The sequence below is a fragment of the Roseateles sp. GW821-FHT09H11 genome (assembly GCF_059415845.1).
In genome coordinates this window covers 394,387-451,382 of sequence record NZ_JBWKOA010000005.1, presented here as the reverse complement: position 1 = coordinate 451,382, position 56,996 = coordinate 394,387, and the positions used below count along the sequence as shown (strand labels likewise).

The window sequence follows — 56,996 nt, the reverse complement described above, 5'->3', positions numbered from 1 at the left end:
TCGGCGAAATGATCGCCGAGGTCAAGGCGATGGGTCTGGAGACCTGCCTGACCGCCGGCATGCTGGGCGACGGCCAGGCCGAGCAGCTGCGCGAGGCGGGGCTGGACTACTACAACCACAACCTCGACACCTCGCCGGAGTTCTACGGCCAGATCATCACCACGCGCACCTACCAGGACCGCCTGGACACGCTGGAGCGCGTGCGCGGCGTCGGCTTGAAGGTGTGCTCGGGCGGGATCGTCGGCATGGGCGAGACCCGCCGCCAGCGCGCCGGCCTGATCGCGCAACTGGCCAACCTGGATCCGTATCCGGAGTCGGTGCCCATCAACAACCTGGTGCAGGTCGAGGGCACGCCGCTGGCGGGCACCGAGGCGCTCGATCCGTTCGAGTTCATCCGCACGATCGCGGTGGCCCGCATCACGATGCCGCGCGCGATGGTGCGCCTGTCCGCCGGCCGCGAGGAGATGCCCGAGACGATGCAGTCGCTGTGCTTCCTGGCCGGCGCGAACAGCATGTTCTACGGCGACAAGCTGCTGACCACCAGCAACCCGCAGGCCGAGAAGGACCGCCAGCTGATCGATCGCCTGGGCATGCACTGCGCGACGGAGGCCGAGCTGAGCGCCGACACCGTGCCCGGCTGCGCGCCGGCGGGCGAGGAAGCCGCGGCCTCCTGCGGCCATCGCCATTGAGCTGAACCGACCTGACCTGAACCGACCCGACGACGCGTGACGGCCCCTGCCGGCACGCGGCCCCGGACGATCGCGACATGCGGTCGCCCGGGCGCACCCGGCGCGAAGCGGCCACAAGCCGCGACGCGCCGAGGACCCGAAACATGAGGAGACACCCGTGTTCAAGAAGATCCTGATCGCCAACCGCGGCGAAATCGCCTGCCGCGTCGCCGCCACGGCGCGCCGTCTCGGCGTGAAGACCGTCGCCGTCTATTCCGACGCGGATGCCGACGCGCGCCACGTCCAGGCCTGCGACGAGGCCGTGCGCATCGGCGGTCCCGCGCCGCGCGACAGCTACCTGCAGTGGCAGCGCATCCTCGAGGCCGCGAAGGCCACGGGCGCGCAGGCCGTCCATCCCGGCTACGGTTTCCTGAGCGAGAACGAGGAGTTCGCGCAGGCCTGCGCCGACGCGGGCCTCGTGTTCATCGGCCCGCCGCCGTCGGCGATCCAGGCGATGGGCCTGAAGGCCGAATCCAAGCGCCTGATGGAACAGGCCGGCGTGCCGCTGGTGCCCGGTTATCACGGCGCCGATCAGGATCCGGTGCTGCTGCGTCGCGAGGCCAATCGCATCGGTTTCCCGGTGCTGATCAAGGCCAGCGCGGGCGGTGGCGGCAAGGGCATGCGCGCGGTCCACGCGGACGAGGAATTCGACGCCGCGCTCGCCTCCTGCAAGCGCGAGGCGATCAACAGCTTCGGCGACGACGCGGTGCTGATCGAGCGCTATGTGCAGCGCCCGCGGCACATCGAGATCCAGGTCTTCGGCGACAGCCATGGCGATTGCGTCTATCTGTTCGAGCGCGACTGCTCGGTGCAGCGCCGGCATCAGAAGGTCCTCGAGGAGGCGCCGGCCCCCGGCATGACGGCCGAGCGCCGCGCCGAGATGGGCGCGGCCGCGGTCTCGGCCGCGAAGGCGGTCGGTTACCAGGGCGCGGGCACCGTCGAGTTCATCGCTGAGCAGGACGGCCGCTTCTACTTCATGGAGATGAATACGCGGCTGCAGGTCGAGCATCCGGTGACGGAGGCGATCACCGGCCAGGACCTGGTCGAGTGGCAGCTGCGCGTCGCCGCTGGCGAACCGCTGCCGCTGAAGCAGGACCAGCTGCGCATGCACGGCCACGCGATCGAGGCCCGCATCTGTGCCGAGAACCCCGAGGGCGGTTTCCTGCCCGCGACCGGCACGCTGTCGGTGGCGCGCTGGCCGGCGCACGAGGCGTTCCGCCGCGCCGACGTGCGCATCGATTCGGGCGTGGGCGAGGGCGATGCGATCAGCCCGTTCTACGACTCGATGATCGCCAAGCTGATCGTCTGGGGCGAGACGCGCGAGCAGGCGCTGGCGCTGCTGGACGCGTCGCTGCGCGACACGCACATCGTGGGGCTGCATACCAACGTCGCGTTCCTGCGCCGCTGCGCGGCGACGGCGTCGTTCACGAATGCCGACCTGGACACCGCGCTGATCGAGCGCGAGAAGGCGGTGCTGTTCGGTCAGCCGGGCCTGCCGCTCGCAGATGCCGCGGCGGCCGTCGTGGCACACACTCTGGCGGAAGAAGCGCTCACCGAATCCGTCGATCCGTGGAGCCGTCGCGACGGCTGGCGGATGTTCGGCGCGGCGCAGCGGCGCTTCGAACTGGACGTCGACGGCGAGCATCACCAGGTGCTGCTCGCGCGCCACCATCACGGCAGCCTGTCGCTGTCGGTCGGCGGCGAGTCGATCGCGCTGGCGGTGCGTTCGTCGGGGCCGGAGCGCCATGAGCTCTACCTGGGCGAGCGTCGCATCACCGTCTCGACCTACAAGGTCGGCGAGCAGGTGGCGGTGTTCGGCGCGGACGGCTCGGCGCTGGTGACTGAGGTCGACATCATCGCCCACGCCGGGCAGGGTCAATCGGAAGCGGGTCGACTGACCGCGCCGATGCCCGGCAAGCTGGTGGCTTTCCTGGCCCAGCCGGGCGATGCGATTACCAAGGGCCAGCCGCTGGCGGTGATGGAGGCGATGAAGATGGAACACACCATCACCGCGCCGCGCGACGGCGTGGTGGCGGAGCTGCTGTTCGCGATCGGCGACCAGGTCGGCGACGGTGCCGAGCTGCTTCGGCTGCAGGCGTGAGGCCGCTGGCCCTCACCCCCGCCCTCTCCCGCAAGCGGGAGAGGGAGTAAGCCAGACACCCAGCCAGAGGATCAAGCCATGACGACATTGCCCACCCGCGTCACGCTCGTCGACGTCGGCCCGCGCGACGGCCTGCAGAACGAGAAGGAAAACGTCGGCACGTCCGACAAGGCCCGGCTGGTCTCGCTGCTGCAGGACGCCGGCCTGAAGGAGATCGAGGTCACCAGCTTCGTCTCGCCGAAGTGGGTGCCGCAGATGGCGGACAACACGGCGGTGATGGCGGCGATCGAGCGCCGGCCCGGCGTGCGGCACAGCGTGCTGGTGCCCAACATGAAGGGCCTGGAAGCCGCGCTGCCGACCAAGCCGGACGAGATCGTCGTCTTCGCGGCCGCGTCGGAGGCCTTCTCGCAGAAGAACATCAACTGCTCGATCGCGGAGAGCATCGAGCGCTTCGCGCCGGTCGTGGCCGCGGCGCACGAGGCGGGCATCAAGGTGCGCGGCGCGCTGTCGTGTTCCGTCGGCTGCCCGTACCAGGGCGACGTGTCGGCGGACGAGGTCGAGCGCGTCGTGCAGCTGATGAAGGCCATCGGCGTGGACCACCTCGGCGTGGCCGACACGATCGGCGTCGGCACGCCGCGCAAGGTGCAGGCCGCGATGGAACGTGCGCTCAAGCACTACCCGCTGGTCGAAGTCAGCGGACATTTCCACGACACCTACGGCCAGGCGCTGACCAACATCTACGCCTGCCTGGAGATGGGCATCCACACCTTCGATGCGAGCGTCGCCGGCCTCGGCGGCTGCCCGTACGCGAAGGGCGCGACCGGCAATGTGGCGACCGAGGACGTGGTGTTCCTGCTGAACGGCCTGGGCATCGAGACTGGGATCGACATCGACAAGCTGGTCGATGCGGGGGCGTTCATCTCGGGCGTGCTGGGCCGGCCGCCCGTCTCGCGCGTGGGGAAGGCGATCCTGGCGAAGCGCAAGGGCTGACGCCGCGCGACGCGTGCGGCCTCGTCCGGGGCCGCCGGGTGTCTCAACCCCTGACCCGCTCCACGAACCACCACAGGTGGCCGCCGAGGTCGAGCACGCCGTAGCTCTTGTCGGCCCAGTACTCGGGGCCGTAGTCCTCGATCTTGGGCTCGTAGACGATCGTGGCGCCCGCCGCGCGGGCGCGCTCGCAGTGCGCGGCGGCGTCGTCGACGTAGACCATCAGGCTCTGGGTGTTGGCCCCGCCCACGCCCTTGGGACTGCGCAGCGGGATGCCGAAGCGCTGCGAGCGCTCCCCTTCGCCGCCCTCGCTGACCATGATCAGCGCGTCCCCGTAGATCAGCTGGCTGTGGACGACCGAACCGTCGTCGCCATCGACCCGCAACTGCACTTCGAACCCGAAGGCCTTGCACAACCACGGGATCGCCTCGGCGGCGCTGTCGTAGAACACGGCGCTGGACAGACGCGGCCAGCCGGCGGGCGTGGGTTTCATCGCAACTCCTGCGGGTCGGCTCCGGGACGAAGCCAGGCGTCAGCATAGGCGATCGGACGTCCGACGCGCGACGAGCCCATCTCGAACCAACTGTTGGACCCGCCAACCAAGACGCCTTTCCATGTTCGAAAGGCGTTTCGATGAAAGTCTCCCTGCGACAGATCGAGGGTCCGTGGACCGCTGGTTTCGTGCTCGACAAGCAGATGCTGAGCAGCGTCTACGTCGGCGACGACCGCGAAGGTCGTCCGCAGTTCGAGCACACACGCACCGACGCCGGCGAGGCCCTGTTCCAGCTGAAGTACCGCGGCGACAAGTCGCAGGCGGAGCCGCTCGCCCGCGCATTGCGCAACTTCATCCTGCCTCGTCTCGGACCGGTCGGTTTCATCGTGCCGATGCCGCCGTCGCGCGTGCGCCCGTGGGACCCGATGTCGCTGATCGCGCGCGAGCTGGCGCTGCAGCTGCGCGTGCCCGTGTTCGAGCGGCTGCTGCTGAAGACGCCGCTGTCACGACCGCTGAAGGACTTCCCCACGCGCGAGGAAAGACTGCTGGCCCTCGCCCAGGCGTTCTCTCTGCACGACGAGGTCCGCAACCAGGGGCTGTGGAACGCCCTGCTGATCGACGACGTGGTCGACAGCGGCGCCACGATGGAGGCGGCCAGCCTGATGCTGCGCAAGTACCGCAAGGTCAACCACCTGTACGTCGCGGCGGTGACCTGGACATGAAGGGAGCGGGTGTCGATGATCAGCCGGCGGTGAGCGTTCGCGCGACGCTGTCGCGGAACTTCGCCGCCCGCTCGGCGTCGGATTCGGCCTCGATGCGCTCGCAGCAGAGGTCGATCCATTCCAGGAAGCGGCTTTCGGTGTCGGCCTGCCGTGCCAGGTCTCGCAGTTCGCCTTCGCGGCCGGCCAGCATCCGGGTGACGAGGTCGAGACCGAAGAACTTCGCGGACACGAGCCGGCGCGCCCGCTCCTGTGCGGCGCGCGCCAGCGCGGCGGCTTCGAGTACTTCGGCCTCGTGGATGACGTCGAGGCCGGTGACGACCGGAGGCGTCGCGGCCACCGTCGGCGGCACGACGATGGCCGGCACTTCGACCAGCCCCTGGTCGACCAGGCGCGTCAGGCCGTCGTCGCCCAGGCCCAGGCCGCGGCCGAGCTGGCGCAGTTCTTCGGCGTTGCGCTTGCCGTCGACGGTGATGAGCAGCGCGCGCAGCGCGGGCGGCAGCCGGCGCTGCCCCGGCGCGAGCATCTCGCGCGCCAGGTCCGTCTTGCGGGGAGGTGTTACGGATGCTTGCATGGCGGGCGGATCTTGCGGAGCCCGCGTGCACGCTTGATGACACCCCCCATAGGCCTCCCGCCTCCACCTCCGCGGCCGCCGCGGAGGGCAGGGCAGACCTGAACTAGGATCCACGTGTTCCGGGCGGCGGGCCGGACCAAGGAGGACCTCCATGGACAAGCTGGTGATCGTTCATCGCGGCGCGCTGCGCGCCAAGTACGGCGCGACCGCGCTCACGAAGATCGACGCGGCGTTGAAGGCGCTGGCCGCCGCGGACAAGCGGCGCGGCGTCGACACGCTGATCGTGGCGGTGGACCTGGCGTCGGCGATGAAGCCCTACAGCGTCGCGCCCGTGCCGGCTCGGCCGGACGCCAAGTCGCTCAAGGGCGTCATCGACGCGCTGGCCCATGCGCGTCTGCCGCATTACTTCGTGCTGCTGGGCGGGCCCGACGTGCTGCCGATGGTCCCGCTGAAGAACCCGGCCCATGGCGGCGAGCTCGGGGACTCGGACAAGCTGGTCCCCAGCGACCTGCCGTATGCCTGCGAGGCCGCCTACTCGACCGATCCGAACCGCTTCCTCGGGCCGACGCGCGTCGTGGGCCGGCTGCCCGACCTGCCCGGCGCGACGAAGCCCGACCTGCTGCTCCAGTTGATCCGCGCCGCCGCCCGCCACAAGGGCCTGCCGCGCGACGCCTTCGCCGACAGCTTCGGCCTGTCGGCCGAGGTGTGGCAGGGCTCGACGCGGCTGAGCCTGACCAACACCTTCGGCAATGCCGACCGACTGCACCTGTCGCCGCCCGGCGGCCCGAAGTGGACCAAGGCGGACCTGGCGCCGCGGATGCACTTCATCAACTGCCACGGCGCCGAGGACATGCCCGAGTACTACGGCCAGCGCGACGAAGACTTCCCGGTCTCGATGCGATCGCCGCTGCTGCGTGACCGCGTCACCGCCGGCACCGTGGTCGCGGCCGAGTGCTGCTACGGCGCGCAGCTCTTCGATCCGGCGCAGGCCGACGGCGACTGGCCGATGGCGCTGCGCTATCTGGCCGACGGCGCCTGCGGCTTCCTCGGCAGCACGACGGTGGCCTACGGCCCCAGCGACGGCAACGGCTCGGCCGACCTGATCTGCCAGTATTTCCTGCAACGGGTCCTGGCCGGCGCCTCGCTGGGGCGGGCCCTGCTGGAGGCTCGCCAGAAATTCGCCGGCGAGCGCACCCACCTCGATCCGATGGACCTCAAGACGCTCGGGCAGTTCTACCTGCTGGGCGACCCGTCGCTGCAGCCGGTGTCAGGGACGGGGCATGCGCTGTCGCGGACGAAGGCGTTCCGCAAGGCCTTCGCCTCGGTCGAGGATCGCGGCGTGCGTGGCCTGCGGCGCGAGCGGCTCGAGCGCGAGGGGCGCAACCTGGCGCGTTCGTTGCCCCGTCTTCAGTCCACCGACGCCGCGCCCGCCAAGGCCGTCGCCGACGCCGTGCGGCCGATGCTCAAGGAGTCCGGCATCGACGCCGACCACTGCGTTCCCATCAGCTACCGCATCGCCGGCGCGCCGGGCCATCGAACGATCCACGTCTACAAGGGCTGGGTCGATCGCCGGCTGCTGGCGCTGATCGCCACCGAACAGGACGGCCGCCTCCTGCACGTGAGACGCATGCATGCCCGCTGACCTCGACGAATCGACCGCCCCCGCCCCCACGGAGCAACTGCGCGGCCGCCTGTGCCGCGAGCGCGTCGACGCGGGCAGCAAGAGCGAGCGCCAGGCCTTGCTGCTCGCGGTGGCCGGCGGCGAACGCGTCGCGTTGCGCCGCGCCGGCGCCAATCCCTTCCGCGATCCGGAGCTGGAGGCGCTGGAGGGTCAGGTCTTGATCGTCGAAGGCGAACGCCGCGCGCGTTATTTCCTGGTGCGCCACTACACCGTTTGCGCCGACGATGGCGGGTCGCCGGGGTGATTTCCTCTCTCGCGCGCGGCTACCGGGAGCGAAATCTGCCGGAAGCGGGCGCATGGCCCGCGCATTGGCAAAACCGCGCGCCGCGGTCGGACACCCGTCGGGGCGACTTGCCGGGGACTGCTCGACAGACGTACAACCGGACTCCGTCCCGCGCCGATGCGCTTTCTGATCCCACAAACCGACCAAAAGGAGTAACGCTCATGGCCAAGACCTCTCCCTCCGACCGCCTGCTGACCGACCTGCACCAGGTGGTGACCGACGCCGAATCGCTGCTGCGCGCCACGGCCGACCAGACGAGCGCCGGCGCCTCCGAGCTGCGTGCCCGCGTCCAGTCGACGCTGGACCGCGCCAAGTCCAGCCTGGGCGAGTTCCAGTCCGTGGCGGTCGAACGCGCGAGGGCCGCCAGCAAGGCGACCGACGACTACGTGCATGACAACCCGTGGCAATCGATCGACGTGGCGGCCGGTGTCGGCCTGCTGATCGGGCTGCTGCTCAGCCGCAAGTAAGCCGCAAGGCGATCGACGACGGCGCTCGCGCCGCCGTCGATCGGCGACCGCCGTCAGTCGTCGCGGTCCAACGACCGCCGGCTCCAGGGTGGCCGTTCAGCGGCCGCTGCTGGCTGGCGCCGCGCAAGGCGCCGCCAATACCGTCACCGCGGTCGTCGCGGGCGGATCCGTTTCCCAGGACTTGGGCGCGGCCAGCCAGCGATCCAGTTCGTCCGCCGGCATGGGCTTGGCGAAAAGCCAGCCCTGACCCTCATGGCAACCCAGCGCCAGCAGATGCTGGCGTTGTTCCTCGGTCTCGATGCCTTCGGCAACGACGCGCATGCCGAGGCTGCATCCCAGGTTCACCACCATCTGCGCGATCGTCGCGCCCGCGGCGGAGCTTTGCGCCTCGCGGACGAAGGCGCGGTCGATCTTGAGCCGTTCGACGTCCAACCGGCGCAACTGGCTGAGCGACGAGAACCCGGTCCCGAAGTCGTCGATCGCGACCGAGGCGCCTGTCCCGCGGATCTCCGCGAGCACGCGCAGCACGGCCGAGACCTCTTCCATCGCCATCGATTCGGTGATCTCCAGCTCCAGCGCGGCGCCGGGCACGTCAGCGTCGGCCAGCGCGCGGCGGACCGTGTCGATGAAGGCGGGATGGCGGAACTGCGCCAGCGAGATATTCACCGCGATGCGGAATTCCGAATAGCCGGCGTCGCGCAACTGGCGCACCTGACGGCAGGCGGTCCTCAGCACGAATTCGCCGATCGGGACGATCAGTCCCGACTGCTCGGCCAACGGGATGAACTGGTCGGGCGGCACGAAGCGGCCTTCGTCGGTGCGCCAGCGCAGCAGCGCCTCGGCGCCGATCACGCGGTGCGTGGCCAGCTCGACCTGCGGCTGGTAGACGACGAACAGCCGCCGCTCCTCGAAGCTGGCGCGCAGCCCCTTGAGCAGCTTGAAGCGCTCGCGCGCATCGATGCCCATTTCCGGAGAGAAGTACTGCGACGCGCCGCGGTTGCCCGCCTTGGCGCGCTTGAGCGCGATCTGCGCGTCCAGCAGCAGTTCGGACCCCAGGGCGCGCGACTGGGCCAGGCGCACCAGGCCGGTCGTCGCCGACAGCTGCAGCCGCTCGCCGGAGACGGTGAAGGGATCGTCGAAGACGCTGCCGATGCGCTGGCCGTTGACCATGTCGTCCGGCCCCAGCAGGCCGAAGGCGTTCGACGAGATGCGCGCCATCGCCGTGTTGAACCCGAGCCGCTGTGCCAGCCGCTGCGACACGGCTTGCAGCACCTGGTCGCCGAAGCGGTGACCGAAGGCATCGTTCACATCGGCGAAGTCGTCCAGGTCGATCAGCGCCAGCGTGATGCCTTCGGGCGACTTGAGGTTGTGCTCCAGCAGCTCGATGAAGCGGGTGCGGTTCGGCAGCTGCAGCAGCGGGTCGTTGTACGCCTGGTCCGTCAGCTGCGTGTAGAGCATGACGTTCTCGAAACCGACGGCGATGTTGGAGCAGAACGCGCGCAGCAGCTGGCGGTCGAGCTCGTCGAGCTCGCGCTGGACCTCGACCAGCGCCGCCATCGCACGCCCGCTGGGCAGGCCGAAGAACAAGACGGTGCAGCCGTCCTCGTACAGGTTGTGGCCCACCGACAGGCAGCGCGAGAGCAGTTCGCGGATCTTGCCGGCCGGCACCGCATGCAGCGGGCGGTTGATCAGCGAGCTGTACTGGCCGGCGGCCGCGATCACGCGGGCTTCTTCGCTGACCTCGCCGCTGTGGTGCTTGGGGGCCTGCACGCAGACCAGGCCCTCGGGCAGCGTGCCCAGCAGCGCGCACAGCTGCGTGACCACGCCCTCGGCGAAGCGGTGCAGGCCGTGCTGGCGGCCGAGCTCGGTGCTGGCCTCGACGATCATCTCCAGGCCCTGCCGGTTCGCCTCCAGCGCGCGGATCTGCCGGTACGACCGGATCGCGGCGGTCAGCACCGTGTAGAGCCGGGTGCGGGTCAGTTCCGACTTGGTCTTGTAGTCGTTGATGTCGTAGGCCTGGACCGTCTCGATCTCGGGCGCGTAGCCCGGCTGGCCGGTGCGCAGCACGATGCGCACGGCGCGCTGGCGCAGCTCCTCGCGGATGTGGCGCACCAGTTGCAGGCCGGCGTCGTCGGACTCCATGACGACGTCCAGCAGCACGACGGCGATGTCGGGTTCGTGCCCCAGCAGCGAGCGGGCCTCGGCCGCGGACTTGGCGTGAAGGAAGGCCAACGGCTGGCCCTCGACCTGCAGTCCCTGCATGGCGAGCTCGGTGGCCTTGTGGACGTCGGTGTCGTCGTCGACGATGAGCACCCGCCAGGGCTTGCGCGCCTCATCGGGCTCGTCGGCCGCGTGCTCGTGGTCATCCAGGAACTGCAGCAGGTCATCGTCTTCGACGACGGCGGAGTGCGGCGTGTGCTGGCGATCAGGCATTGAATGGACCTTGTCAGGCAGGCGGCGCGGGGTCCGCGCAACCAGGCGTTACCGCACTGTAGCCCAAGCCCTGCGGGCGGATCGGACAAAGAACGCCCTCGTTTCCCCCGATTCAGTGATAGCTTTGGCACACCGAGAGGACGGACACAGAGGAGAAACAATCGATGGAATCACGCGATCCGGGGCTGACGGAGCGGCTGCGGCGAGTGGCCGATCGGGCGCTCGAACTGGCCCGCGTGCGGCTGGAACTGCTGGGCGTGGAACTGCAGGCGGAGCTGCTGCGTCTGTTCGGCGCGCTGACCGCGCTGTTGCTGGCCTTGCTGCTTGGCGTGGCCGCCTTGCTGATGCTGGTGTTCGCCGCGCTCCTGTGGGTGCCCGACGTGTGGCGGGCGCCAGTGGGGGCGGGGCTGGGCGCGGCATTCCTGATCGGCGCCGCGGGGTGCTGGTTCTGGGCGAAGCGGCAACTCGCGGCGGGCAAGCCGTTCGCGGCGAGCGTCGCCGAACTGGCACGAGACCGGCGGGCGCTCGAGCCCGACGACGGGCCGGCAGACGGCGGAGTGCGGCCGTGATGTGGGGCGACGCACGTCAGCGGCTCCAGCTGCGGCAGCTCGAACTGCAACTGCGCAGCGCCGAGTTGCGGCTCGGCCTGCGGCACGAGGTGCAGGGGCTGGAAGGTCCGATGCGATGGGCCAACCGCGGTCATGCCCTCTATCGGTTGGCCGGCAGTCTGCCGCGACTGTGGCGGACCGTGGCGGCGCTCGCCGCGGCGGGTGGCCTGGCGGGCCTGATGCGCACGTTCCGCCGGCACGATCCGGAGGCGGCTGACAGCCCGCCGGGACGGATCGCCCGACTCTGGGCGTGGATCAGCCTGGGATGGAAGGTGTGGCAGTGGGTGAAGCCGGCGCCGCCGGCCGGGCCGTCGACCTCGTCGACGTCGCCCGACGCCGACGACTGCTGATCCGCTGCCTCAGCGCGGGCCGCGCTTGGCGCCCGCTGCTTTTGTGCCCGCTTTTGCGCTGGCTTTTGCGCCGGCCTTCGCGCCCGCCTTCGGCGCCGCGCCGCCGCCCGTCTTGACGAAGGGCGTGGCCGGCGAACGCTGCGGGGTCCGCGCCGCGCCAGTCTCGCGCGGCGGCAAGCCGGTGTGCTGGGTCAGGATCTGGCCCGAGCGCGGCTTGTTGGGCGCGACCTTCTGGCCGGCCTGCGTCGAGTTCTTGCGCCGTGCCGATTCGTAGCCGCCGTCGGTCGCCGGCTGGAAGGTCGGGATCAGGTGGTGCTTGCCGTTGCCGATCAGGTCGGCGCGGCCCATGTCCTTGAGTGTCTCGCGCAGCAGCGGCCAGTTGTTGGGGTCGTGGTAACGCAGGAAGGCCTTGTGCAGGCGCCGACGGCGCTCGCCCTTGACGATGTCGACCGGCTCGCTGTCGCGCGTCACCTTCTTCAGCGGGTTCTTGCCCGAGTGGTACATCGCCGTGGCCGTGGCCATCGGGCTCGGATAGAAGGTCTGCACCTGGTCCGCGCGGAAGCCGTTGCGCTTGAGCCAGAGGGCCAGGTTCATCATGTCCTCGTCGGCCGTGCCCGGGTGGGCCGCGATGAAGTAGGGGATGAGGAACTGCTTCTTGCCCGCCGCCGCACTGGCCTGCTCGAACAGCTGCTTGAAGCGGTCGTAGGTGCCGATGCCGGGCTTCATCATCTTCGAGAGCGGACCACCCTCGGTGTGCTCCGGCGCGATCTTCAGGTAGCCGCCGACGTGGTGGGTCACCAGTTCCTGGATGTACTCCGGCGACTCGATGGCCAGGTCGTAGCGCAGGCCCGAGCCGATCAGGATCTTCTTCACGCCGCGCAGCGCGCGGGCGCGCCGGTACAGCTTGATCAGCGGACCGTGGTCGGTGTGCAGGTTCGGGCAGATGCCCGGATAGACGCAGCTGGGCTTGCGGCAGGCGGCCTCGATCTCGGGGCTCTTGCAGCCGATGTGCCACATGTTGGCGGTCGGGCCGCCGAGGTCCGAGATGATCCCGGTGAAGCCCTTGACCTTGTCGCGGATGTCCTCGATCTCGCGGATCACCGAGTCCTCGCTGCGGCTCTGGATCACGCGCCCCTCGTGCTCGGTGATCGAGCAGAAGGTGCAGCCGCCGAAGCAGCCGCGCATGATGTTCACCGAGAAACGGATCATTTCCCACGCCGGGATCTTGGTGGCGTGGTCGTGGCTGCCGTTCTCGTCGGCGTAGACCGGATGCGGGCTGCGGGCGTAGGGCAGGTCGAAGACGTGGTCCATCTCGACCGTCGTCAGCGGGATCGGCGGCGGATTCAGCCAGACGTCACGGTCGACGCCGCCCGACGAATGCCGCTGCACCAGCGCGCGCGCGTTGCCGGGATTGGTCTCCAGGTGCAGCACGCGGTTGGCGTGGGCGTAGAGGACCGGATCGCTCTTGACCTGCTCGTAGGCCGGCAGCCGGATCACGGTGCGGTCGCGCGGCGTGACCAGCGCGCGGCCGTCGGTCTTCGACAGCGTCTGGCGGATGATCTTGATCGGCTTGATCTCGGGCATGCCCGGCTGAGGCGCAGCACCCGTCGCCGGGGCGCCGGGAGCGCCGGCGGCCTGGGCCTGTTCCTGCTGCTTCGAGCAATCGGTGCCTTGATCGGCGGCCGCTTCCTCGGTCGTCATGTAGGGACTCAGCAGCGCGTCGATCTTGCCGGGAGCGTCGACGTCGGTCGAATCGATCTCGAACCAGCCGTCCAGCGAGACCTCGTCCGGCTTGCGCATGAACGCGGTGCCGCGCACGTCGGTGATCGACTCGATCGGCTTCTTCTGCGACAGGCGGTGCGCGATCTCGATGATCGCGCGCTCGGCGTTGCCGTAGACCAGCAGGTCGGCCTTCGAGTCCACCAGGATCGAGCGCCGGACCTTGTCCTGCCAGTAGTCGTAATGCGCGATGCGGCGCAGCGAGGCCTCGATGCCGCCGATGATCACGGGGACGTCCTTGAACGCCTCCTTGCAGCGCTGCGTGTAGACCAGCGTCGCGCGGTCGGGCCGCTTGCCGGCGCCGCCGCCCGGCGTGTAGACGTCGTCCGAGCGGATCTTCCGGTCCGCCGTGTAATGGTTGATCATCGAATCCATGTTCCCGGCCGCCACGCCGAAGAACAGGTTGGGCTTGCCCAGGGCCCGGAACGCGTCCGGCGAGTGCCAGTCCGGCTGCGCGATGATCCCGACGCGGAAGCCCTGCGCCTCCAGCGTCCGTCCGATGACCGCCATGCCGAAGCTCGGGTGGTCCACGTAGGCGTCGCCGCTGACGATGATGATGTCGCAGCTGTCCCAGCCCAGTTGCGTCATCTCCTCCCGCGACATCGGCAGGAAGGGGGCGGGGCCGAACCGTTTCGCCCAGAACGGGCGGTACGAGGTCAGCGCCTTCTGGCCGGTCTTCTTCAGATCGGACAGTGGACGGGTGGGCGGAGGTGCGATGGACACGGCGGCGGCTCGGGCGTGGGCAACCGGGTATTGTCGCCGCTGACTGGGGTTCTCCCCAGGGCAGCCTGCATAAATGCAGGGCTTTCCAACGGAATAGGCGTCAGTCTCGAGGCGTGGCGGGGTCGGCGGTACGCCGGACGCCATCGGCGCCGCCATGTTCCGCATCGTCGGCCGCGTGGCCGTGACCGGGCAGGTCGTGGCCGCGGCTCGCGTGGCAGACCGGCTGCCGGCCCAGCGCGCCACGCTCGGCGGCGGTCAGCGGCGGGAAGCGGTTCGGCACCACGACCGTCAGCGAGGACAGGTAATGCTCCAGCCGGGCCTGGCCGACCACGATCAGGTCGAAGGCCTCCGGATCCAGGATCCAGTGATGCAGCAGCCCGCCGATCAGCGCCATCAGCCCGATGGCGGCCTGGTGGGCATCGACGTCCTGGGGCAGTTGGCCGAGCGCCTTGGCGCGCTCGAAGGCTTCCCGGTTGTGGGCGGTCCACTCCCGGTGGGCGGCGACCTTGCGGCCGCGGATCGACGCCATCTCGCCGACGAACTCGACACGCAGGTTGGCGATCTCGAAGGCGCGGCGGGTGCGGGCATTGAACGCCGCGCAGTGCATGACGTTCATCAATCTCAGCCGCAGATCGTCCAATGGACGGTCCGGTCCGGGGGACACCGACGCCTCGAAGTCTTCCTCCAACGGCATGGTGGCGCGTTCCATCATCGCGTTGAAGAGCTGGACCTTGTCCTCGAAGTGCCAGTACACGGCCCCGCGGGTCACGCCGGCGGCCTGCGCGATGTCCTGCAGCGAAGTGCGGGAGACGCCGCGCTCATGGAAAAGCTGTTCCGCGGCGTCGAGCAGACGGGCGCGGGTTTCCTGGGCTTCCTGTTTGGTTCGACGAGCCATGTTCCGATTGTAGGAGCACATGGCAGAAACATACATGCATGAATGTATGTATATACTGCGCCACTTTGGTCGAACCGTACCGATGCCGTACGTCGTGGCGGTAGGGCCGCGGTTTGCCCCGTCCGCCCGGCTGTTCGAGCCGGGCCGACCATCTGAATCTGCGAATCTGTACTTCGAGAGGAATCCCATCGTGATCTCTACCCCTCTGACAAGAGCAACGCCGGGGTCGGAGCGCCCGGTCCTGAAGGCCGGCGCACGCATGCTGTATCTGCTGCCGCTGGTGATTTCGATCGCGGCCGTGCTGACCGCGTGCGGCAAGGACGAAAAGGCCGCCGGTGCGCCGGGCGGCGGCATGCCGCCGGCCAACGTCGGCGTGGTGACGGTGGGTCAGCAGGCGGTGGCGCTGCAGACCGAGTTGCCGGGCCGCGTCGAGGCACTGCGCACCGCCCAGGTCCGCGCCCGGGTCAATGGCGTGATCCTCAAGCGCCTGTTCACCGAAGGCTCCGAAGTGAAGGCCGGTCAGGCACTGTTCCTGATCGATCCGGCGCCGTACCAGGCGCAGCTCGACAGCGCCAACGCCAACGTGGCCAAGGCGCAGGCCAATGAAGCCCAGGCCGCCGCGCAGGCCGCGCGCAACAAGCCGCTGGCCGACGCGAAGGCGATCAGCCAGCAGGAATACATCACCTCGGTCGCGACCGCCAAGGCCGCCGCGGCCGACGTGGCCGCCGCCAAGGCGGCCGCGGTGACGGCCAAGCTGAGCCTGGACTACGCCCATGTCTACGCTCCGATCGCCGGCCGCATCGGCCGCGCGCTGGTGACGGAAGGCGCGCTGGTCGGCGCGTCGGACGCCACGCAGCTCGCGCTGATCCAGCAGGTCAGCAGCGTCTACGTGAACTTCACGCAGTCGGCCAACGAGGTGCAGGCGATGCGCCGCGCGCTGGCGGCCGGCCAGCTCCGCAGCGCGGGCACGAACGCCGCACAGGTGGAGATCGTCGGCGACGACGGCACCGTGCTCCCGCGAACCGGCAAGCTGCTGTTCACGGACCTGACGGTCGATCCGACCTCGGGCCAGGTCACGCTGCGCGCCGAAGTGCCGAACCCCGACAGCGCCCTGCTGCCCGGCCAGTACGTCCGCGTGCGCGTGGCGCAGGCGGAGCTGCCGTCGGCGATCCTGCTGCCGCAGCAGGCGGTGACGCGCGGCTCGACCGGCGACACCGTGCTGGTGGTCGGACCCGACAACAAGCCCGCGCCGCGCAAGGTCAAGATCGGCAATGCCATCGGCAACCAGTGGGTGGTGCTCGACGGCCTGAAGGCCGGCGAGAAGGTCATCGCCGACGGCTTCCAGAAGATGTTCGTGCCGGGCGCGCCGGTCAATCCGGTGCCGTTCAACCCGGCCAGCGCCGCTTCCGGCGCAGCGCCCGCGGCCTCGGCCGCGGCGAGCCGCTGAGCGCCTGACGCTCAGGAAGGATCCAAGACATGGCACGTTTCTTCATTGATCGCCCCATCTTCGCGTGGGTGATCGCCTTGTTCATCCTGGTCTTCGGCGGGGTGGCGATCACCCAGCTGCCGGTGGCGCAGTACCCGACCGTGGCGCCGCCCTCGCTGGTGATCTCGGTGGCGTATCCCGGCGCCTCGGCCAAGACGCTGGACGAGGCGGTCGTTTCCGTCATCGAGCAGGAGCTCAACGGCGCGCCCGGACTGGCCTACATGGAATCGATCAGCCAGGCCAACGGCACCGGCTCGATCACGGTCACTTTCGAATCGGGCACCAACATCGACCTGGCGCAGGTCGAGATCCAGAATCGCCTCTCGCGCGCCACGCCGCGCCTGCCGGCGGCGGTCACGCAGCAGGGCGTGCGCGTCGACAAGTCGCGTTCGAACTTCCTGCTGTTCGTGACGATGGCGTCCAAGGACGGCTCGATGGACCCGATCGCGCTGGGCGACTACGCCGCCCGCAACATCGTTCCTGAAATCCAGCGCATCCCCGGCGTCGGCCAGGCCCAGCTGTTCGGGTCCGAGCGCGCGATGCGCATCTGGCTGGATCCGGCCAAGATGCAGTCGTACAACCTCAGCCCCGCCGAGGTGAGCGCGGCCGTCGGCGCGCAGAACGCGCTGGTGCCGGCCGGCGTGCTGGGCGACCGCCCGAACACCTCCAGCCAGACCATGTCCGCGACCATCGTCGTGAAGGGTCAGCTCGAGGACAAGGCGCAGTTCGAGAAGATCGTGCTGCGCGCCAACACCGACGGCTCCAAGGTGCTGCTGAAGGACGTCGCCCGCATCGAGCTGGGCGGCCAGAGCTACGCCACCTACACGCGCCTGAACGGCCAGCCCTCGACCGGCATCGGCGTGCAGCTGTCGCCCACCGGCAATGCGCTGGGCACCGCCAACGCGATCAAGAAGCGGATGGAGGAGCTGCAGAAGTTCTTCCCCGCCGGGGTCGTCTACACGGTCCCGTACGACTCGTCGAAGTTCGTGAAGATCTCGATCTCCCAGGTGGTCGAGACCCTGATCGAGGCGATCGTGCTGGTGTTCCTGGTGATGTACCTGTTCCTGCAGGACTGGCGCTACACGCTGATCCCCACGCTGGTGGTGCCGGTGGCGCTGCTCGGCACCTTCGGGGTGATGCTGTCGCTGGGCTTCTCGATCAACGTGCTGACCTTGTTCGGCATGGTGCTCGCGATCGGCATCCTGGTCGACGATGCGATCGTCGTCGTCGAGAACGTCGAGCGCATCATGAGCGAGGAGGGCCTGTCGCCCCGTGAAGCGACGAAGAAGGCGATGGGCCAGATCTCCGGCGCCATCATCGGCATCACCACGGTGCTGATCGCGGTGTTCGTGCCGATGGCGTTCTTCTCGGGCTCGGTGGGCAACATCTACCGCCAGTTCTCGCTGGCGATGGTGGCGTCGATGGCGCTGTCGGCGCTGATGGCGCTGTCGCTGACGCCGGCCTTGTGCGCCACGCTGCTCAAGCCGGTCGAGGCCGGCCACCACCACGAGAAGCGCGGCTTCTTCGGCTGGTTCAACCGCGGCTTCTCCCGCACCGCCAAGGGCTACGAAGGCTGGGTGTCCAGGCTGCTCAAGCGCGGCGGCATCATGATGGTGGCGTTCGCCGCGATCGTGGCCGTCGTCGGCTGGCTGTACATCCGCATGCCGACCTCGTTCCTGCCCAACGAAGACCAGGGTTACCTGATCGTCAACGTGCAGCTGCCGCCGGGCGCGACGTCCAACCGGACCGAGCAGGCCGTCGCCGCCGTCGAGAGCTTCCTGCACAAGCAGCCGGAAGTGGCCGACACGATCGGCGTGATCGGCTTCTCCTTCTCGGGCCAGGGCCAGAACGCCGCGCTGGTGTTCGTGCCGCTGAAGCCGTGGGAGGAGCGCGGCGGCAAGGAGCACAGCGCGCAGGCGCTGGCCGGCCGCGTGATGGGCGCGATGATGGTGGGCGTGCGCGACGCGTTCATCTTCCCGCTGTCGCCGCCCCCGATCCCGGAACTGGGCACGGCCACCGGCTTCGCGCTGCGCCTGCAGGACCGCGGCGGCCTCGGCCACGAGGCGCTGCTCAACGCGCGCAACCAGCTGATGGGCATGGCGCAGAAGAGCCAGCTGATCACCGGCATGCGGCCGGACGGCCTGGAAGACGCGCCGCAGCTGCAGATCGACATCGACCGCGAGAAGGCGCAGGCGCTGGGCATCGGTTACGACACGATCGCGCGCACGCTGGGCATCCAGCTGGGCTCGACCTACGTCAACGACTTCCCGAGCAGCGGCCGCATGCAGCGTGTCGTGGTGCAGGCCGATGCGCCCAAGCGCATGACGCCGGAAGACGTGCTGTCCATCAACGTGACCAACGCGCAGGGCGCCAACGTCCCGCTGTCGGCCTTCGCGTCGAGCCACTGGATCACCGGCCAGATGCAGGCCACCCGCTACAACGGCTATCCGGCGATGCGCCTGGCCGGCGACGCGGCGGCCGGCGCCTCGACGGGTCAGGCGATGAAGGAACTCGAGTCCATGATCGCCAAGCTCCCGCCCGGCATCGGGTACGAGTGGACGGGCCTGTCGCGCGAGGAACAGCTGTCGGGCTCGCAGGCCGGCATCCTGCTGGCGTTCTCGCTGCTGGCGGTGTTCCTCTGCCTGGCGGCGCTGTATGAGAGCTGGTCGATCCCGCTGTCGGTGATGCTGGTGGTGCCGCTCGGTCTGCTGGGCGCGCTGCTGGGCGCCACCTTCCGGGAGATGCCCAACGACGTGTACTTCAAGGTCGGCCTGATCACGATCATCGGCCTCTCGGCGAAGAACGCGATCCTGATCATCGAGTTCGCGAAGGACCTGCAGGCGCAGGGCAAGGGGCTGGTCGAGTCGATCCTCGAGGCGGCGCACCTGCGCTTCCGTCCGATCATCATGACCTCGCTGGCCTTCATCCTGGGCGTCACGCCGCTGTTCTTCGCGAGCGGCGCGGGCTCGGCGAGCCAGCGCGCCATCGGCACCGGCGTGCTGTCGGGCATGGTCACCGCGACCTTGCTGGCGGTGGTGTTCGTGCCGGTGTTCTTCCTGGTCGTGCGCCGCTTCTTCAAGGGCAGCGACCGCCAGAACAAGCTGTACGCCCACGAACTGGACGGTCCGGATCCGACCAAGGCCATCGCGGCCGCCAAGAACGCGGACGGAGTCTGAGCATGATGAAGAGCAAACTTTCCGTGATGGCCGCCGCGGCCGCGACCGTGGCGCTGCTGACCGGCTGCGTGAACCTCGCGCCGGACCACAAGCGTCCGGACGCGCCGGTGGCGCCGCAGTGGCCGCAAGGCCCGGGCGCCGAGTCGACCGACGCCAAGGCGGCGACCGAGCTGCAATGGCAGCAGTTCTTCCGTGACGAGCGGCTCAAGCAGTTGATCGACCTCGCGTTGAAGAACAACCGCGACCTGCGCATCGCGCTGCTGAACGTCGACGTCGCACGGGCGCAGGCCAACGTCACGGCGGCGAGCCGCTGGCCGACGGTCAACGCCGGGCTCTCGGCGTCGCGCGGCCCGCAGACCACGTCCAACGGCGACAGCCGCATCGTCAACGCCTACCAGGCGGGTCTGCAGATCACCTCGTACGAGATCGACCTGTTCAGCCGCGTCAAGAACCAGAGTGCCGCGTCCTTCGCGCAGTACCTGGCAACGGGCGAGGCGGCGCGGTCGGCGCAGATCAGCCTGGTGGCCGGCGTCGCGTCGGCCTACCTGGCGGTGCAGGCCGACGAGGAGCTGCTGGCGCTGACGCGCCAGACGCTGTCGACGCGCGAGGACAGCCTGAAGCTGATGCAGCTGAAGTTCGACAACGGTGCCGCGTCCAACCTCGACCTGAGCACGGCGAAGTCGTCGTACGAATCGGCGCGTGCCACCTTGGCCCAGGCCGAGCGCACGCGCCAGCAGGACCTGAACGCGTTGACGCTGCTGGTGGGGCAGGGGGTGCCGGATTCGCTGCCGCAGTCCAGGCCGCTGAGCGACCAGACCATGGGTGCGCTGCTGGCGGGCATGCCGTCGCAGGTGCTGGTGGGCCGGCCTGACGTGGTCCAGGCGGAGCAGCAGCTGGTGGCGGCCGAAGCCAACATCGGCGTTGCGCGGGCGGCCTACTTCCCGAGCATCACGCTGACGAGCAGCGTGGGCACGGCGAGCAGCGCATTGCGTGACCTGTTCAGCCAGAGCGCGTGGAGCATCGCGGGTTCGGCGCTGATGCCGATCTTCGACGCGGGGCGCGTGCGCAACAACGTCGATGCGGCCAAGGCCAACCGCGAGATCGCGGTCGCCCAGTACGAGAAGGTCGTGCAGACGGCGTTCCGCGAAGTGGCCGATGCCTTGGCCGGCCGCGCGACGCTCGACGAGCAACTGCGCGCGCAGGATGCGCAGGCGGCCGCGGAAGCGACCCGTCTGGAGCTGGTCGACCTGAGCTTCCGCAACGGTGCGGCGTCGAGCCTGGATCTGCTGGACGCGCAACGCGCGACCTTCGCTGCTCAACAGGCGGCGCTGCAGGTGCGCCTCGCGCAACTGCAGAACCAGGTCCAGCTCTACAAGGTGCTGGGCGGCGGGGTGTCGAGCGGAGCCGTGGTCAGCCAGTGATGGTGGGGCCGGAATGATGCGAGGGGTTCCCGGAGGGATGCCCCTTGCGTCGTGGAGAGCCCGCGCTTGGCGTGCCGACCGACAGCGTCCTGGCGATCAGCGCAGGCGCTTGATCAAGCTCGACGTATCGAACCGGTTCCCGCCCATCTCCTGCACATCCGCATAGAACTGGTCGACCAGCGCCGTCAGCGGCAACCGGGCGCCATTGCGGCGGGCTTCGTCGAGCACCAGTCCGAGGTCCTTGCGCATCCAGTCCACGGCGAAGCCGAAGTCGAACTTGTCTTCGACCATGGTCTTGCCGCGGTTGTCCATCTGCCAGCTCTGCGCGGCGCCCTTGCCGATGACGTCGAGCACCAGCGGCATGGGCAGGCCGCTCTTCTGTCCGAAGGCGATGGCTTCCGACAGTCCCTGGACGATGCCGGCGATGCAGATCTGGTTGACCATCTTGGCGAGCTGTCCGGCGCCGGCGTCGCCGACGCGGGTGACCGCCTTGGCGAAGTGGATCGCGTAGGGGCGGATCTTGTCGAACACGGCCTCATCGCCGCCACACATGACGGTCAGCGCGCCGTTGACCGCGCCGGCCTGTCCACCGGAGACGGGGGCGTCGATGAAGTGGAGGCCGAGCTTCCCTGCTTCGGCGAAGAGCTCGCGGGCGACCTCGGCCGAGGCGGTCGTGTGGTCGACGAAGACCGTGCCGGGCTTCATGCCGGCGAAGGCGCCGTCGGGGCCCAGCACGACCGAGCGCAGGTCGGCGTCATTGCCGACGCAGCAGAAGACGATGTCCGCGTCCTTGGCTGCTTCACGCGGCGTCGCGGCGGATTGGCCGCCGAACTCGGAGGTCCAGGCTTGCGCCTTCGCGGGCGACCGGTTGTAGACCGTGACCTGCTGGCCGGCCTTGGCCAGATGGCCTGCCATCGGGAAGCCCATCACGCCGAGTCCCAGGAAGGACACGCGGAGGGACGGAGTCGATTCGTACGAACGCTGGCCGATGCTGCTCATGGAAGGACCTGTCACGGGGTGTTGAAGACCGCGTGATTGTGGCCCTTCCATCGGGCTCGGAACGCTTCAGACGATGGTCAGATGCTCGGTGCCCGACGACAGATCGCCGCTGCGCGCCCGCTCGCTGTTGAGCTTGATCTGCAGGCGCAGGTCGTTCACGGAGTCGGCGTTGCGCAGCGCGTCCTCGTAGGTCACCTTGCCCATCTCGTAGAGATCGAACAGCGCCTGGTCGAAGGTCTGCATGCCGAGCTCGCGCGAGCGCTTCATGATCTCCTTGATCTCGCCCACCTCACCCTTGAAGATCAGGTCGCTGATCAGCGGCGTGTTCAGCAGGATCTCGACCGCGGCGACCCGGCCCTTGCCTTCCTGGCGCGGCAGCAGCCGCTGCGACACCAGCGCCTTCAGGTTGAGCGACAGGTCCATCAGCAGCTGCGCGCGCCGCTCTTCCGGGAAGAAGTTGATGATCCGGTCCAGCGCCTGGTTGGCGCTGTTGGCGTGCAGCGTGGCCATGCACAGGTGACCCGTTTCAGCGAAGGCCACCGCGTGCTCCATCGTCTCGCGGTCGCGGATCTCGCCCATCAGGATCACGTCCGGCGCCTGGCGCAGCGTGTTCTTCAGCGCCTGCTCCCAGCCTTCGGTGTCGAGGCCGACCTCGCGCTGGCTGACGATGCAGTTCTTGTGCGGGTGCACGAACTCGACCGGGTCCTCGATCGTGATGATGTGGCCGTAGGTCGTCTGGTTGCGGTGGTCCACCATCGCCGCCAGCGAGGTGCTCTTGCCCGAACCGGTCGCGCCCACCAGGATCACCAGGCCGCGCTTGGTCTGCACCACGTCCTTGAGGATGTGCGGCAGTTCCAGCGACTCGACGGTTGGCAGCGTCTGCGGGATCGTCCGCAGCACCAGCGCCACGTGGCCCTGCTGGATGTAGGCGTTGACGCGGAAGCGGCCGATGCCTTGCGGCGAGATCGCGAAGTTGCACTCCTTGGTGCGTTCGAAATCGGCGGCCTGCTTGTCGTTCATGATGGCCCGCGCCAGCTGCAGCGTGTGCTGGCCGGTCAGCGGTTGCGGCGACACCTTGGTCACCTTGCCGTCGACCTTGACCGCCGGCGGGAACTCCGCCGTCAGGAACAGGTCGGAGCCCTTGCGCGACACCATCAGGCGAAGCAGGTCGTTGATGAACTTGGTGGCCTGATCGCGTTCCATGGCGGCGTCCTGTCCTGTGTGCCGGGGCGTGGCGGTCACCCGCCCGCACCCGGTCGATTTGTCGTTGTGGTGGCGGCCGGCCCGCTCAGCCCGGGAAGTTCTCAGGCATCTTGGCCTTCGCGCGAGCCTCGGCCGGCGAGATGATGTTGCGGCGGACCAAGTCGGTGAGGTTCTGGTCCAGCGTCTGCATGCCCAGGTTGTTGCCCGTCTGGATCGACGAGTACATCTGCGCGACCTTGTTCTCCCGGATCAGGTTCCGGATCGCCGAGGTGCCCAGCATGATCTCGTGCGCCGCGACCCGGCCGTTGCCGTCCTTGGTCTTGCACAGCGTCTGCGAGATCACCGCCTGCAGCGATTCGGACAGCATGGCGCGGACCATGTCCTTCTCGGCGGCGGGGAAGACGTCGACGATCCGGTCCACCGTCTTGGCGGCCGACGACGTGTGCAACGTGCCGAAGACCAGGTGGCCCGTTTCCGCGGCGGTCAGCGCCAGGCGGATGGTTTCCAGGTCGCGCATTTCGCCGACCAGGATGCAGTCCGGGTCCTCGCGCAGCGCCGAGCGCAGCGCGTTGGAGAAGCTCAGCGTCTGCGGACCCACCTCGCGCTGGTTGACCAGGCACTTCTTGGATTCGTGGACGAATTCGATCGGGTCCTCGACGGTCAGGATGTGGCCGTACTCGTTCTCGTTGAGGTGGTTGACCATCGCGGCCAGCGTCGTGCTCTTGCCCGAACCGGTCGGTCCCGTCACCAGCACCATGCCGCGGGGCTTCATCGCCAGCTCGGTGAACACCTTCGGGCAGTTCAGCTGCTCGAGCGTCAGGATCTTGCTCGGAATCGTCCGGAACACCGCCCCGGCGCCGCGGTTGTGGTTGAACGCGTTGACGCGGAAGCGCGCCAGGCCCTGGATCTCGAACGAGAAGTCGACTTCCAGCGTCTCCTCGTAGGCCTTGCGCTGGGCGTCGCTCATGATGTCGTAGACCATGTCGTGCACCTGTCGGTGCTCGAGCGCTTCGACGTTGATGCGGCGCACGTCGCCATGGACGCGGATCATGGGGGGCAGCCCGGCGGACAAGTGAAGGTCGGAGGCCTTGTTCTTGACCGAGAATGCCAGCAGTTGGGTGATGTCCATGGGATGAGGAAAAGCGTGGGCGATTATGGCGACGATCTCCGAGAACATACAACAGCTCCATGGCCGCATTGAGAGGGCTTGCCAGCAGGCGTCGCGGCCTGTCGACAGCGTCACGCTGCTGGTGGTAACAAAGACTTTCCCGGCCCCGGATGTGAGAGAGGCCTTCGAGGCGGGGGAGCGCCGCTTCGGCGAGAACTACGTCCAGGAGGGCGTCGACAAGATCGACGCCCTGGCCGATCTGCGCGGACAGGTCGAATGGCACCTGATCGGCCCGCTGCAGAGCAACAAGACCCGCGTCGTGGCCGAGCGCTTCGACTGGGTGCATGGCGTGGACCGCCTCAAGATCGCCCAGCGGCTGGCGGAACAGCGGCCCAAGGACCTGCCGCCCCTGAACGTCTGCCTGCAGGTCAACATCAGCGGCGAGGACAGCAAGAGCGGCCTGGCGCCGGCGGAAGTCGCCGACGTGGCCCGGGCCGTTGCCGCGCTGCCGGCGCTGCGGCTGCGGGGGTTGATGGCCATCCCCGAGCCGGCGGCCACGCTGGAGGATCAGCGCCGGCCGCACCGCGCGCTCGCCGGGTTGATGGCCACGTTGAACCGGGCCCTCGGCCTGGGCCTGGACACGCTCAGCATGGGCATGAGCGCCGATATGGACGCCGCGATCCTCGAGGGCGCCACGATGGTGCGCGTCGGCTCGGCGATCTTCGGCGCGCGTCCCAGACCGGAGCCTCCGTCCGATCCGTCTCCCCCGGCGGCCTGAATGGATGCGCCGCAGCGCCCCGCAGAGCTGGTACCCCAGACGCCGGGCAGCCTGTCTGTCCGGGCGCTGTGGCGCGAGGGGCGTACGGCGGAGCGCGCGTGGCTGCTCGGCGGCTGGCTCGCGACGATCGCCGCGTGCGTCGTGCTCGGACTCGTCACGATCCGCGAAGGCTGGTCCGGCATCCCGGTCGACCTCGGCGGCGCCAACGCGTTCCTGACCTTCTATCCCCCGGTTCCGTTGTGCCTGTGGTGGACGCTGTGCTTCGGCTGGCGGTGGGGGGCCGTGCCGGCCTGGCTGGCGACTTTCGTCCTGGCGCTGGCCGCCGGCATGACGACGCCCTGGGCGGCACTGTTCGCCTGCGCCAACCCGCTGGGGCTGGGCGTGCTGGCGCTGGGCTACCGTGCCGTCGACGCCCCGCGCGGGCTGGGCAGCCTGCGCGCCTGGCTGTTCTTCGTGCCGCTGTGCTTCGTCGCGGCGGTGTTCAGCTCCTCGGGCGCGCTGATCTGGAACTTCAGCCACGACCTCCCCGCGCATCGCCAGCTGCCGATCTGGCAAGGCTGGTGGCTGGGCGCGTTCCTGCAGAGCGTCCTGCTCGGCGGACCCTTGATGGCGCTGACCTGGCCCCGCCTGTCACGGTGGATCGCGGCGCGGCCGGTGCTATTCACGCCGCCACCCACCGGCCGGCGGGCGATGGGCCTGGGCCTGCTGTTCTCGATCGTGCTGGCGGTGCAGGGCTACGGCCTGGTCAGTCTCGGGCTGGGCTCGCTGCAGCTCCGGACCGCGCTGGGCAGCCACGATTGGGCGAAGCTGGATGAAGCCTCCCGAGTCATGCTCAGCACGGCCTGGGTGTTCTTCTGGGTCTTCACGCTGATCGTGCTGTTCGTCGCCCAGTTCGGCTACCAGGCGCTCTCTCGCTGGCTGCGCTCGACCGAGGCGCTCGTGACGCAACTGGCGCGGGTGAACGCGGAACTGGAGCAGCGCTCGCGCACCGACGGGCTCACCGGCCTGGCCAACCGCATGGCGACGGAGGAGGGCCTGCGCGCCTTGCTGCGCACGGTGCGGCGCTACCGGACGCCGTCCGCGCTGCTCATGCTCGATATCGACCACTTCAAGCAGGTCAACGATCGTCACGGCCACGCGGCCGGGGACGCAGTGATCCGTTCGTTGGCGCAGGTGCTGAAGGCATCCTCGCGCGACGTGGATCTGCCCGGGCGTTTCGGCGGAGAGGAATTCGTCATCGGGCTCGCCCACACGGACCTGCCCGGCGCTCGCCGTTTCGCGGAACGGCTGCGCGAGCGCATCGCGGCCACGCCGGTGGCGATCGACCCGAAGGATGGCGGCGCGGCGTCGGTCGCGTACACCGTCAGCATCGGCGTCACCGTGCTGCGCGACAGCGATCCGGGCATCGAGGACGTGCTGCGTCGCGCGGACGCGGCGATGTACCGGGCGAAGGAGGGCGGGCGCAATCGTGTCGAGGTCCTCGACACGGACGCCGCATCGATGCCCGAGGCGCCGCCGCCGACGTCAGGCAAGGCCTGACCCTTGCCGGACCCGGACGCCCGCGGTTACTGCGCGGGTACGTGCTCCGCGCCGACGTCCTGCGCAGGAATATGCAGGAATCATGAAACCCCGCCGAGCGGCTCATTAGGGCTTCTACCAAGTGGTTCGGACGGCCGTTTTCATTCAGTTGCAAGTGACGCGTCAGAATTCACGGGGCCTCGAACAGGCCATGGATTCCCTGAATCAAGTCCAACGATGATCGCGCCGAAGCCGATGGTCGGTCCGCACGGCGGCGCCACGAGCGCTCGAAGCTCGCCGCGGTCGGTCATTCAAACAACTCAATCGTTGCGAGGGAATCGATGTCGTTTCTGTCCCGCCTGCGTATCGGCCAGCGCCTGACGCTGAGCTACGCGCTGCTGATCCTGCTGCTGGTCGTGATCGGCGCCTTCGGCGCCCACAACGCCAGCCGCCTGTCCCATGACCTGAGCACGACGGCCAATTCCAGCCTGGTGAAGATCGCGCTGGCCAACGCGCTGGAGAGCGACGTCAACGTCATCGCCCGCGCCTCGCGCGACCTGCTGCTGCTGGACACCGCCAACGCGATCAAGCGCCAGAAGGCCGACATCGCCGCTGCCCTCGAAGACGGCCAGAAGCAGCTGACCGAACTCGACGGCAAGGTCTCCGACGCCAAGGACAAGGAACTCGCCGCCAAGGTGCGCGATGCCCAGACCAAGTTCGTCGACGCGGTGTCGAAGTTCCTGAAGGTCCAGCAGGACGGCAGCCCCGACGAAGCCCGCGAAGCGCTGATCAAGGACGTGCGTCCCGCGCAGAAGGACTACCAGGACACGCTGAAGAGCCTCGTCGACCTGCAGTTCGCCAACGGCCGCGACCTCGCCGAAGGCGGCGCCAAGCTGGCCAACCAGTCGATCGTCATCACCGGCATCCTGGTGGTGATCGCCGTGGTCATCGGCAGCGTGGGCGGCCTGACGATCGCCCGCTCGATCATCGTGCCGGCCCGCAAGGCCAAGGACGCCGCCCAGGCGATCAGCTCCGGCGACCTGTCGCAGCACATCGAGGTCGAAGGCTCCGACGAACTGGCGCAGATGCTGCACGCCATGCGCGACATGCAGACCGCGCTGTCCGGCGTCGTCGCCAGCGTCAGCTCGGCGGCCGGCGAAGTGGCCCAGAACTCCAACGAGATCGCCGGCAGCAACGTCGATCTGTCGGACCGCACCGCGCGTTCCGCCGAGAGCCTGCAGAACACCGCCGCGTCGGTCGAGCAGATCGCTTCCAACCTGAACGGCGCCAGCGAACTGACCCGCAAGGCCGCGAGCATCGCGACCAAGGCGCGCCAGTCGGCCTCGGCCGGCGGCACCGTGGTGAGCCAGGTCGTGTCGACGATGGAAGAGATCAGCGCGAGCTCGCGCAAGATCGGCGACATCATCGGCGTCATCGACGGCATCGCCTTCCAGACCAACATCCTGGCGCTGAACGCCGCCGTGGAAGCGGCCCGTGCCGGCGAGCACGGCAAGGGCTTCGCGGTGGTGGCGTCGGAAGTGCGGGCGCTGGCCTCGCGCTCGGCGCAGGCCGCCAAGGAGATCAAGGTGCTGATCCAGGAATCGTCCGTCAAGGTCGAGAACGGCACCGCCCTGGTCAACAACGCCGGCGCGACCATCCGCTCGGTCGTCGACGAGGTCAACAACATGGGCCAGCTGATCGAGGAGATCTCGCACTCGGCCCAGGAGCAGGCGGCCGGCGTCGGCGTCGTGAACAACGCGATGAACGAGCTGGACCGCGCGACGCAGCAGAACACCACGCTGGTGGACGAACTGACCCGCTCGACCGACTCGCTGCGCGACAGCAGCTCGCGCCTGGTGCAGGCCGTGGGCTTCTTCAGCACCGCGCGCGCCGCCTCTTGAATCCCCAGTTCCTACCGGAAACCCGTTTTCCTCATCCAAGACGTACGAGGTCCCCCATGAGCAAGCATCTCACCACCACCGTTTCCCGCACCCTGCTGGGCCTGGCCGCCGCGCTGGTCCTGGCCGCCGGCGCCCATGCCACGCCGAAGATCGTCAAGAAGGTGCCGCCGGAGTTCCCGGCCGAGGCCGCCCGCCAGTCGATCTCGCAAGGCTCCGTGCGCGCCAAGATGAACATCGAGCCGGACGGCAAGGTCTCGGGCGTCGAGATCCTGGAAGCCGAACCCCGCAAGGTGTTCGACAAGGCCGTGACCCGCGCGCTGATGGACTGGAAGTTCGAGCCCAGCGGCCAGAAGGAAACGCACGAGGTCAAGCTCGTGTTCAAGAACGAGGACTGATCGCCGCCGCCGGTCCCCTGGGCCGGCCGCTCGATGTCACCGAAGGGCCGCGCAAGCGGCCCTTGTCTTTTGCAGCCGGCGGGCCGCGTCTTCAGCATCGAATCCCCAGGCGCGTGCCCGCCCCTGTGTCGATCCGGACCCGGGTGTCACATCATGCGTTGTCGCTTGGTCGGCGGCTCGGTCACGACGTCGGTCGCGAGTCTGGCCTGGATGTGCCTCAGTTCCGGGAGCAGCGTGTCCAGTCGGGTCTGGCGGAGGGCCGCGTCGATCGCCTTCAGCTTTTCGAAGGTGGCCGCTTGCAGCGCCTCGTCCTCGCCGTCGCCCCCGTCCTCGCCCTCCTCCTGCAGGCGTTCGTAGTCCCTCAGCACTTCCTGTCTGGCCTCGCGCAGGGCCCTGCAAGCGGGTTCCTGGTCGACGCGGGACTGCAGCATGTCGCCCAGCGGATCGTTCTCGACCGACAGGAGAAGCACGACGCCGGGGCAGTCGTCATCGGACTCGGCGGTGACCAGCGCGAGCGCCGCCTCCTGGAACTTCTCGCTGCGTGTCGCCGAGTTCCAGTCGTCGCCCGCGCCGACAGCGCCGAAGACCGGCTTGTCGGCGACGCGGACCCGATCGGCGCCCAGCAGTCCGGCGAGCACCCGCGACACGTGCCAGCGCAGCACCATGGCCTCCTCGAGCACCTCGTCGAAATCGGGCTGGCGCTGTACGCAATCCGCGTCGACGCGCGCGAGGCAGGCCTGGACGAAGGCATTGCCGGCCACTTCAGACAACGAGCTCGCCTCCGTCGCATCCCGCATCGCTGACATGGCCGACAAGGTCAGCATGCCGGCGTCCACGCAAGGGCCGACCGGCTGTTCGACCATGGCGCGGCAGCGGCGCGCGAAGTCGGTATCGGTGGCGAGTCCGTCGACGATGGTGGCCAGGTGGGCGCAGAAGGCGATGTCCCTGGCGCTGAATTCCCCGACCACCGCGCGCAGCTGACGCACGTTGGCGATGTAATCCAGCACCGGTTCGCCGTCGGGCAGGACGTTGACGGCGCGCGCCCGCAGCGCGGGCGGGAGCCGGCCTTCCGGCCACAGCGCCCGGATCGGTTCCAGGCGCTGCCGGTTGGCGTTGCGACGGCGGTGGAACAGCACCCCCTCGACGCCGGAGGTCCAATCGGGTGGAAGGGCGTCGGGCGGCAGCGACCGGCCGCGCTCCGGCAGCCGGATCAGATAGAGCGACGGCAGTGCGCCGCTCAGGTGGCCGATTCGCCTCGCCAGGTCCGCGGGTGCCAGTTCGTGCGTGTGGTGCAGCGTGACGACGGAGATGTCGGCGTCACGCAGGCTCGAGGGGAGCGTCGAATGCGACAGCGGTGGCGTCGCGATGTCGATGTGACGGACGCCCAGACGGTCCAGCAGCTTGGCCATGCCATCGCTGGCGTGCAGCCGTTCGCCGCGCCAGATCAGCGTGCCGCGATCGTTCAGGCTGTCCGGCGGCACCAGCTTCAACAGCGCGTTCATCGGGGGCAGCGCGCAACCGCGACGCAGCATGGGGGCGGACAGCAGGATCCGCCCGTCCGGGTTGGACGCCCTCTCGCAAAGCAGTTCCACCCAACGTTCCCGACGCACGCCTTCACGGCCCTGCGCCTGACGAGCCCACGCGACGAGTGCGGCGGGGGTCTCGATGTCACCGGTGTAGCGCGACAGGGGTGCACCGCTGAGTCCCGCCACGGCCGGGGCGTGCGCCACCCGTGTCATGCGCAGGTGGCCATGCGTCGCCAGACGCAACAGCGACATCTGCTCCGGTGACGGGGTGGCAGTCGGGTCGTCGATCAGATCGTCCAGGACGGCAAAGGCCTGCGCGCGCAGCCATTCGTGCGCCGCGGTGATCAGTCTGCGATCCAGGGACGCCAGGTGCGCGCGCAGTGACGCCGGACCGTCGAGCGAGCGCGGGATGACGGCGAGGTCCAAGGCTGCGCCGGGACTGTCGAGCGACAGCAGGTTGGTCGACGGCAGCCATTGCACGGATTCGAGCGAGGGCAGGTTGACCTCGGACGCGACGTGCGACTCCCGCGGGCTGCGACTGCTGGTCATCAACGGGGCGAGGCCTGTCGCCTGGCGGCGTACGACCAGTGACGGTGGTCTCGACGAAGTGTGCTCATCGGCGACCCGCCCGGACGTCGAACGCCCGTCGTCGCCGTCAGGATCCGGTGTCTCGATGTCGCTCAGCAGGCGTTCGAAGAAGGGGATGTTCAATCCCGCGCCGGGTGTCCTGAGCGGTCCCTCGGGGATCGGTCCGGGGGACGTCACGGGATCGATCCCATCGATCGTTGGCCAGACGGCGCCGGGAGACGGCAAGGACCGGCCCGAGGTGAAGGGTGTGCCCGGCGTGCTCTCAGGCGTCTGCAGGCTGTCGATCGACGACAGGCTCGAGATCGATGACGTCGGAGGGGAGCCCGACGGATCTGGCGAGGCGGGGCGCGGCAGGCAGGATTGCGGCATCTCCCTGGCGGCCTGGAGCACTTCCACCAGCAACATCACCCGTCGTGCCGGTAAGGCGTCGGGTTGTGGCCGCGCGTGTGCGGCCGCCAGGGCCGCAGTGAGGTCGTCTCGCATCACGCGGTCGACCAGCTGGCAGATCTCGGCGGCGGTGGCTGCAGAGATGGGCGGACAGCTTGCGCCGGCGGTGGCGCGAATCTGATCCAGCAATTCCGGCACGCCCGCCGCATTCAGGCGTCGCCATGCAATGCGAGTGCCGGAGTGCAATTCGGCCATCGGCCCCAGCGCCGCGATCGATGCCCGGGGATCGCCCGCCTGCAGTTGCCGACCCAGCAAGTGACGCAGTTGGCCGCGTCCATCCGTTCTGACCGTGCCGGCGATTTCCGCAGGCGCAGCGGTGCCCGCCCATCGAGCAAAGACGTCGCTCGCCGAAAGCGGACGGACGCCGGGCTCCGATCCAGCCGGGCAGGACGAGGCGGTCGGCGCGAACGACGACGGCAGGGTCGATGCCGACCTGTCCAGGTCGCCGAAGTCGGGATGAGGATGAGTGGATTCGGGACGAAGAGGGTTCATGGGGCACGTTCTTGGATGAGCGGAGCTTCCTCAGTGTTCACACGGCTCCACTCGACCTGTCCTACACTCCGCCCCATGTCCCGCCTGAACGCACCCGGTCCGCGCCGGCTCCTCTGGAGCCGCTGGCTGGTGCTCGCGCTGCTGAGCCTGACCCTGCCGTTGCAGGGCGCGTTGGCCGCGACGATGGGCATCGGCATGGCGCTGATGCCGTCGAACGCGGGCGCGGCCGTGATGACGATGCCGAGCGACTGCGAGGACATGGGTCACGACCTGTCCGCCATGGCGGGGATGTCGCAGGACATGCCCGGCATGGACCACGCCGGCATGACCGCGACGGGCCACGCTGCGTGGCAGGACGACGGCGCGGATCATGCGTCCACCTCCGATCATCATTGCGGCATCTGCCTGCAGTGCTGCATCGGCGCCGCGATGCCGGTCGCCCCGCTGACACCGGCCGCGCACGACCTGCGCGACGCCGCGCCCTCGCTCGACGCCCACGGTGCGCCCGAGCAGTCTCCCCAGCCGCTTGAGCGGCCTCCCAAAGCCTTCCTCGCCTGAACGCCGGCGCCCGTCCTGGACGAGGCGCCGTCCCAGCCGTCATCCGTCTGCGCCTTCGCAGCGGATCGGCATCGATCCTGTTCATCCGCGAGGAAGCCATGTCTTCTCGTTTCATTCCCGCACTCGCGCTGACGATGTGCCTGGGCGCCGCCATGGCCGCGCCGCCCGATCCCGCCGACGCGCGCCAGGGCGCCGCCCCGCCGCGACCCAGGCCTCCCGCCGCCGCATCGAGCGCCGCGGTCGTCGATCCCGGCGTCGGCGACTGGCGCCAGGCCAACCGTCGCGTGCTCGACGCCGGCGGCTGGCGCGCATTGCTGCGTGAGAGCCAGGCCGCCTCGGCGCCGGCCGGCGGCCATCATCACCATTGAGGAGCGTCCGATGTCCTCCACGATGACCTCCGGTCGACCCGAAGGCCGGTACACGCCGCGGCTGTTGGCACTGGCGATGGCCTTCACGCTGTCGGCCTGCGCCTCGCTGTCGCCGGAGCAGGCCGTCGCGCCCGTCCAGCAGAAGAGCCGCGACTGGCTCGGTGCCGACCTGCCCCTGCAGCGTTCCGACGATCAACGCGCAGCCGCGCGCGCGCGCACCGAGGCGCTGCTCGCGCAGCCGCTCGACGCGCAGGGCGCGGTGCAGCTGGCGCTGCTCAATCACCGCGGCTTGCAGGCCGGGCTGCACGGCCTCGGCATGGCGGAAGCGGAGCGCGTGCAGACGCTGCTCTGGCCGAATCCGGTGCTCAACATCGGCCGGCTGGTCCGGGGTGACGAACGCGAGATCGAACGCGGCCTCCAGTTCAACCTGCTGAGCCTGCTGGGCCGCGGTGCCCGCCAGGACGCCGGCGCCCGGGCACTCGAACGCGAGCAGGCCCGCGTCGCGCAGCAGTTGCTCGACGTCGCCGGCCAGGCACGCCGCGGCTGGATCCAGGCGGTCGCGTCGCAGGAGCAACTGCGGCATGCGCGGACGGTGCTCGACTCGGCGTCGGCAGGCGCCGAGCTCGCGCTGCGGATGCGCCAGGCCGGCAACGTCAGCGCGTTGCGACTCGCCCGCGAGCGCACCGTGCTCGCCGAGGCGCAGCTCGCGCTGGAACAGGCGCAGTTGCAGGCCGAGGGGGACCGCGAGGCGCTGATCCGCGCGATCGGCCTCTGGGGCGACGACCTTGCCGCGCTGAAACTGCCCGAGCGCCTGCCGGACGTGCCCGCCGATTTCCGGACCGCGGACGACGTCGAGCGCCAGGCCGTCGCGCAACGGCTGGACATCCTGGCGGCGAAGCGCGAGTCGGAGCAACTGGCCGCGCAACTGGGGCTCACGCGCCGGACCGGCCGGGTCAACGTGCTCGAACTCGGCCTGCAACGCAACAGCAGCAACGAGGAGCCGACGCAACGCGGCGTCGAGCTCAGCGTCGAGCTGCCGCTGTTCGACTGGGGTCAGGCGCGTGTCGCCGGTGCTCGCGAGGCCTACGGCCAATCGCTGGAACGGACCGCGCAGATCGCGATCGAGGCGCGTTCCGAAGTGCGCGTCGCGCGTGCGCGCGCCGAGGCCGCCTGGCGCATCGCGCGGCGCCATCACGACGACGTGCTGCCGCTGGCCAGGCAGGTCTCCGACGAGACCCTGCTCCGCTACAACGGCATGCTGGTCGGCGTGATGGACCTGCTCGCCGACGCGCGCGCGCAGGCACGCGCCGTGTCCGCGACGCTGAACGCGCAGCGCGACTTCTGGCTCGCGGAATCCGAGCTGTCGCAGAGCCTGCTCGGCCCCTTGCGAGACGGCGCCGCCACGGCCTCCTCTTCTTCATCGACCGCCAGCGCGCCTGAAGCCGCTGGCGGCGCCGCGCACTGAGCGCGCGGCATCGAAAGGACCTTCCGATGATTTCCCGGAGAAACCTCTTCGCCCGAGCGGCCGCCGGTGCGGCGCTCGGCGCTGCCGGAGCGGTGAACGCGAGCGGGGTCTCGCGCGTCGCCATGGCGGCGCTGCCCGAGCCCGCCCTGCGCGACAACGCCGAGACGGCCCCGCCGCTGGTGCCGCCGAACGGCCGGCCCTACAACCCGGTCGTCACGCTCAACGGCTGGACGCTGCCCTGGCGCTTGCGCGACGGCGTCAAGGAGTTCCACCTCGTTGCCGAGCCGGTGCTGCGCGAACTGGCGCCCGGGTGCACGGCGCACCTGTGGGGCTACAACGGCCAGTCGCCCGGTCCCACCATCGAGGTCGTCGAGGGCGACCGCGTCCGCATCTACGTGACCAACAAGCTGCCCGAGCACACCAGCGTGCACTGGCACGGCCAGCGGCTGCCCAACGGCATGGACGGCGTGTCGGGCCTGACCCAGCCGGCGATCAAGCCGGGCGAGACCTACGTCTACGAGTTCGTCGCGCGGCGTCCCGGCACCTTCATGTACCACCCGCACGCCGACGAGATGACGCAGATGGCCATGGGCATGATGGGCTTCTGGGTCACGCATCCGAAGGGCCGGCATCCGCAGATCGCCGAGGTGCAGCGCGACTTCTGCTTCCTGCTGTCGAGCTACGACATCGATCCCGGCAGCTACACGCCGCGCACGATGACGATGACCGACTTCAACCTGTGGACCTGGAACAGCCGCGTCTTCCCCGGCATCGACACGCTCAACGTGCGCCAGGGCGACCGGGTGCGGATCCGCGTCGGCAACCTGACGATGACCAATCACCCGATCCATCTGCACGGGCACGAGTTCGAGGTCACCGGCACCGACGGCGGCCCCGTGCCGAAGACGGCGCGCTGGCCGGAGGTCACGACCGACGTCGCGGTGGGGCAGATGCGGCAGGTCGAGTTCCTCGCCGACGAGCCCGGCGACTGGGCGATCCATTGCCACAAGAGCCATCACACGATGAACGCGATGGGGCATGAGGTGGACACGCTGATCGGCGTGGATCACCGCGGTCTCGCGGCGCGCATCAACAAGGTCATCCCCGACTACATGGCGATGGGCGAACGCGGCATGGCCGACATGGCCGAGATGGAGATGCCGCTGCCCGAGAACACCGTGCCGATGATGACCGGGCAGGGTCCTCACGGCTCGCTCGAGATGGGCGGCATGTTCAGCGTGATCAAGGTGCGCAAGGACCAGAAGCCCGGCGACTACGGCGATCCGGGTTGGTACGCGGCTCCGGCGGGCACGGTCGCCCGCCCCGTGGCGGCACCGGCCGGCGCGCCGATCGCTCCCGCTCCGAAGCCTGCCGCCGCTCCCGCCGCGGAACCGTTGCGCGTCCGCAAGCCCGATGGACACGGACATCAGGGGCATTGAGCTCCGACGCCCCCCACATTCACGAATTCAGATAGTCATCATCATGAACCGCATTCACACCACTTTCGCCGCCCTCGTCGTTGTCCTGTCCGCTGCCGCTTTGCCGGTCCGCGCGCAGGAGCATTCGCATGAAGGCCATGAACAGCACGCGCAGGCGACCGACGCCGCGACGCCGTCTTCGCAGGACTGGATCCCGGCCGAGGTCCGCCGCGTCGATGCCGCGCAGCAGAAGCTCACGCTCAAGCACGGCGACATCCGCCACCTCGACATGCCGGGCATGACGATGCCGTTCCGGCTGGCGTCCGGCGTCGTCAGCGCGGCGCAGCTGTCCGCCATCAAGGTCGGCGACAAGGTGGAGGTCCGCATCGAGTCACGCGACGGCGCGCCGACCATCGTCGAGCTGCGTCCGGCGACTGCCTCGAACTGAGGGCAGGCCGCCGCTGGTTCAGGGACGGCTGTGCTTGAGGTTTTGACGCTCGCCGTCAAGGCCTCATGCACTGGCGGCCAAGCGCTGAGAAGACGCAGGTGGAAAGCTGCTTCCCGGATCGCCGACAATCGCCCCCATGGCGATTCAATGGTTTCCCGGGCACATGCACAAGACCCGGGGCGCGATCCGCGAGCGCATGAAAAGCGGGATCGACGTGGTCATCGAGATGCTCGATGCCCGCGTGCCCGCGAGCAGCGCCAATCCGCTGCTCGCGCAGCTGACGCAGGGCCGGCCGGCGCTGAAGCTGCTCAACAAGCAGGATCTGGCCGATCCGGCCCGCACGGCGGAGTGGCTGGCGTTCTATCGCGCGCAGCCGGACACGCGGGCCGTTGCGATCCATCAGGGCCAGCCCGGCCTGGCGAAGATGATGGCGGCCGAGTGCCGGGCGCTGGCGCCTCACCGCGGCGGGCTGGACAAGCCGTTGCGCGTGCTGATCTGCGGCATCCCGAACGTCGGCAAGTCGACGCTGATCAACACGCTGGTCGGCAAACGCGCCGCGGCCACCGGTGACGAGCCTGGCATCACCAAGATCGAGCAGAAGATCCTGCTCGACAAGGGTGTCTACCTGTTCGACACGCCGGGCATGCTGTGGCCCAAGATCCGTGTGCCAGAAGCGGGCATCAACCTCGCCGCCAGCGGCGCGATCGGCCGCAACGCCTTCGAGGAAGAGGTGGTGGCGCTGGACCTGCTCGGCTATCTGCGCCGTTACTACCCGCAATCACTGAAGAGCCGCTACCAGCTCGAGCCCGACGCCTCGCTGCTCGACGGCGAGGTGCTGCAGCTGATCGGCAAGCGGCGCGGCGCGGTGCTCTCCGGGGGGCGCATCAACATGCAGAAGGCCGCCGAGGTCCTGCTGTACGACCTGCGTCAGGGGCAGCTCGGGCGCATCACGCTGGAGACGCCGGTTGAGTTCGAGGAGTGGACCGTCGCCGCCGAAGCCGCTGAAGCAGCCAGGATCGCCGAGAAGGAAGCCCGCGCCGCCGAAGCCAAGCGCGGCACGCGGGATGCGCAGCAGGCGCATGCCGCGGACGACCTCGAAGACGACGACGAGGACGAGGACGAGGAGGAGGAGGACCTCGACCGCGAGAAGTGAGCCGCGAGGGACCGAGCACGACGGCAGAAGCCGGGTGCCCCCTCGCTCATACGCTCGCAGGCTCCGCTAAATCGCTCAGGGGCACCCGGCTTCCGCCGTCCGGAAAGGATGACCGGTGCGCTTGTCAGGGATGCACTTGCAGCATCTGCAGCGCAGGCAGTTGCCAGCCGAAGTACAGCGCCGCCAGGCGCAACGCCGCAACACCCACCATGCCGGTGACGAAAGCCCAGCGCATCGGCACGCCCATCGCCTTCAGCAGGAAATACAGCGCGATGCCGCCGATCGCGGCCGTCGCGTAGATGTCCTTGCGCAGCAGCAGCGGCGCCTGCCCGCTGAGCAGGTCCCTCAGCACGCCGCCGCCGCACGCCGTCAGCGTGCCCATCAGCAGCGCAGGCATCGGCTTCAAGCCGTGCTCCTCGGCGATCTCGGTGCCGCACAGCGCGAACAGCGCCAGCCCCAGCGCGTCGGCGATCTTCAGGATCCCGATCGCATGCTCCGGGAACGGCCCCACGATCAGCGCCGCCAGGGCACTGGCGATGATCACCAGCAGGTAACGCGTGTCCTTCATCCAGAATACCGGATGCCGGTTCAGCAGCAGGTCCCGCAGCGTGCCGCCGCCCACCGCCGTCATCGCGGCGATCACCAGCAGCCCGAACAGGTCCAGCCCCGCCTGCATCGCGGCCAGCGCGCCACTGACGGCAAACACCGCCACGCCCAACAAGTCGAACCAGTAGATCATCGGCATAGGGCGCGGAGTGTAGAGGCGCGTGCCGTCCCCCCTTGAAATCGGACCGGGCCGGGCCCATCTGTCGCCGCGATAATCCTGGCCCCATCGGGGCTTGCCCTGTCGCACCCCGTTGGCATCCCTTTGGCATCACCGCTCTCACGAACGATGGACAAGCAAACCCATTCCTTCCAGGCCGAAGTCAAGCAGATCCTGCATCTGGTGACGCACTCGCTCTACTCGAACAAGGAAATCTTCCTGCGCGAGCTGGTCAGCAACGCCTCCGACGCCTGCGACAAGCTGCGCTTCGAGGCGCTGGACCATCCGCAACTGTTCGAGGACCAGCCGAACCTCGAAGTCCGCGTGTCCTTCGACACCGAGGCCCGCACCGTCACCATCAGCGACACCGGCATCGGCCTGTCCGCGGAAGAGGCCATCGCCCACCTCGGCACGATCGCCAAGAGCGGCACCCGCGAGTTCATGGCCAAGCTCGAAGGCGACCAGAAGAAGGACGCGAACCTGATCGGCCAGTTCGGCGTCGGCTTCTATTCCGGTTTCATCGTCGCCGATCGCATCACGGTCGAATCGCGTCGCGCCGGCCTGCCGGCCGAGCAGGGCGTGCGCTGGTCCTCCGAAGGCACCGGCGACTTCGAGGTCGAGACCATCACCAAGCCCGGCCGGGGCACCGACGTCATCCTGCATCTGCGCGAAGGCGAGGAGGAGTTCCTCAAGACCTGGCGCCTGAAGTCGACGATCTCGAAGTACTCGGACCACATCTCGCTGCCCATCCTGATGCGCAAGGAAGAGTGGGACGCCGACAACGCGACCCAGGTGCTGAAGGACGAGTGGGAGCCGGTGAACAAGGCCTCCGCGCTGTGGACGCGCGCCAAGAGCGACATCACGCAGGCCGAGTACGACGCGTTCTACCAGCAGATCAGCTACGACACCGAAGCGCCGCTGGCCTTCACGCACAACCGCGTCGAGGGCCGCAGCGAGTACACGCAGCTGCTCTACATCCCGGCCAAGGCGCCCTTCGACTTGTGGAACCGCGACAAGCGCGGCGGCGTGAAGCTGTACGTCAAGCGCGTGTTCATCATGGACGACGCCGAGGCGCTGATGCCGGTCTACCTGCGCTTCGTCAAGGGCGTGATCGACTCGGCCGACCTGCCGCTGAACGTCAGCCGCGAACTGCTGCAGGAAAGCCGCGACGTGAAGGCGATCCGCGAAGGCTCGACCAAGCGCGTGCTGTCCATGCTGGAGTCGCTGGCCAACAGCGAGGACGCCGGCGAGCGCGACAAGTACGCGCGCTTCTGGACCGACTTCGGCCAGGTGCTGAAGGAGGGCGTCGGCGAGGACCACGCCAACCAGGAACGCCTGGTCAAGCTGCTGCGCTTCGCGTCGACGCATGCGGACGAGAACGTGTCGTTCGCCGACTACGTGTCGCGGATGAAGGAAGGCCAGGAGGCGATCTTCTACATCACGGCCGACAGCCTGGGCGCCGCGAAGAACAGCCCGCAGCTCGAGATCTTCCGCAAGAAGGGCATCGAGGTGCTGCTGCTGACCGAGCGCGTCGACGAGTGGATGCTGTCGCACCTGCATGAGTTCGAGGGCAAGGCGCTGCAGTCGGTCGCCAAGGGCGCCGTCGACCTCGGCCAGCTCCAGGACGAGGAAGAGAAGAAGAAGGCCGAGGAAGCCGCCGAGCAGTTCAAGCCGGTGCTGGACCGTCTGAAGACCGCGCTGGAAGGCCGCGCCAAGGACGTCCGCGTGACGACGCGGCTGGTGGATTCGCCGGCCTGCATCGTGGTCGAGGAACACGACATCAGCGGCCACCTGGCCCGCATGCTGAAGCAGGCCGGCCAGACCGCGCCGGTGTCGCAGCCGACGCTGGAGATCAACCCCGACCACGCGCTGGTGAAGAAGCTGGGCGCGATCGAGGGCGACGACGCCCGCTTCGGCGATCTGGCGCAGGTGCTGTTCGATCAGGCCTTGCTGGCCGAAGGCGGCGTGCTGGAGGATCCGGCCGCCTACGTGAAGCGCGTCAACGCCTTGCTGCTGGGCTGAGCCGCCGGCCGCCTGATCGTCGCGGCGGCCCCCGATCCTCGTGGGGTCGATCCGCGGCGTCAGGGTATCGATGCGGCCGTGGCGTGGATCGCGGCCGTTGAGCGGCACGGCGATGACTGCCAGGTCAGCGCCAGGCTCGGGGGGACGCCGGGCGGCCCCTCGCCGCCCGCCATCGCGTCGATGAACTGCGCAGCTTTCAGCCGCCAATGGGCAGGCGCCACGGCGGCCGCCGTGCCTCCAAGCGGGATGTCCCGGCCCTGAGGCCGTCCTGCCCCGTCGGCAACGTCAAGGGCACGCTGCAGCAGCGACTCTCCGTCGGCAGCCCCTAGATCACTCGCCAGCGACCATCTCTGTGGCGAGCTCTGCGATGCATCGGCCATGAGCGTGGCGAGCGATGCCGGCAGTGCCGCCATGCGCCACGCATCGGGAGCGATCGGATGCCGCAACAGCGCGACGGGTTCCTCGTCGGCGCCGACGGCGGCCACGGCGGCATCGGATGCCAGGATGTCTGGCAGACGGACACGGTCCCAGAGCGCCCCGTCGCTGATCAGCAGGTCGGCGTCGTCCCGGGTCGTTTCCAGTTGGCCGCTGCGCACCGTCAGCAAGGGCCGCGCCAGCGTGCGCGACACCGACGGCCATGCCAGGCAGCGCGCCTCGCCTTGACCGGTGATCCGGGTGGACGGGTCGGGCCGCCAGTCGTCATCGACGGGATCGTCCGACAGGACCGTGAGTGCATTGCGGATCCGGATCAATTGGCCGCTGTCCGGCCGGTGGATCAGGAGATCGCTGCCTTCGTAGAAGGCCTCGTCGTCATCGAGCCCGAGGTCGTCCAGGTCGATGCGGCGCGGTGCGCCGTCGATCTCCTCCAGGATCACGATTTCCGCTGCTCCCAGCGCGGTGGCGCCATCCAGGTCGATGGGGCGTCCGTTGCCCTGGATGAGCACCAGCGCCGGCGCCGCCCGACCCGCGAGGAATTGCGCCTTGAAAGCACGGAAGTCGGCGTCGTCCTTCAAGTGGAACGGCGTGGTGTCGCCGTCATCCAGGCGGATGTAGAGGCGGCGACCTTCCGTGAAGCCGAAGTGCGTGCGTCCCTGGGTCGTCGCTTCGAAGCCCGTGTCGTCGAGCTGGAAACCGGAGTAGCCGTCGGGCGACCAGGCGGGAGACAGCTGTCGCATCCACCATTCGATCAGCCCGCGGGAGAAGGTCTGAGGTCGCGCGGGGTCCGGGTCCACGCGCAGGCGCAGGTCCGTGCCCAACTCCCTGGCGCTCCCGATGTCGGCCCAGTAGAGGTTGTCCCTCGACGTCGCGGAAACGGGCGGGAGTTGGTGGAAGGCGGGATCGGGACGCAGCATCAGCGCGTAGCGGGCGTCGCCGTCGCCGCCGTCGATCCGGAATACGTCGCCCGGACGCCCCCCTGTCGTTCCGATGTCCTTGATGATCTCGGGGCCCGGCACCAGCCGCTGGAGGGCCGCCAGCAACTGACGGCCCAGCAGCGCGTCGTTGGCCAGCGGCGCGTGCGACAACTTCGCGCGGTCCATTTCGTCGCGCACGCGGATCAGCCGATCGCGCAGGGCGGTGGCCGCCGATTCGCGCAGGCAGGACTCGACCGGACTCCGCGGTTCCGCGTGACGTGCGTACCAGGCGTCCAGCGGCAGACCTTGGACCCCCGCCTGGGCCTGCCAGAGCCTGAAGGTCGCCGACTCGATCTCCCAGCCGTCCGCGTCGCGTGCGATGCGACCCAGCGTCGAACCGGCGAAGTGCTCGGCGGCGGCATCGTCCGGGCCGCTCAGTCCCGGCGACGGGTCTCGCACGGTCAGGCCGGCGCGCCGGACCCGGTCCAGCAGCGTCTGGGGCAGTCCACCCATGCGGCCCTCGGCGCGCAAGGTGCCGGGCTCCGCGGCCCAGGCGGTGAGCGCCTGCTGAAGGGGGCTGTCGACCAGCCCTTCGACGCCCGTGGACGCGAGCACATGGGTGGACCGGTCGTCGCGCGTCAACTGATCGGTCAGGTCCTGCATGAACAGCCGCAGGGTGGGCGGCAGGACGTCGTAGTAGTCGTGCGGGCCGTCCCGGTCGGTGCTGCGCGAGTCGGCCGCCAGGGAGTACACGTCGATCCGGATGTCCACGCCGGCATCGCGCAACAGATGGACCAGTTCCGAGGATTCGGGCGGCGTCGCCCCCAGCCTGATCCACGCCGACCCGTGGTCCCTGGCGGCCAGATGCTGGTCGAGCAGGTGCTGGAGGCGGTTCACCAGCCCCTGGAGGTGGAGGCGCTGCGGCGCGGTCAGTCGCGGCAGCGCCGGCAGCAGATCCGCGGGTGCCGTGCCCGCGGCCAGGTAGGCCTGCGCCTGGTGGAGGATGAGCCACTGTTTCGTCAGCGCGATGTCATCGGAGGACAGCGCCTGGACGCCGGGATTGCGCAGGGCGCCGACGCCGACGCCGGCCAGCGACAGCGCGCCGGCCAGCGTGGGATCGGCGGCCAGACTCACCGTCGGCGCGCCGGCCGCCGACTGCTCCAGCGCGTCCACCCGGCCCCAGAGCGCCAGGAAACTGGCACCGCCGGACGGGCGGAGGGTGGCCGACAGGCGGTCGGAGAATTCGATCGCCTCCAGGGGCTGCGGGGGACCGCCGTCGGGGCCGGCGAGTTCCGTGCCTGTCGCGAGCTGCTCGTTCAGGAACGTGGTCAGGCGTTGCGGCGTCCATCGAGGATTCCCCCGAAGCCATCGCATCAACGCTTCTTCGCCGGCGTCGGTGAGCATCACGGGCTCGCGGGCGAACTCTCCGGATTCCTGCCGGAAGGTGTAGGTGATCGGCTGCAGGAAATGTCCGCCGTCGTAGCGGACCATGGGACGTCCTTCGGGGTCGAGGCTGACCTCCCCGCCGCGCAGGTCATAGCGGGCCCACGCGCCGGTGCCGATCGTGGCGCCCGGTCTGAAGAGCATCAGATGCCGCTTGCTGTGGAGCGCGGCCGCGCCGGAGACCGGGTCCATCAGCCCTGAGAGCGCCTCGCCGTCTTCCAGCGAACTGGACAGGTGGATCTGCCGGTGGATGTGTTCCTGAGCGAGGGGCAGGAACAGCGAATCGGGACGGAGCTCCGCCGGTGGTGCCAACGCGATCAGTGCCCTCCTCAGCGCCGTCTCGGGACGCAGGGTGGCGGACCACGTGGGCAATGCCAGCATCAGCGAGGCCCGCCGGTTGTCGAGGTCCAGCAGAACCCGCACGTCGGGTACCAGGGGGTCCGCGAGTTGGATGACCGCATCGTTCAAGGCTTCGAAGCGCAGCTCCTGGCCGCCGATGCGGACGCCCTTCTGGTCCCCGTCGATGAAGTCGACGGGCTGGCCGCCTCGGGCCAGCCCGCCCTTGCGCATGAAGGTCCAGACGTCGCGTCCCTGGGTGGCGGGCAAGATGATGACCGGGTTGCGCACGGTGCCGTCCGGCGGCAGCGCCAGCGTGTAGCGGCCGCCGCCGCCCAGCAGCCGGAGATGGACCAGCGACTGGTCGAGCGGCAGGAGGGTGCGGGCATTCTGGTCGTCGAAGACGAACCGGTTGCCCTCGGCCTCCGAGGCGGCGGGGAGCGCCAGCACGCGGTTCTGGTCGTCGAGGACGACCTCCAGCAGGGTGCTCAAGTACTCGTAGCGCCACAGATCCGCCGATTTGGCGAAGCTGCTCGAGGTCACGTAGTCGCCGACGAATCGGGCATCGCTGTTCACCTGCATCCGTTCGATCAGGTCGTCGTGCAACAGCGAGAAATCGCCGCCGGCCCGGGAGGAGGAATACCCGTCGTGGTGGATCCGGACATTGGGCGACGTCATGAGCACCAGCACCAGGCCTGGATCGCGCAGCGGCCGGGGAAGCGGCACGCGCGGAACGGTGGCCCGGTCCGCGGTGCGCATCAGCGTCCAGAGGTCCATGTCCAGCCCGTCGCGCGCATAGGTGGCCTGCCGGTCCGAGCCGTCGGCCACCCACCAGTCGTGCAGTCGCCGGCTGCCGGCCTGCCAGTACAGCTGGCTGGCCTGCAGCGCCGACGCGCCCATCGATGCGTCGGCGAACACCACTTCGCCCTTGCGGAAATCGATGCGTTTCATCGGCGCCCAGCCGTTGGCCAGCAGCACCTCGGCGCCATGCGTCGGGCCGGCCCGCACGCGCCGCAGCGGTTCGATGTATCCCCGATTGATCTGGCGCAGCGGCCGGAGGTTGCGATCGACGCGCGCGATCGCGCCGGTGACGGCCCGGTTGAGTTCCACGATCCCGTAACCCAGTCCCGTGATCGGCACCAGGGCGCAATCGGCCGCGGCGGCAAGCAGCGAGGCGCCCAGCAGATCCGCGACCGCGGCGGCCCCCGCCAGCAGCAAGCCCTCGGAATCGATGACCAGCTTGACCGTGGCGCGCGAGACGTCGGTGCTGGTGCCGAGATTCAGCGCCTGGACCAGTTCGTTCAGGTCGGCCATCAGGACGCCGGCCTGCGCCGCGCCGCCCAGTGTCGACAGCGCCCTGGACAACTGATTGCTCGTACGCACCAGGCCGTCCATCGGAAGCAGCTGGGACTGGCTCATGGCCGCGCGGACATCGGCGACCATCGCCGCGACATCGGCGCCCGCCTGCAGACCTTGCTGGGCGACGCCCAGGTACCAGAGCGCGCCCTGATAGCGCAAGCCCTCGGGCGAGTTCGTGGACAAGTCCTTCAGCGACAGGGCCAGCATGCCGACGTTGAGCAGGTCCAGGCCGCGGCCGGCGGATGTCACGTCGTTGTCGCGCGTCTCGAGCTGGGACAGCCCGTCATGGATCATGGCGATGCCGGCGCGCAGCGCCTGACGATCGGCGGGTGCGGTGACGGTGCGACTCACCGTGGCGTCCGTCGACAGGTCGAGGTAGGTCAGGGTCAGAGGACCCTCGGCCAGGTCGTCGATCCGGGGGAGCAGCACCATGCCCGCGGGGCGATGCTGATCCACCACCTCCTTGAACCGCCGGCGGATCTGGAAACTCTCCCCGATCCTGGCGCGCGCGAACGCGTGGAACCGCTCGGTCGCGCGGTCGTCCGCGGCGCCGTCCAGGACGACGCAGCAGGCGGCGCGCGCCGGCTCCCCCACGCCGCCATCGGGGTACTTGTCGCGGACGCGGAGGCTGCCCGTGTCCGGATCGGACCAGTACACCCAGGTCTTTCCCGCGGCGCGGCGCACGGCAGGTGCCTGGGGGTGGGGCCGCGTGCCCTTGCGAAGGCGCCGGTGGCCGTAGTCCAGGAGCACGGTGTCGGTGTAGACCGTCGTTTCCATGCCCGGCCGCCCCAGCGCCTGGGTCACGGCTTCGCTCGTGAACTCGCGGCCGAAGCTGCGAAGCGTGGCGGGCGTCTCCAGCGAGCAACTGAGCAGATCGACGCTGGAGATCTTCGGAAGCGGACGGTCCGGCGTCTCGAGCCTCGTCATGAGCCCTTTCAGCGCCACGGCCAGGTCCGTCGCAGAGCGGCCGCTGAGCAGCCGCTCCTTCGTGATCCAGGAGGTGTGCCCGTGACCGTTCACGATCAGCTTCACGCGCGCATCCGGCATGGCGTTCGCCAGCAACGACTGACCCCGCACCACCTTGTAGCTGCCGTCCGGATGGAGTTGCACCCAGACGAGTTCGTTCGGATGGATGCGGCTGAGCGTCGCCCCGGCGGCATGGATCGCGGCGTCGTCCTCCATCTGCACGAACACGCGCAGCATCGGGCTGCGGGCGTCCGGCAAGGTGTCGGCGGGCAGGCGCGACGTGTAGGTGCCGGTCGTGGCGCTCCAGGCCGACAGGTCGGGAACGCGCGCACCGTGGAAGGCGGGCTCGCCGAAGATGTGGCGGACCACGGCGGTGCCGTGGGCCTGGAATTCCCAACGCCCGCCGTCACCGCGCTTGACCACGGGAATGTTCCCCACGCGGAACTCGTCCGCGGTCAGGGTGGCTTCGGGAGGCATGCGCTCATGGCGGAAGGGCAGCGAATCTCCGAACAGCGCGACGCAGAACGCGTCCCCGAGCTCCAGATCCAGGTTCTGCGTGCGGATCGCCGCCGGCCCTGCCGACAGGGCGAGCGCCGGCAGATGGAGCTGGAATGTCGGCGCCCCGGGACCTTCGATGCCGGTGAACGTCACGCGCCCGGCCTGCCGGTCCAGTCTCTGCTCCAGGTCGGGCGCGAGCGTGTGGAACAGCGGCAACGGCACGCGGTCGGAAGCCGGCAGGAGCGGGACCGGCGGGTCGCCGAGAAGGTCCGGGTCGCTGGGCATCGTCTCGGGGACCAGCAGCTTCAGCAGCGCGGACTCCTGATGGGTGATGTACAGGCCGGGCCTGACGCGGGCCCAGGGCACTGAACCGTCCGGCGTGCTGGACAGGAAATGCAGCGGGCCCATCATGTCCAGGTTGGACAAGGTCCGCAGCGGGCGCCAGAGTTTCCGCAGCGTGCCGACATGGCCTCGCGCCAGGGTGTCGCGTATCCCGACCACCTTCGCCAGATGATCCAGGTCCAGCAGGAACGGCACGCGGGCGCTCCCCGAATAGAGGGCGGCGGCCGTCAGTCGTGCTGCGGCGATGCGGTCCGCCAGGGCGTCCGGCAGTGAGTCGCCGACCGATTGCCGGACCAGGCTGTTCACCACCAGCAATCCCTCCGCCAGAAGCCCGCTGGCGCGATGCACGGGGATCTTCTGGCGAAGGAGCGGGGACGAGGCTCCCCCCAGGTTCTGCGTGCCGACGTCGCCGATGGTCCAGGTCCGGAGCATCGAGGCGACCCGCAGGTCCTGCGGTTCGAGGATGGCCTTGGCGAGCGTGTCGCGCGGGCCTCCGTTGCCCAGCAATCCCGCGTAGGCGCCATCCAGTACCGCACTCACCAGCCGTTCCGACAAGGTCTGCAGGAACTGCCGTTCCGCGGGCTCGATGCGGGCATCGCGCAGTCGTCCGATCAGGTGGGCGAGCACCTCGTCCCGCAGCGCGTCGCGCCGGTCGGCCAGCAAGGGGGCGGCGTCCGCCGCGCCGCCGCGCACGGCGTGCCCGACGGTCGACAGGATGACATGCAGACGCCCCTCCTCGGCGTGGACGGCCGGATGTCCGAGCGGGGTGAGCAACACTTGTTCAAGGGAGATTCCCGGCCCGGTCCGGGCGGGCGTCGACCGCGCCGGCGTCGGGGTCGACGACAGCCGGGGCAGCGGGATCTGCAGATGCAGCGAGGACGGCATGGCGAACGCTCCTGAGCAATGGAACGTCGTCTCAGTCGTCCGCGCCGAGTGGCCCCGGCCAGGAAATCGGGGACCTCAGCGCTGGACCTTGATCGCCCTCCCTGCCTCGAATCGGTGAGGGGGCCGCTGGAGAGGGCCGTTGCGTCCGGAGCGCGTCGCCGCGCTTCCTGGCGTCATCCGGGCCAGGCGTCGTGACGGCGCGTTTCCACCTGCATGACATCGAGCTGCTCCCGCAGCTTCACGACCTGGTCGCTCCAATAGTTGGGCGTGCCGAACCAGGGGAACGCCGCCGGGAAGGCCGGGTCGTCCCAGCGTCGCGCCAGCCAGGCGCTGTGATGGATCATCCGTTGCGTGCGCAGCGCCTCGACCAGCCTCAGCTCACGCCAGTCGAATTCACGCACGCTCTCGTAGCCGTCCAGCAAGGCATCGAGCTGCCGCCGCGCCGCGTCGGGCTCGCCGGACAGCAGCATCCACAGGTCCTGCACCGCGGGGCCCTGCGCGGCGTCGTCGAGGTCCACGAAGTGCGGTCCCCGATCCGGCGTCCAGAGGATGTTGCCCGGATGGCAATCGCCGTGCAGGCGCAGCGCGCGGCGATCCGGCAGCGCATCGAAGGCAGCGTCGATGGCATCGATGCATCGGGCCGCGGCGTCGTGCCAGTTGGCCGCCACCTCGGGGGCCAGCGTGTCGTTCGCGCGCAGCCAGTCGCGCGCCTCGCGCGCGGGCGCGGCGCTGTTCCATGCGAGGCGATGCTGGAAGGGCTCGCGCTGGCCGACCTCATGCAGTCGCGCCAGCAGGCGGCCGATCCAGCGCAGCACTTCCGGATCCTCGAGCTCCGGCGCGCGACCGCCCTGCCGCGGCGTCACCGCGAAACGCTGGCCATGGAAGTGGCCGAGCGTGCCCGACGTGTCGTCGGTCGTCAGCAGCAGCGGCGGGACGACGGGCACTTCGGCGTCGGCCAATGCGCGCGCGAACGCGTGTTCCTCCAGGATCTGCGCGTCGCTCCAACGGCCGGGCCGGTAGAACTTCGCCACCACCGCCGACCCGTCCTCCAGATGCGCCATCAGCACGCGGTTCTCGTAGGAGTTCAGCTGCAGCAGTCGGCCGTCGGGGCGCAGGCCCGCGTGCTCGAGCGCGTCGAGCATCAGTTCGGGGGTCAGGAGGCCGAAACCGGCCGTCATGTCAGTCATCGGAGCGGCGAGGGCAACAAAAACGGCGCCGAAGCGCCGTCGTGTCCTCGAAGAGCGGGCAGGGGCGTAGCTTAGCGCCGCCCGTAGCGGGGCGAGTCGACGACCACGCCGCCGATGTCGGGGTCCGGCAGTTCGCCGGGCAAGGTCGGGAAGTCGCGACCGTACTGGGAGTCGCGGAACTGCGCATCGCGCCCATGCGGGTCCCGGAGCTGGGGATCGCGGAGCTGGGAATCCCGGAAGCCCGGGGCGTCCTGGGCGCCGGCGCGCGGTCGATAGCCGCGGGCACGCGGCTCCGCGGACGGCAGCGGCGCCTGCATCGATTCGCCGCTGAAGGCGTCGTAGCGGCTGTCCGGCGCGAAGAAGGAATCGCTGAACACCGGCGAATCGTTCCACAGCGTGTTGCGCGATGTCGCCGGCGCGGCCGCCGGGGCCGGGCGGCGCGGGGCGACCGGCGGGGCGCTGGGCAGGTGCGTGGCGCCTGTGCGAGGCATCGCCGCCATGCCGGCCCGGCTGCCCTGGTTGCTGTAAGGCACAAGCAGTTGCAATTCGGTGGCGCTCGGCAGGTTGTCCACCGAGGTGCGCAGGTAGCGGATGCGGCACGCGGCCAGGACCGCCTGCTTGATCTGCAGGTTGCGCGCGGAGCCCGGTCGGTCCGTCTCGATGTCGATCGCGGCGAGCACGCGACCATTGGGGCTGCAGATCGCGAAGTTCACGCTGATGCCGCCCAGCAGCTCATACCAGTAGCGCACGTCGCGGGCTTCGGTCGGCTGGCAGAAGCGCACCATCGGCAGCTTGCACATGACGACGTGGTGCGGCAGCGCCTCGCGCAGCAGGCGGAAGACGCGGCGTTCGTCGGCGCTGAAGACGGGACGGGCGTTGAGCGACCACTCCGTGGGCAGCGGCTTGCGCTCGCGACGCGGGCGCCGCAGCAGCAGTGCGGCGGCCAGCCCCAGGACTGCCAGCGCCGACAGCCCCGCGATGATCCACGGAAGCAGGTTCTGCATATCCCAATGAGCTGGACGGACCGGACGGATGGCGCGCGAGGACGCCGGCGGACGCACGGGAGCAGCGGATCAGAGACACCGTACCGGGCGGATCGCGGGAATGTAGCGGAAAGGCGTTACAAATTGCATCCGCAATCGCCCCGGAACCCCCTGGAATCGGGTGGGCCGGGAGGGAATGAAACCGGTACCTGTGCGATCAGCGGTTTGTCAGCGTTTGGAATCCGGGTCGTCGGAACGGTCGCGCACCTTGCGGATGCGGGACTTCACTTCCGCCACGCCGTCCAGGAAGTCGCCGACGGTGCGCATGTGGCGCTTGAACTGGAAGTCCCATTCGGCCATGTGACGCTCGAGGGCCTCGTCCACGTGCGAGGACACCGAGTCCGGCGGCAGGCGCAGCCAGGCTTCGGATTCGCCGCCATCGCGCTCGACCGTCGCGCCGGCGTTGCGGGCGATCTTCAGCATCGGGGCGTTCTCGCTGAGCGCGTGGATGAAGAGCGTGTCGATGCCGCGGTTGCGCGCGTGCAGCGAGGCACGTTCGAACAGCCGGCCGCCGAAGCCCTTGCCACGGGCGGATGTGGCGACCGAGACGCCGAATTCCGCCATCGCCGGACGGCCCTTGATCTGCGGCGCCGGCGCGTAGGCCAGGTGGGCCACGGCGATCAGCTGCAGGCGGCGGTTGAAAATGCCCAGCACCTCGTCGCGCACCAGATCCAGGCCGGCGACGTACTTCCCGATCTGCTCGTCGCGCGCCGGATAACCGAAGCGCAGGTAGCGGTCGCGCTCGCCGAGCGCCAGCAGGTGCTGCAGGATGCGCTTGCGGTGGCGCTTGCCCAGCGAGCGGATCGGCACCCAGCCGGTCCAGCGCGCCAGCATCGAGCGCGGGCTCCAGCGGGAGGACGGCGCGGCCTCCGGCGCCTTCGGCCGGGGCGTGTTCGGGCGGGGATCGGGCGGGGTGGGCATGGCGGGCTCGGCGATGGGGAGGGATGCTAGCGGGGAACGGTCCCGGCGCCTCCCCGGACGCGTCACAAATCGGGTCGGAAGGGCGGTGGGCAGGGCGGATGGGGCCGCTTCGGCGGTCAGGATTTGGGCTTTCGAACGGGTTCTGCTAGACTCGTCGGCTTTCCCGTTTCCAAGGCAGCGGGGGAACGTCCGTGAGAGGCCGCAAGCAAAAGCGTGCACCGAGCGTACGGGGGCAGATCGCCCGAAGTTTCGCCTTTTGAAAGAATCTCATGAAGACCTTCAGCGCCAAGCCGGCCGAAGTGACGCACGAGTGGTTTGTGATTGACGCCACCGACAAGGTGCTCGGACGTGTTGCCAGCGAAGTGGCACTCCGTTTGCGCGGCAAGCACAAGGCCATCTACACGCCTCACGTCGATACCGGTGACTTCATCGTCATCATCAACGCCGAGAAGCTGCGCGTCACCGGCAACAAGGCCACGGACAAGGTGTACTACCGTCACTCGGGTTTCCCGGGCGGCATCTACGCCACCAAGTTCAAGGACATGCAAGCCAAGCATCCGGGCCGTGCCCTGGAAAAGGCCGTCAAGGGCATGCTGCCCAAGGGCCCGCTCGGCTACGCGATGATCAAGAAGCTGAAGGTGTATGCGGGCGACACGCATCCGCACACCGCCCAGCAGCCCAAGGCGCTGGAAATCTAAGGAGCGGAGATGATCGGAAACTGGAACTACGGTACCGGCCGTCGCAAGTCGTCTGTGGCACGTGTCTTCATCAAGAAGGGCACTGGCCAAATCACGGTGAATGGCCGCTCGATCGAGCAGTACTTCGGCCGTCAGACGTCCATCATGATTTCGCGCCAGCCTCTGCTGTTGACGAACAATGGTGAAGCGTTCGACATCAAGGTCAACGTGCACGGCGGCGGCGAGTCCGGCCAGGCCGGCGCGGTCCGCCTGGGTATCACCCGCGCGCTGATCGACTATGACGCGGCCCTGAAGCCCGAACTGAGCCGCGCCGGCTTCGTCACGCGTGATGCGCGTGAAGTCGAGCGTAAGAAGGTCGGTCTGCACGGCGCCCGTCGCCGGAAGCAGTTCAGCAAGCGCTGATCGACTTCCGTCCGCTGGTGGCATCCGGGTTGGGATGTTGCCGGCGGCGAAAGCTCAAGAACAAGGCCGCTGCTTCAGCGGCCTTGTTTTTTGTCCGGCAGGGTGCATATCCTGCTGAAGGGGCTTATCTCCAAACGTCTGTTGCATGTGCGGGGGCTTTGAGATAATCCCGCCATTCCTCCGACACAACAGGATCCACGATGAGCGCAGTCCTCGAAACCACATCCACCGATCTGGGCGGCATGCCGGCACCGCTGGTCTTCACCGACAGCGCGGCTGAGAAGGTGCGCGAGCTGGTGCTCGAAGAAGGCAATCCGGAACTGAAGCTGCGCGTGTTCGTGCAAGGTGGCGGTTGCTCCGGCTTCCAGTACGGCTTCACCTTCGACGAGGCCGTGAACGACGACGACACGCAGATGGCCAAGAACGGCGTGACGCTGCTGATCGACGCGATGAGCCTGCAGTACCTGGTGGGCGCCGAGATCGACTACAAGGAAGACCTGCAGGGCGCCCAGTTCGTGATCAAGAACCCGAACGCGCAGACGACCTGCGGTTGCGGTTCGAGCTTCTCGGTCTGATCGGAGCACGCTCCGGACTCGTCGGATGCACCGGCCCTCGGGCCGAATGACAAAGACCGCCTTCGGGCGGTCTTGTTGTTTCTGGGGTGTGGAGCCTGTTCCGAGGTTCTCAGGCGGGTGTGTAGCTGCCCAGCACACGAGGGCCCGACGCGCCGGTCACTGCGGGCAGGTTGCCGGGCAGCCCGCGCACATGACGCATGGCCAGCCATGCGAAGGCGGCGCCTTCGACTTGCATCGGTGGCAATCCCTTCGCCGCGGTGGTGCTGACGGCCACCGTGGGCAGCAGCACCTGCAGCCGCTTCAGCAGCGTGTCGTTGAACGCGCCACCGCCGCAGACGAGCAGCTCGCGCCATGCGCCCGGCGCGAAGGCGACCAGACTGTCGAGGACGCAAAGCGCGCTCAACTCAAGCAACGTCGCCTGCACATCAACGGCGGAAACACGCGGCGCGTGCGCCGCGATCCTGGCATCGAGCCAACCGAGGTGGAACAGATCCCGCCCCGTGCTGCGCGGCGGGGCCTGGCGGAAGTAGGGCTCGGCCAGCAGCGCATCGAGCAACCCCGCATGCACCTGCCCCTGCGCGGCCCATTGGCCGCTGGCGTCGTATTCGGCGCCCTGATGGCGATGGATCCATCCGTCCATCAGGCAGTTGCCGGGGCCGCAGTCGAAGCCGCCGCTGCGGCCGTCGGCCCAAAGGAGGCTCACATTGCTGATGCCGCCGACGTTCAGCACGACCATGTCGGTGCCGTCCTGCCCCAGTACCGCGCGGTGGAAGGCCGGCACCAGTGGCGCGCCCTGACCCCCCACCGCCAGGTCGCGACTGCGCAGATCGTGGACAACGGCAATGCCGGTGAGCTCGGCCAACAGCGCGGCGTTGAGCAGCTGGATCGTGAAGCCGGTGCCATCAAACTCGCCGGGCCGGTGCCGCACCGTCTGCCCGTGCGCGCCGATCGCGCGGATTTCCTGCGGCGCCAGTCGCTGGGACATCAGCAGTGATCGGCAGGCCTGCGCGTAGGCGCGGGCCACGGCGTTGCCAGCGAGCGCGGCACGCTGCAGTTCGTTGTCACCGGGGCTGTTGAGCGCGAGCAGCTCCGCGCGCAGCTCTGGACCGAAGGGCTGGTAGTCGTGGGCGAGGGCGTGAACGCGACCATTGGCCTCGGCGCGTACCAGTACCGCGTCGACACCATCGAGCGAGGTGCCGGACATCAGTCCGATGTAGAGCTCGGCGCCGGAGGTCGTCATGGCCGAAGGGGCTGGGAAGCGGAGCGCTTGCGGCGAGCGCGGGACGCCTTACTCGCCGACGACGCCGTCGTGGATCGAGGCCGCAGCCTCGAGCGCGTTCTTCGCGCTGGCGACCTGTGCCTTGAATGCGGCCTTGGCGGTCGCGGGCAGCGTGACGGCCTCGGAGGCGCGGGCAATCACACGCGGATCCTGCTGCTTGCCGTTGACGCGGAATTCGAAGTGCAAGTGCGGCCCGGTGGCCCAGCCGGTCGAGCCGACGGCGCCGATCTTCTGCCCTTGCTCGATCTTCTGGCCCTTCTTGACGTCGATCCGGCTCAGGTGGGCGTAGACCGTCATGCGGTTGCCGCTGTGCTTGAGCTGGATGACGTTGCCGAAGCCGTTCTGCCAGCCCGCGAACTCGACGTTGCCGTCGCCGACGCTGCGCACCGCGGTGCCGGTCGGTGCGCCGTAGTCGATGCCCTGATGCTGGCGCCAGGTTTGCAGGATCGGATGGAAGCGCATCGCGAAGCCGGATGTGACGCGCGAGAACTCCATCGGGCTCGCCAGGAACGAGCGGCGCTTGCTCTCGCCGTCGAAGCCGTAGTAGTTGCTCTTGCCGCTGGTCGGGTCGCGGAAGAACACGGACTGGTAGCTCTTGCCGTTGTTCACGAACTCGGCGGCCAGCAGGCGGCCCGAACGGTTGCCCCAGGTGATGGGTTCGCCGTCGGCGGTCAGGGTTTCGTAGACCAGCGAGAAGCGGTCGCCCTTGCGCAGTTCGCGGTGGAAGTCGATGTCGCCCGAGAACATGTCCGCCAGCTGCGTGGCGATCGCGTCGGGCACGTTGGCCTCGTCGGTCGCGGCGAACAGCGAGGACTGGATCGTCCCGCTGCCCAGGCGTGTCTGGGTCTCGTATGCCACGGTCTCGAGCTTGGAGACGAACTTGTCGCCTTCGCGCGTGATGCTCAGGCGGGTGAAATGGGTGTCCAGCTGCTCGCTGGCTTCGGCGGCGTAGCGGGCGACGATGGACTGCACCTCGCCGCTGGCGGTCGCGACGACCTGGACGCGCTTGCCGACACGGCCGGTCAGCAGCTTCTTGGCGGTGTCGTCGGTGCGCAGGAAGGCGGCTGCTGCCGTGTCGAACGCGCCCATGCGCTTGAGCAGCGCATCGGCGGTGTCGGCGGCGCGGGTGACGTCGCTGCGCGAGAGACCCGGATCGAACGCGGCCAGGTCGGCCAGTTGCTCGTCCAGCGACTGCAGCGGGATCGATTCGGAGACGACGCGTTGCGGGAGGTCCGCGGCGTCAGGGGCCATCGGCGCGACGCCGAAGGCGGTCACGGCGAAGCAGCTCAGGACACCGACCACGGTGCCGGTCAGGGCGCGCGGGTGTTTGGCCGCGAAGGATTCGGCGCGAGCGAGGGTGCGCTGCACGCGCTGCCATTCGTCATTCCAATTCATCACGCGCCGAAGACCTTTTTCTGGAGCCTGAGAAAGTGCCGCCCGCCGCCACGCCTGCAAAAGCGCGTGGCTCGAACGGCCCGTGCCGGAGATCCGCAGCGCCTGCAAAACGAAGGACGCCCTGAAGGGCGTCCAGATGCTGCGAGGAGCGTCCACTAGAATCGCCGTCTTGCGTTGCAGCGACAGGTCAGGCATGTGAATTGCCCTCCTCGCGCCCCGCAAAAACAGCCGAAAGTATAGCGGCGGGCCCGGGTTACAAATGCTAGAAAACCCGGTAAATCAAGACTTTACGTAAGCCCGTGCGGGCTCCGAAGTGCCATGTCTGACATCCGAACCCCCGCCGCGTCGGCCCCTGAATTTCCGATCACGGACCGGGTCCATCATGCAATGCAGCAATCCCTGCGCGGCTGCGAGGAATTGCTTCCGCAGGACGAATGGCTGAAGAAGCTGGCGCGCTCCGAGGCCACCGGCCAGCCCTTGCGGATCAAGCTGGGCCTGGACCCGACGGCGCCCGACATCCACGTCGGCCACACGGTGGTGCTGAACAAGATGCGCCAGCTGCAGGACCTGGGGCACCAGGTGATCTTCCTGATCGGCGACTTCACCTCGATGATCGGCGACCCGTCCGGCCGCAACGCGACGCGCCCGCCGCTGACGCCGGAGCAGATCAAGCACAACGCCGAGACCTACTACAAGCAGGCCAGCCTGGTGCTGGATCCGGCGCGCACCGAGATCCGCTACAACAGCGAATGGAGCGACCCGCTGGGCGCGCGCGGCCTGATCCAGCTGGCCGCGAAGTACACGGTGGCCCGCATGATGGAGCGCGACGACTTCACCAAGCGCTACGCCGCCGGCACGCCGATCTCGGTGCACGAGTTCCTCTACCCGCTGATGCAGGGCTACGACTCGGTCGCGCTGAAGTCCGACCTGGAGCTCGGCGGCACCGACCAGAAGTTCAACCTGCTGATGGGCCGCCATCTGCAGGCCGAGTACGGCCAGGAGTCGCAGTGCATCCTGACGATGCCGCTGCTGGAAGGGCTGGACGGCGTCGAGAAGATGTCCAAGTCCAAGAACAACTACGTCGGCATCACCGAGCCGGCCAACGGCATGTTCGCCAAGATCCTGTCGATCAGCGACGTGCAGATGTGGAAGTGGTTCGACCTGCTGAGTTTCAAGTCGATCGAGGAGATCGCCGCGCTGAAGCGCGAGGTCGAGGGCGGGCGCAATCCGAAGGAAGCGAAGGTGATGCTCGCCAAGGAGATCACCGCGCGTTTCCACAGCGCGCAGGCGGCGGAAGACGCGGAGGCCGACTTCAACAACCGCGCCCGCGGCGGCATTCCGGACGACATTCCCGAGCTGTCGCTGAGCGGTGCGCCGATGGGCATCGCCGCACTGCTGAAGGCGGCGAACCTGGTGCCGTCGAACGGCGAGGGCAACCGCAAGATCGAGCAGGGCGGCGTCAAGATCGACGGCGTGACCATCAGCGACAAGGCCTTGAAGGTCGAGGCCGGCACGATGGTGCTGCAGGTTGGCAAGCGCCAGTTCGCGCGCGTGACGCTGAGCTGAACGCGCGACGCCAACGAAAAACGGGAGGCCAAGGCCTCCCGTTTCTGTTTGCGCAGGTCACTGCTTGATCGGCCGCAGATACGGCCCCGGCTTGGGCGTCTTGATCGGATCCTTCGCGATCGCGTCCTTCAGCCAGGCGATGGCGGCATCGAGCTGAGCATCCTGCCCGTTGGCGGTCGCCCGTGGCGGGTTGTCGACCTCGATGTCCGGCGTCACGCCCTTGCCCTCGACGAGGAACTGTCCGTCGACGGTGATCTGGCCGTTCTCCGCGGCGCGCATCAGGCCGTTGTCCATCAGCCGGTTCTGGTCGGACAGCCACACGCCTGCCCCCGAGGTCGTCTTGCCGATGACGGGACCCAGGCCCAGGCGCTTGAAGCCTTCGGAGAAGGTCTCGCCGTCGGAGTAGGTCTCCTCGTTGGCGATCACGACGACCTTGCCGCGGAACACCTGCTGCATGTTCGGATACGGCTTGCTGCCGTACGGCGAGCGCGGCTGCCAGAAGGCCCAGGCGCGGCGCAGCAGCGTCTGCAGGATCCAGCTGTCGATGTTGCCGCCGTTGTTGTGGCGGACGTCGATGATCAGGCCTTCGCGCTCGCTCTGCGCGTAGAACTCGCGGACGAAATCGCCGATGTCGTCGCGGGTCATCGCACGCAGGTGCAGGTAGCCGATCTTGCCGTCGCCGCCCTTGTCGACAA

General features: G+C 69.0%; 45 protein-coding genes (2 of these 45 only partly in view). 28 read left to right on the top strand and 17 right to left on the bottom strand.

The features are described 5' to 3' along the window. The 3 genes from bioB to AC07PR_RS18950 all read left to right on the top strand — a co-directional run. A protein-coding gene (bioB, locus tag AC07PR_RS18960; RefSeq protein ID WP_495136186.1) for a biotin synthase BioB crosses the window boundary here: on the top strand, positions 1-689 show its 3' portion. 397 nt of this gene lie to the left of the window's left edge; only the last 689 of its 1,086 coding nucleotides appear in the window; the start codon falls outside the window, past its left edge; its stop codon occupies positions 687-689. Between the two features lie 157 nt (positions 690-846). Next, positions 847-2,829 (top strand): acetyl/propionyl/methylcrotonyl-CoA carboxylase subunit alpha, encoded by a 1,983-nt coding sequence (locus tag AC07PR_RS18955; RefSeq protein WP_495136185.1) that lies wholly within the window; start codon positions 847-849, stop codon positions 2,827-2,829. A 78-nt stretch (positions 2,830-2,907) separates the two neighbouring features. Continuing rightward, a complete protein-coding gene (locus AC07PR_RS18950) occupies positions 2,908-3,819 on the top strand; it encodes a hydroxymethylglutaryl-CoA lyase (RefSeq protein WP_495136184.1) in 912 nt (303 codons plus the stop codon). Positions 3,820-3,862: 43 nt separating this feature from the next. Here AC07PR_RS18950 and AC07PR_RS18945 read toward each other — a convergent pair whose 3' ends face one another. Then, entirely contained in the window at positions 3,863-4,309 is a 447-nt protein-coding gene (locus AC07PR_RS18945) for a VOC family protein (protein ID WP_377159971.1), read from the bottom strand. Positions 4,310-4,449: 140 nt separating this feature from the next. Between AC07PR_RS18945 and AC07PR_RS18940 the strand changes: the two genes are divergently transcribed. Beyond that, a complete protein-coding gene (locus AC07PR_RS18940; RefSeq protein WP_377159973.1) occupies positions 4,450-5,031 on the top strand; it encodes a ComF family protein in 582 nt (193 codons plus the stop codon). Positions 5,032-5,050: 19 nt separating this feature from the next. Here AC07PR_RS18940 and AC07PR_RS18935 read toward each other — a convergent pair whose 3' ends face one another. Beyond that, positions 5,051-5,602 carry a hypothetical protein gene (locus AC07PR_RS18935; RefSeq protein WP_495136183.1) on the bottom strand — a complete coding sequence of 184 codons (552 nt, stop codon included), beginning with the start codon at positions 5,600-5,602 and terminating at the stop codon, positions 5,051-5,053. A 151-nt stretch (positions 5,603-5,753) separates the two neighbouring features. On the opposite strand from AC07PR_RS18935, the gene AC07PR_RS18930 reads away from it, so the two are divergent. The 3 genes from AC07PR_RS18930 to AC07PR_RS18920 all read left to right on the top strand — a co-directional run bounded on the left by AC07PR_RS18930 (position 5,754) and on the right by AC07PR_RS18920 (position 8,033). After that, the gene (locus AC07PR_RS18930) at positions 5,754-7,244 is read left to right on the top strand and encodes a C25 family cysteine peptidase (protein WP_495136182.1); all 1,491 of its coding nucleotides are present in this window, start codon (positions 5,754-5,756) and stop codon (positions 7,242-7,244) included. Beyond that, the gene (locus AC07PR_RS18925; protein ID WP_431100293.1) at positions 7,234-7,527 is read left to right on the top strand and encodes a hypothetical protein; all 294 of its coding nucleotides are present in this window, start codon (positions 7,234-7,236) and stop codon (positions 7,525-7,527) included. The genes AC07PR_RS18930 and AC07PR_RS18925 overlap by 11 nt, the downstream gene beginning before the upstream one ends. Positions 7,528-7,727: 200 nt before the next feature. Beyond that, positions 7,728-8,033 (top strand): ElaB/YgaM/YqjD family protein, encoded by a 306-nt coding sequence (locus AC07PR_RS18920; RefSeq protein WP_495136181.1) that lies wholly within the window; start codon positions 7,728-7,730, stop codon positions 8,031-8,033. 96 nt (positions 8,034-8,129) lie between these two features. Here AC07PR_RS18920 and AC07PR_RS18915 read toward each other — a convergent pair whose 3' ends face one another. Continuing rightward, positions 8,130-10,466, bottom strand: a complete 2,337-nt coding sequence (locus AC07PR_RS18915) for a GGDEF/EAL domain-containing response regulator (RefSeq protein WP_377159983.1) — start codon at positions 10,464-10,466, stop codon at positions 8,130-8,132. A gap of 164 nt (positions 10,467-10,630) precedes the next feature. On the opposite strand from AC07PR_RS18915, the gene AC07PR_RS18910 reads away from it, so the two are divergent. Together AC07PR_RS18910 and AC07PR_RS18905 are read left to right on the top strand one after the other, a co-directional pair. Then, positions 10,631-11,035, top strand: a complete 405-nt coding sequence (locus AC07PR_RS18910) for a phage holin family protein (protein WP_495136180.1) — start codon at positions 10,631-10,633, stop codon at positions 11,033-11,035. Then, on the top strand, positions 11,035-11,424 hold the full coding sequence (locus AC07PR_RS18905; protein WP_495136179.1) for a hypothetical protein: 390 nt from the start codon (positions 11,035-11,037) through the stop codon (positions 11,422-11,424). The genes AC07PR_RS18910 and AC07PR_RS18905 overlap by 1 nt, the downstream gene beginning before the upstream one ends. Positions 11,425-11,433: 9 nt before the next feature. On the opposite strand, the gene AC07PR_RS18900 is transcribed toward AC07PR_RS18905, so the two are convergent. Next, on the bottom strand, positions 11,434-13,926 hold the full coding sequence (locus AC07PR_RS18900) for a YgiQ family radical SAM protein (protein WP_495136178.1): 2,493 nt from the start codon (positions 13,924-13,926) through the stop codon (positions 11,434-11,436). A 100-nt stretch (positions 13,927-14,026) separates the two neighbouring features. Continuing rightward, positions 14,027-14,821 carry a TetR family transcriptional regulator gene (locus tag AC07PR_RS18895; protein WP_495136177.1) on the bottom strand — a complete coding sequence of 265 codons (795 nt, stop codon included), beginning with the start codon at positions 14,819-14,821 and terminating at the stop codon, positions 14,027-14,029. Positions 14,822-15,080: 259 nt separating this feature from the next. Here AC07PR_RS18895 and AC07PR_RS18890 point away from each other — a divergent pair, with 259 nt between their 5' ends. From AC07PR_RS18890 to AC07PR_RS18880, 3 genes are read left to right on the top strand one after another with little or no spacing between them, the layout of a single operon-like run. Next, a complete protein-coding gene (locus tag AC07PR_RS18890) occupies positions 15,081-16,268 on the top strand; it encodes an efflux RND transporter periplasmic adaptor subunit (RefSeq protein WP_377161718.1) in 1,188 nt (395 codons plus the stop codon). 29 nt (positions 16,269-16,297) lie between these two features. Next, on the top strand, positions 16,298-19,483 hold the full coding sequence (locus AC07PR_RS18885) for an efflux RND transporter permease subunit (protein ID WP_483107891.1): 3,186 nt from the start codon (positions 16,298-16,300) through the stop codon (positions 19,481-19,483). A 2-nt stretch (positions 19,484-19,485) separates the two neighbouring features. Then, a complete protein-coding gene (locus tag AC07PR_RS18880) occupies positions 19,486-20,904 on the top strand; it encodes an efflux transporter outer membrane subunit (protein WP_483107890.1) in 1,419 nt (472 codons plus the stop codon). A gap of 96 nt (positions 20,905-21,000) precedes the next feature. Here the strand turns inward: AC07PR_RS18880 and AC07PR_RS18875 are convergent, their stop codons facing one another. The 3 genes from AC07PR_RS18875 to AC07PR_RS18865 all read right to left on the bottom strand — a co-directional run bounded on the left by AC07PR_RS18875 (position 21,001) and on the right by AC07PR_RS18865 (position 24,235). Then, positions 21,001-21,903: an NAD(P)-dependent oxidoreductase gene (locus AC07PR_RS18875; protein WP_495136176.1), complete on the bottom strand. Its 903-nt coding sequence runs from the start codon at positions 21,901-21,903 to the stop codon at positions 21,001-21,003. Between the two features lie 66 nt (positions 21,904-21,969). Then, entirely contained in the window at positions 21,970-23,106 is a 1,137-nt protein-coding gene (locus AC07PR_RS18870) for a PilT/PilU family type 4a pilus ATPase (protein ID WP_483107888.1), read from the bottom strand. An 85-nt stretch (positions 23,107-23,191) separates the two neighbouring features. Next, on the bottom strand, positions 23,192-24,235 hold the full coding sequence (locus AC07PR_RS18865; protein WP_377159998.1) for a type IV pilus twitching motility protein PilT: 1,044 nt from the start codon (positions 24,233-24,235) through the stop codon (positions 23,192-23,194). Positions 24,236-24,260: 25 nt separating this feature from the next. Between AC07PR_RS18865 and AC07PR_RS18860 the strand changes: the two genes are divergently transcribed. From AC07PR_RS18860 to AC07PR_RS18845, 4 genes are all read left to right on the top strand, one after another. Next, entirely contained in the window at positions 24,261-24,992 is a 732-nt protein-coding gene (locus AC07PR_RS18860; RefSeq protein WP_495136175.1) for a YggS family pyridoxal phosphate-dependent enzyme, read from the top strand. Next, a complete protein-coding gene (locus AC07PR_RS18855; RefSeq protein WP_495136174.1) occupies positions 24,993-26,531 on the top strand; it encodes a sensor domain-containing diguanylate cyclase in 1,539 nt (512 codons plus the stop codon). A 320-nt stretch (positions 26,532-26,851) separates the two neighbouring features. Beyond that, positions 26,852-28,411 carry a methyl-accepting chemotaxis protein gene (locus AC07PR_RS18850; protein WP_431100280.1) on the top strand — a complete coding sequence of 520 codons (1,560 nt, stop codon included), beginning with the start codon at positions 26,852-26,854 and terminating at the stop codon, positions 28,409-28,411. Between the two features lie 56 nt (positions 28,412-28,467). Next, positions 28,468-28,806: an energy transducer TonB gene (locus tag AC07PR_RS18845; RefSeq protein ID WP_331613150.1), complete on the top strand. Its 339-nt coding sequence runs from the start codon at positions 28,468-28,470 to the stop codon at positions 28,804-28,806. Positions 28,807-28,952: 146 nt separating this feature from the next. Here AC07PR_RS18845 and AC07PR_RS18840 read toward each other — a convergent pair whose 3' ends face one another. Continuing rightward, positions 28,953-30,881, bottom strand: coding sequence for a hypothetical protein (locus AC07PR_RS18840; protein ID WP_495136173.1), 1,929 nt, complete (start codon positions 30,879-30,881; stop codon positions 28,953-28,955). Positions 30,882-31,035: 154 nt separating this feature from the next. Between AC07PR_RS18840 and AC07PR_RS18835 the strand changes: the two genes are divergently transcribed. The 7 genes from AC07PR_RS18835 (at position 31,036) to ylqF (ending at position 37,269) form a co-directional block, all read left to right on the top strand. Continuing rightward, entirely contained in the window at positions 31,036-31,488 is a 453-nt protein-coding gene (locus AC07PR_RS18835; protein ID WP_495136172.1) for a hypothetical protein, read from the top strand. A gap of 446 nt (positions 31,489-31,934) precedes the next feature. Further along, complete coding sequence (locus AC07PR_RS18830; protein WP_377160009.1) at positions 31,935-32,417, top strand: hypothetical protein; 483 nt, start codon at positions 31,935-31,937, stop codon at positions 32,415-32,417. A 98-nt stretch (positions 32,418-32,515) separates the two neighbouring features. Further along, entirely contained in the window at positions 32,516-32,785 is a 270-nt protein-coding gene (locus tag AC07PR_RS18825; RefSeq protein ID WP_495136171.1) for a hypothetical protein, read from the top strand. 10 nt (positions 32,786-32,795) lie between these two features. Next, positions 32,796-34,250, top strand: a complete 1,455-nt coding sequence (locus AC07PR_RS18820) for a TolC family protein (RefSeq protein ID WP_495136170.1) — start codon at positions 32,796-32,798, stop codon at positions 34,248-34,250. A gap of 26 nt (positions 34,251-34,276) precedes the next feature. Then, the gene (locus tag AC07PR_RS18815; RefSeq protein WP_495136169.1) at positions 34,277-35,689 is read left to right on the top strand and encodes a multicopper oxidase family protein; all 1,413 of its coding nucleotides are present in this window, start codon (positions 34,277-34,279) and stop codon (positions 35,687-35,689) included. Between the two features lie 43 nt (positions 35,690-35,732). Then, complete coding sequence (locus AC07PR_RS18810; RefSeq protein ID WP_495136168.1) at positions 35,733-36,116, top strand: copper-binding protein; 384 nt, start codon at positions 35,733-35,735, stop codon at positions 36,114-36,116. A gap of 136 nt (positions 36,117-36,252) precedes the next feature. Further along, entirely contained in the window at positions 36,253-37,269 is a 1,017-nt protein-coding gene (gene ylqF / locus AC07PR_RS18805) for a ribosome biogenesis GTPase YlqF (protein WP_495136167.1), read from the top strand. A gap of 124 nt (positions 37,270-37,393) precedes the next feature. On the opposite strand, the gene AC07PR_RS18800 is transcribed toward ylqF, so the two are convergent. Then, complete coding sequence (locus AC07PR_RS18800) at positions 37,394-38,014, bottom strand: trimeric intracellular cation channel family protein (protein ID WP_377160021.1); 621 nt, start codon at positions 38,012-38,014, stop codon at positions 37,394-37,396. Positions 38,015-38,161: 147 nt separating this feature from the next. Between AC07PR_RS18800 and htpG the strand changes: the two genes are divergently transcribed. After that, on the top strand, positions 38,162-40,054 hold the full coding sequence (gene htpG / locus AC07PR_RS18795; RefSeq protein ID WP_377160023.1) for a molecular chaperone HtpG: 1,893 nt from the start codon (positions 38,162-38,164) through the stop codon (positions 40,052-40,054). A 59-nt stretch (positions 40,055-40,113) separates the two neighbouring features. Here htpG and AC07PR_RS18790 read toward each other — a convergent pair whose 3' ends face one another. From AC07PR_RS18790 to AC07PR_RS18775, 4 genes are all read right to left on the bottom strand, one after another. Then, on the bottom strand, positions 40,114-47,235 hold the full coding sequence (locus tag AC07PR_RS18790) for a C80 family cysteine peptidase (protein WP_495136166.1): 7,122 nt from the start codon (positions 47,233-47,235) through the stop codon (positions 40,114-40,116). Between the two features lie 173 nt (positions 47,236-47,408). After that, positions 47,409-48,413 (bottom strand): serine/threonine protein kinase, encoded by a 1,005-nt coding sequence (locus AC07PR_RS18785; RefSeq protein WP_495136165.1) that lies wholly within the window; start codon positions 48,411-48,413, stop codon positions 47,409-47,411. Between the two features lie 80 nt (positions 48,414-48,493). Next, entirely contained in the window at positions 48,494-49,426 is a 933-nt protein-coding gene (locus tag AC07PR_RS18780; RefSeq protein ID WP_495136164.1) for a DUF2726 domain-containing protein, read from the bottom strand. Between the two features lie 207 nt (positions 49,427-49,633). Next, the gene (locus AC07PR_RS18775) at positions 49,634-50,386 is read right to left on the bottom strand and encodes a GNAT family N-acetyltransferase (protein ID WP_495136163.1); all 753 of its coding nucleotides are present in this window, start codon (positions 50,384-50,386) and stop codon (positions 49,634-49,636) included. A 269-nt stretch (positions 50,387-50,655) separates the two neighbouring features. Between AC07PR_RS18775 and rplM the strand changes: the two genes are divergently transcribed. The 3 genes from rplM (at position 50,656) to erpA (ending at position 52,061) form a co-directional block, all read left to right on the top strand. Then, positions 50,656-51,084, top strand: a complete 429-nt coding sequence (gene rplM / locus AC07PR_RS18770) for a 50S ribosomal protein L13 (protein WP_067065533.1) — start codon at positions 50,656-50,658, stop codon at positions 51,082-51,084. Between the two features lie 9 nt (positions 51,085-51,093). Then, on the top strand, positions 51,094-51,486 hold the full coding sequence (gene rpsI / locus AC07PR_RS18765) for a 30S ribosomal protein S9 (RefSeq protein ID WP_067065532.1): 393 nt from the start codon (positions 51,094-51,096) through the stop codon (positions 51,484-51,486). Between the two features lie 200 nt (positions 51,487-51,686). Continuing rightward, positions 51,687-52,061: an iron-sulfur cluster insertion protein ErpA gene (gene erpA / locus AC07PR_RS18760; protein WP_088407855.1), complete on the top strand. Its 375-nt coding sequence runs from the start codon at positions 51,687-51,689 to the stop codon at positions 52,059-52,061. 109 nt (positions 52,062-52,170) lie between these two features. Here erpA and AC07PR_RS18755 read toward each other — a convergent pair whose 3' ends face one another. Continuing rightward, positions 52,171-53,301 (bottom strand): anhydro-N-acetylmuramic acid kinase, encoded by a 1,131-nt coding sequence (locus tag AC07PR_RS18755; RefSeq protein ID WP_495136162.1) that lies wholly within the window; start codon positions 53,299-53,301, stop codon positions 52,171-52,173. A 48-nt stretch (positions 53,302-53,349) separates the two neighbouring features. Continuing rightward, entirely contained in the window at positions 53,350-54,735 is a 1,386-nt protein-coding gene (locus AC07PR_RS18750; protein WP_483107875.1) for a M23 family metallopeptidase, read from the bottom strand. 387 nt (positions 54,736-55,122) lie between these two features. Here AC07PR_RS18750 and tyrS point away from each other — a divergent pair, with 387 nt between their 5' ends. Beyond that, a complete protein-coding gene (gene tyrS / locus AC07PR_RS18745) occupies positions 55,123-56,301 on the top strand; it encodes a tyrosine--tRNA ligase (RefSeq protein WP_377161720.1) in 1,179 nt (392 codons plus the stop codon). 57 nt (positions 56,302-56,358) lie between these two features. On the opposite strand, the gene AC07PR_RS18740 is transcribed toward tyrS, so the two are convergent. Continuing rightward, positions 56,359-56,996 carry the 3' portion of a S41 family peptidase gene (locus AC07PR_RS18740; RefSeq protein WP_495136161.1) on the bottom strand. Its footprint extends 2,833 nt past the window's final position, so the window shows 638 of its 3,471 coding nt (coding positions 2,834-3,471); the start codon falls outside the window, past its right edge; the stop codon is at positions 56,359-56,361.

What these genes read in the sequence shown, in the direction of transcription:
- AC07PR_RS18950 (WP_495136184.1), top strand. Translation starts at nt 2,908, where the DNA reads ATGACGACATTGCCCACCCGCGTCACGCTCGTCGACGTCGGCCCGCGC.
- AC07PR_RS18945 (WP_377159971.1), bottom strand. Translation starts at nt 4,309, where the DNA reads ATGAAACCCACGCCCGCCGGCTGGCCGCGTCTGTCCAGCGCCGTGTTC.
- AC07PR_RS18940 (WP_377159973.1), top strand. Translation starts at nt 4,450, where the DNA reads ATGAAAGTCTCCCTGCGACAGATCGAGGGTCCGTGGACCGCTGGTTTC.
- AC07PR_RS18935 (WP_495136183.1), bottom strand. Translation starts at nt 5,602, where the DNA reads ATGCAAGCATCCGTAACACCTCCCCGCAAGACGGACCTGGCGCGCGAG.
- AC07PR_RS18930 (WP_495136182.1), top strand. Translation starts at nt 5,754, where the DNA reads ATGGACAAGCTGGTGATCGTTCATCGCGGCGCGCTGCGCGCCAAGTAC.
- AC07PR_RS18925 (WP_431100293.1), top strand. Translation starts at nt 7,234, where the DNA reads ATGCCCGCTGACCTCGACGAATCGACCGCCCCCGCCCCCACGGAGCAA.
- AC07PR_RS18920 (WP_495136181.1), top strand. Translation starts at nt 7,728, where the DNA reads ATGGCCAAGACCTCTCCCTCCGACCGCCTGCTGACCGACCTGCACCAG.
- AC07PR_RS18915 (WP_377159983.1), bottom strand. Translation starts at nt 10,466, where the DNA reads ATGCCTGATCGCCAGCACACGCCGCACTCCGCCGTCGTCGAAGACGAT.
- AC07PR_RS18910 (WP_495136180.1), top strand. Translation starts at nt 10,631, where the DNA reads ATGGAATCACGCGATCCGGGGCTGACGGAGCGGCTGCGGCGAGTGGCC.
- AC07PR_RS18905 (WP_495136179.1), top strand. Translation starts at nt 11,035, where the DNA reads ATGTGGGGCGACGCACGTCAGCGGCTCCAGCTGCGGCAGCTCGAACTG.
- AC07PR_RS18895 (WP_495136177.1), bottom strand. Translation starts at nt 14,821, where the DNA reads ATGGCTCGTCGAACCAAACAGGAAGCCCAGGAAACCCGCGCCCGTCTG.
- AC07PR_RS18890 (WP_377161718.1), top strand. Translation starts at nt 15,081, where the DNA reads ATGCTGTATCTGCTGCCGCTGGTGATTTCGATCGCGGCCGTGCTGACC.
- AC07PR_RS18885 (WP_483107891.1), top strand. Translation starts at nt 16,298, where the DNA reads ATGGCACGTTTCTTCATTGATCGCCCCATCTTCGCGTGGGTGATCGCC.
- AC07PR_RS18880 (WP_483107890.1), top strand. Translation starts at nt 19,486, where the DNA reads ATGATGAAGAGCAAACTTTCCGTGATGGCCGCCGCGGCCGCGACCGTG.
- AC07PR_RS18875 (WP_495136176.1), bottom strand. Translation starts at nt 21,903, where the DNA reads ATGAGCAGCATCGGCCAGCGTTCGTACGAATCGACTCCGTCCCTCCGC.
- AC07PR_RS18870 (WP_483107888.1), bottom strand. Translation starts at nt 23,106, where the DNA reads ATGGAACGCGATCAGGCCACCAAGTTCATCAACGACCTGCTTCGCCTG.
- AC07PR_RS18865 (WP_377159998.1), bottom strand. Translation starts at nt 24,235, where the DNA reads ATGGACATCACCCAACTGCTGGCATTCTCGGTCAAGAACAAGGCCTCC.
- AC07PR_RS18860 (WP_495136175.1), top strand. Translation starts at nt 24,261, where the DNA reads ATGGCGACGATCTCCGAGAACATACAACAGCTCCATGGCCGCATTGAG.
- AC07PR_RS18855 (WP_495136174.1), top strand. Translation starts at nt 24,993, where the DNA reads ATGGATGCGCCGCAGCGCCCCGCAGAGCTGGTACCCCAGACGCCGGGC.
- AC07PR_RS18850 (WP_431100280.1), top strand. Translation starts at nt 26,852, where the DNA reads ATGTCGTTTCTGTCCCGCCTGCGTATCGGCCAGCGCCTGACGCTGAGC.
- AC07PR_RS18845 (WP_331613150.1), top strand. Translation starts at nt 28,468, where the DNA reads ATGAGCAAGCATCTCACCACCACCGTTTCCCGCACCCTGCTGGGCCTG.
- AC07PR_RS18840 (WP_495136173.1), bottom strand. Translation starts at nt 30,881, where the DNA reads ATGACCAGCAGTCGCAGCCCGCGGGAGTCGCACGTCGCGTCCGAGGTC.
- AC07PR_RS18835 (WP_495136172.1), top strand. Translation starts at nt 31,036, where the DNA reads ATGTTCAATCCCGCGCCGGGTGTCCTGAGCGGTCCCTCGGGGATCGGT.
- AC07PR_RS18830 (WP_377160009.1), top strand. Translation starts at nt 31,935, where the DNA reads ATGTCCCGCCTGAACGCACCCGGTCCGCGCCGGCTCCTCTGGAGCCGC.
- AC07PR_RS18825 (WP_495136171.1), top strand. Translation starts at nt 32,516, where the DNA reads ATGTCTTCTCGTTTCATTCCCGCACTCGCGCTGACGATGTGCCTGGGC.
- AC07PR_RS18820 (WP_495136170.1), top strand. Translation starts at nt 32,796, where the DNA reads ATGTCCTCCACGATGACCTCCGGTCGACCCGAAGGCCGGTACACGCCG.
- AC07PR_RS18815 (WP_495136169.1), top strand. Translation starts at nt 34,277, where the DNA reads ATGATTTCCCGGAGAAACCTCTTCGCCCGAGCGGCCGCCGGTGCGGCG.
- AC07PR_RS18810 (WP_495136168.1), top strand. Translation starts at nt 35,733, where the DNA reads ATGAACCGCATTCACACCACTTTCGCCGCCCTCGTCGTTGTCCTGTCC.
- ylqF (WP_495136167.1), top strand. Translation starts at nt 36,253, where the DNA reads ATGGCGATTCAATGGTTTCCCGGGCACATGCACAAGACCCGGGGCGCG.
- AC07PR_RS18800 (WP_377160021.1), bottom strand. Translation starts at nt 38,014, where the DNA reads ATGCCGATGATCTACTGGTTCGACTTGTTGGGCGTGGCGGTGTTTGCC.
- htpG (WP_377160023.1), top strand. Translation starts at nt 38,162, where the DNA reads ATGGACAAGCAAACCCATTCCTTCCAGGCCGAAGTCAAGCAGATCCTG.
- AC07PR_RS18790 (WP_495136166.1), bottom strand. Translation starts at nt 47,235, where the DNA reads ATGCCGTCCTCGCTGCATCTGCAGATCCCGCTGCCCCGGCTGTCGTCG.
- AC07PR_RS18785 (WP_495136165.1), bottom strand. Translation starts at nt 48,413, where the DNA reads ATGACGGCCGGTTTCGGCCTCCTGACCCCCGAACTGATGCTCGACGCG.
- AC07PR_RS18780 (WP_495136164.1), bottom strand. Translation starts at nt 49,426, where the DNA reads ATGCAGAACCTGCTTCCGTGGATCATCGCGGGGCTGTCGGCGCTGGCA.
- AC07PR_RS18775 (WP_495136163.1), bottom strand. Translation starts at nt 50,386, where the DNA reads ATGCCCACCCCGCCCGATCCCCGCCCGAACACGCCCCGGCCGAAGGCG.
- rplM (WP_067065533.1), top strand. Translation starts at nt 50,656, where the DNA reads ATGAAGACCTTCAGCGCCAAGCCGGCCGAAGTGACGCACGAGTGGTTT.
- rpsI (WP_067065532.1), top strand. Translation starts at nt 51,094, where the DNA reads ATGATCGGAAACTGGAACTACGGTACCGGCCGTCGCAAGTCGTCTGTG.
- erpA (WP_088407855.1), top strand. Translation starts at nt 51,687, where the DNA reads ATGAGCGCAGTCCTCGAAACCACATCCACCGATCTGGGCGGCATGCCG.
- AC07PR_RS18755 (WP_495136162.1), bottom strand. Translation starts at nt 53,301, where the DNA reads ATGACGACCTCCGGCGCCGAGCTCTACATCGGACTGATGTCCGGCACC.
- AC07PR_RS18750 (WP_483107875.1), bottom strand. Translation starts at nt 54,735, where the DNA reads ATGAATTGGAATGACGAATGGCAGCGCGTGCAGCGCACCCTCGCTCGC.
- tyrS (WP_377161720.1), top strand. Translation starts at nt 55,123, where the DNA reads ATGCAGCAATCCCTGCGCGGCTGCGAGGAATTGCTTCCGCAGGACGAA.